This is a genomic window from Microbacterium sp. Ag1, assembly GCF_001005635.1.
GTDB classification, from domain to species: Bacteria; Actinomycetota; Actinomycetes; order Actinomycetales; family Microbacteriaceae; genus Microbacterium; species Microbacterium oxydans.
Genome location: NZ_LBCR01000022.1, coordinates 1 through 55,239, shown reverse-complemented (window position 1 = coordinate 55,239; position 55,239 = coordinate 1). Strand labels below are relative to the sequence as shown.

The 55,239-nt window shown below is 69.1% G+C and carries 58 protein-coding genes (1 of these 58 only partly in view); 28 read left to right on the top strand and 30 right to left on the bottom strand.

What is annotated here, in order from left to right:
* Positions 1-413, bottom strand: partial view of an ABC transporter substrate-binding protein gene (locus tag AAY78_RS02660; RefSeq protein ID WP_046746818.1) — the beginning only. The gene continues 898 nt to the left of window position 1, outside the view; 413 of the gene's 1,311 nt are visible here — the first part of the coding sequence; its start codon is at positions 411-413; its stop codon lies off the left edge, out of view.
* Between the two features lie 234 nt (positions 414-647).
* Between AAY78_RS02660 and AAY78_RS02655 the strand changes: the two genes are divergently transcribed.
* The 3 genes from AAY78_RS02655 to purQ all read left to right on the top strand — a co-directional run bounded on the left by AAY78_RS02655 (position 648) and on the right by purQ (position 2,212).
* Entirely contained in the window at positions 648-1,181 is a 534-nt protein-coding gene (locus tag AAY78_RS02655) for an adenine phosphoribosyltransferase (RefSeq protein WP_046746817.1), read from the top strand.
* Between the two features lie 78 nt (positions 1,182-1,259).
* A complete protein-coding gene (gene purS, locus AAY78_RS02650) occupies positions 1,260-1,508 on the top strand; it encodes a phosphoribosylformylglycinamidine synthase subunit PurS (RefSeq protein WP_017831295.1) in 249 nt (82 codons plus the stop codon).
* Positions 1,505-2,212, top strand: a complete 708-nt coding sequence (gene purQ, locus AAY78_RS02645; protein ID WP_046746816.1) for a phosphoribosylformylglycinamidine synthase subunit PurQ — start codon at positions 1,505-1,507, stop codon at positions 2,210-2,212. The genes purS and purQ overlap by 4 nt, the downstream gene beginning before the upstream one ends.
* Positions 2,213-2,269: 57 nt before the next feature.
* Here the strand turns inward: purQ and AAY78_RS02640 are convergent, their stop codons facing one another.
* The gene (locus AAY78_RS02640; protein ID WP_046746815.1) at positions 2,270-3,532 is read right to left on the bottom strand and encodes a hypothetical protein; all 1,263 of its coding nucleotides are present in this window, start codon (positions 3,530-3,532) and stop codon (positions 2,270-2,272) included.
* A 240-nt stretch (positions 3,533-3,772) separates the two neighbouring features.
* Between AAY78_RS02640 and AAY78_RS02635 the strand changes: the two genes are divergently transcribed.
* Complete coding sequence (locus AAY78_RS02635) at positions 3,773-4,669, top strand: SDR family oxidoreductase (protein WP_046746814.1); 897 nt, start codon at positions 3,773-3,775, stop codon at positions 4,667-4,669.
* 12 nt (positions 4,670-4,681) lie between these two features.
* Here AAY78_RS02635 and AAY78_RS02630 read toward each other — a convergent pair whose 3' ends face one another.
* Positions 4,682-5,113: a DUF1761 domain-containing protein gene (locus AAY78_RS02630; protein ID WP_046746813.1), complete on the bottom strand. Its 432-nt coding sequence runs from the start codon at positions 5,111-5,113 to the stop codon at positions 4,682-4,684.
* Between the two features lie 226 nt (positions 5,114-5,339).
* On the opposite strand from AAY78_RS02630, the gene AAY78_RS02625 reads away from it, so the two are divergent.
* On the top strand, positions 5,340-7,010 hold the full coding sequence (locus tag AAY78_RS02625; RefSeq protein WP_046746812.1) for a glycoside hydrolase family 13 protein: 1,671 nt from the start codon (positions 5,340-5,342) through the stop codon (positions 7,008-7,010).
* An 81-nt stretch (positions 7,011-7,091) separates the two neighbouring features.
* The gene (locus AAY78_RS02620) at positions 7,092-8,099 is read left to right on the top strand and encodes a LacI family DNA-binding transcriptional regulator (RefSeq protein WP_046746811.1); all 1,008 of its coding nucleotides are present in this window, start codon (positions 7,092-7,094) and stop codon (positions 8,097-8,099) included.
* On the opposite strand, the gene AAY78_RS02615 is transcribed toward AAY78_RS02620, so the two are convergent.
* Positions 8,096-9,742 (bottom strand): FAD-dependent oxidoreductase, encoded by a 1,647-nt coding sequence (locus AAY78_RS02615; protein WP_046746810.1) that lies wholly within the window; start codon positions 9,740-9,742, stop codon positions 8,096-8,098. The genes AAY78_RS02620 and AAY78_RS02615 overlap by 4 nt on opposite strands.
* A gap of 254 nt (positions 9,743-9,996) precedes the next feature.
* On the opposite strand from AAY78_RS02615, the gene AAY78_RS02610 reads away from it, so the two are divergent.
* Positions 9,997-10,317 (top strand): metal-sensitive transcriptional regulator, encoded by a 321-nt coding sequence (locus AAY78_RS02610; protein WP_046746809.1) that lies wholly within the window; start codon positions 9,997-9,999, stop codon positions 10,315-10,317.
* A gap of 10 nt (positions 10,318-10,327) precedes the next feature.
* Here the strand turns inward: AAY78_RS02610 and AAY78_RS02605 are convergent, their stop codons facing one another.
* Genes AAY78_RS02605 through fdxA form a run of 4 tightly spaced genes read right to left on the bottom strand, consistent with a single transcriptional unit; the run spans position 10,328 to position 13,197 of the window.
* Positions 10,328-10,957: a superoxide dismutase gene (locus AAY78_RS02605; protein WP_046746808.1), complete on the bottom strand. Its 630-nt coding sequence runs from the start codon at positions 10,955-10,957 to the stop codon at positions 10,328-10,330.
* A 37-nt stretch (positions 10,958-10,994) separates the two neighbouring features.
* A complete protein-coding gene (locus tag AAY78_RS02600) occupies positions 10,995-11,504 on the bottom strand; it encodes a flavin reductase family protein (protein ID WP_046746807.1) in 510 nt (169 codons plus the stop codon).
* Positions 11,501-12,874: an FAD-dependent oxidoreductase gene (locus AAY78_RS02595; protein WP_052748616.1), complete on the bottom strand. Its 1,374-nt coding sequence runs from the start codon at positions 12,872-12,874 to the stop codon at positions 11,501-11,503. The genes AAY78_RS02600 and AAY78_RS02595 overlap by 4 nt, the downstream gene beginning before the upstream one ends.
* Complete coding sequence (fdxA, locus tag AAY78_RS02590) at positions 12,871-13,197, bottom strand: ferredoxin (RefSeq protein ID WP_046746806.1); 327 nt, start codon at positions 13,195-13,197, stop codon at positions 12,871-12,873. Before fdxA ends, AAY78_RS02595 begins: the two co-directional genes overlap by 4 nt.
* Before the next feature lie 119 nt (positions 13,198-13,316).
* Between fdxA and soxR the strand changes: the two genes are divergently transcribed.
* On the top strand, positions 13,317-13,766 hold the full coding sequence (gene soxR, locus AAY78_RS02585) for a redox-sensitive transcriptional activator SoxR (protein ID WP_082108542.1): 450 nt from the start codon (positions 13,317-13,319) through the stop codon (positions 13,764-13,766).
* Between the two features lie 111 nt (positions 13,767-13,877).
* On the opposite strand, the gene AAY78_RS02580 is transcribed toward soxR, so the two are convergent.
* The 6 genes from AAY78_RS02580 to AAY78_RS02555 form a co-directional block, all read right to left on the bottom strand.
* Complete coding sequence (locus AAY78_RS02580) at positions 13,878-16,124, bottom strand: glycoside hydrolase family 3 N-terminal domain-containing protein (protein ID WP_046746804.1); 2,247 nt, start codon at positions 16,122-16,124, stop codon at positions 13,878-13,880.
* On the bottom strand, positions 16,124-17,272 hold the full coding sequence (locus tag AAY78_RS02575) for an ABC transporter permease (RefSeq protein ID WP_052748615.1): 1,149 nt from the start codon (positions 17,270-17,272) through the stop codon (positions 16,124-16,126). Before AAY78_RS02575 ends, AAY78_RS02580 begins: the two co-directional genes overlap by 1 nt.
* Before the next feature lies 1 nt (position 17,273).
* A complete protein-coding gene (locus AAY78_RS02570; protein WP_046746803.1) occupies positions 17,274-18,362 on the bottom strand; it encodes an ABC transporter permease in 1,089 nt (362 codons plus the stop codon).
* Positions 18,359-19,165: an ABC transporter ATP-binding protein gene (locus AAY78_RS02565; protein WP_046746802.1), complete on the bottom strand. Its 807-nt coding sequence runs from the start codon at positions 19,163-19,165 to the stop codon at positions 18,359-18,361. The genes AAY78_RS02570 and AAY78_RS02565 overlap by 4 nt, the downstream gene beginning before the upstream one ends.
* The gene (locus AAY78_RS02560; RefSeq protein ID WP_046746801.1) at positions 19,162-19,986 is read right to left on the bottom strand and encodes an ABC transporter ATP-binding protein; all 825 of its coding nucleotides are present in this window, start codon (positions 19,984-19,986) and stop codon (positions 19,162-19,164) included. Before AAY78_RS02560 ends, AAY78_RS02565 begins: the two co-directional genes overlap by 4 nt.
* A gap of 105 nt (positions 19,987-20,091) precedes the next feature.
* A complete protein-coding gene (locus AAY78_RS02555; protein WP_046746800.1) occupies positions 20,092-21,753 on the bottom strand; it encodes an ABC transporter substrate-binding protein in 1,662 nt (553 codons plus the stop codon).
* 157 nt (positions 21,754-21,910) lie between these two features.
* Between AAY78_RS02555 and AAY78_RS02550 the strand changes: the two genes are divergently transcribed.
* Entirely contained in the window at positions 21,911-22,558 is a 648-nt protein-coding gene (locus AAY78_RS02550) for a TetR/AcrR family transcriptional regulator (protein WP_046746799.1), read from the top strand.
* A gap of 130 nt (positions 22,559-22,688) precedes the next feature.
* Entirely contained in the window at positions 22,689-23,903 is a 1,215-nt protein-coding gene (locus tag AAY78_RS02545) for an amidohydrolase (RefSeq protein WP_046746798.1), read from the top strand.
* 18 nt (positions 23,904-23,921) lie between these two features.
* Here AAY78_RS02545 and AAY78_RS02540 read toward each other — a convergent pair whose 3' ends face one another.
* The 6 genes from AAY78_RS02540 to AAY78_RS02515 all read right to left on the bottom strand — a co-directional run bounded on the left by AAY78_RS02540 (position 23,922) and on the right by AAY78_RS02515 (position 28,792).
* Positions 23,922-24,500, bottom strand: a complete 579-nt coding sequence (locus AAY78_RS02540; RefSeq protein WP_046746797.1) for a hypothetical protein — start codon at positions 24,498-24,500, stop codon at positions 23,922-23,924.
* 50 nt (positions 24,501-24,550) lie between these two features.
* Complete coding sequence (moaA, locus tag AAY78_RS02535; protein WP_371861872.1) at positions 24,551-25,636, bottom strand: GTP 3',8-cyclase MoaA; 1,086 nt, start codon at positions 25,634-25,636, stop codon at positions 24,551-24,553.
* Positions 25,637-25,757: 121 nt separating this feature from the next.
* Positions 25,758-26,834, bottom strand: a complete 1,077-nt coding sequence (locus AAY78_RS02530) for an ABC transporter ATP-binding protein (RefSeq protein ID WP_046746796.1) — start codon at positions 26,832-26,834, stop codon at positions 25,758-25,760.
* Positions 26,831-27,619, bottom strand: coding sequence for a molybdate ABC transporter permease subunit (modB, locus tag AAY78_RS02525; RefSeq protein ID WP_046746795.1), 789 nt, complete (start codon positions 27,617-27,619; stop codon positions 26,831-26,833). The genes AAY78_RS02530 and modB overlap by 4 nt, the downstream gene beginning before the upstream one ends.
* On the bottom strand, positions 27,616-28,398 hold the full coding sequence (gene modA / locus AAY78_RS02520) for a molybdate ABC transporter substrate-binding protein (protein ID WP_046746794.1): 783 nt from the start codon (positions 28,396-28,398) through the stop codon (positions 27,616-27,618). Before modA ends, modB begins: the two co-directional genes overlap by 4 nt.
* Before the next feature lies 1 nt (position 28,399).
* Positions 28,400-28,792: a TOBE domain-containing protein gene (locus AAY78_RS02515; RefSeq protein ID WP_046746793.1), complete on the bottom strand. Its 393-nt coding sequence runs from the start codon at positions 28,790-28,792 to the stop codon at positions 28,400-28,402.
* A gap of 120 nt (positions 28,793-28,912) precedes the next feature.
* On the opposite strand from AAY78_RS02515, the gene AAY78_RS02510 reads away from it, so the two are divergent.
* From AAY78_RS02510 to AAY78_RS02490, 5 genes are read left to right on the top strand one after another with little or no spacing between them, the layout of a single operon-like run.
* Entirely contained in the window at positions 28,913-30,283 is a 1,371-nt protein-coding gene (locus tag AAY78_RS02510) for a D-alanyl-D-alanine carboxypeptidase family protein (RefSeq protein WP_046746792.1), read from the top strand.
* 35 nt (positions 30,284-30,318) lie between these two features.
* Complete coding sequence (locus AAY78_RS02505; RefSeq protein ID WP_046746791.1) at positions 30,319-31,101, top strand: HesA/MoeB/ThiF family protein; 783 nt, start codon at positions 30,319-30,321, stop codon at positions 31,099-31,101.
* Positions 31,098-32,333 carry a molybdopterin molybdotransferase MoeA gene (locus AAY78_RS02500; protein ID WP_046746790.1) on the top strand — a complete coding sequence of 412 codons (1,236 nt, stop codon included), beginning with the start codon at positions 31,098-31,100 and terminating at the stop codon, positions 32,331-32,333. Before AAY78_RS02505 ends, AAY78_RS02500 begins: the two co-directional genes overlap by 4 nt.
* Positions 32,330-32,842, top strand: a complete 513-nt coding sequence (gene moaC, locus AAY78_RS02495; protein WP_046746789.1) for a cyclic pyranopterin monophosphate synthase MoaC — start codon at positions 32,330-32,332, stop codon at positions 32,840-32,842. The genes AAY78_RS02500 and moaC overlap by 4 nt, the downstream gene beginning before the upstream one ends.
* A complete protein-coding gene (locus AAY78_RS02490; RefSeq protein WP_046746788.1) occupies positions 32,839-33,072 on the top strand; it encodes a MoaD/ThiS family protein in 234 nt (77 codons plus the stop codon). The genes moaC and AAY78_RS02490 overlap by 4 nt, the downstream gene beginning before the upstream one ends.
* Positions 33,073-33,189: 117 nt before the next feature.
* On the opposite strand, the gene AAY78_RS02485 is transcribed toward AAY78_RS02490, so the two are convergent.
* From AAY78_RS02485 to AAY78_RS02465, 5 genes are all read right to left on the bottom strand, one after another.
* Entirely contained in the window at positions 33,190-33,624 is a 435-nt protein-coding gene (locus AAY78_RS02485) for a molybdenum cofactor biosynthesis protein MoaE (protein ID WP_046746787.1), read from the bottom strand.
* Positions 33,621-34,109 carry a MogA/MoaB family molybdenum cofactor biosynthesis protein gene (locus AAY78_RS02480; RefSeq protein ID WP_046746786.1) on the bottom strand — a complete coding sequence of 163 codons (489 nt, stop codon included), beginning with the start codon at positions 34,107-34,109 and terminating at the stop codon, positions 33,621-33,623. The genes AAY78_RS02485 and AAY78_RS02480 overlap by 4 nt, the downstream gene beginning before the upstream one ends.
* Positions 34,110-34,150: 41 nt before the next feature.
* Complete coding sequence (locus tag AAY78_RS02475) at positions 34,151-35,833, bottom strand: molybdopterin-dependent oxidoreductase (protein ID WP_046746865.1); 1,683 nt, start codon at positions 35,831-35,833, stop codon at positions 34,151-34,153.
* A gap of 95 nt (positions 35,834-35,928) precedes the next feature.
* Positions 35,929-36,216, bottom strand: coding sequence for a hypothetical protein (locus tag AAY78_RS02470; protein WP_127011667.1), 288 nt, complete (start codon positions 36,214-36,216; stop codon positions 35,929-35,931).
* Positions 36,217-36,277: 61 nt separating this feature from the next.
* Positions 36,278-37,012 (bottom strand): GTP pyrophosphokinase, encoded by a 735-nt coding sequence (locus tag AAY78_RS02465; RefSeq protein WP_046746784.1) that lies wholly within the window; start codon positions 37,010-37,012, stop codon positions 36,278-36,280.
* A 107-nt stretch (positions 37,013-37,119) separates the two neighbouring features.
* Between AAY78_RS02465 and AAY78_RS02460 the strand changes: the two genes are divergently transcribed.
* Positions 37,120-37,482, top strand: a complete 363-nt coding sequence (locus AAY78_RS02460) for a nuclear transport factor 2 family protein (RefSeq protein WP_046746783.1) — start codon at positions 37,120-37,122, stop codon at positions 37,480-37,482.
* Between the two features lie 27 nt (positions 37,483-37,509).
* Here AAY78_RS02460 and AAY78_RS02455 read toward each other — a convergent pair whose 3' ends face one another.
* The gene (locus AAY78_RS02455; RefSeq protein WP_046746782.1) at positions 37,510-38,616 is read right to left on the bottom strand and encodes a VanZ family protein; all 1,107 of its coding nucleotides are present in this window, start codon (positions 38,614-38,616) and stop codon (positions 37,510-37,512) included.
* 84 nt (positions 38,617-38,700) lie between these two features.
* On the opposite strand from AAY78_RS02455, the gene AAY78_RS02450 reads away from it, so the two are divergent.
* Positions 38,701-40,821: an APC family permease gene (locus AAY78_RS02450; protein ID WP_218867851.1), complete on the top strand. Its 2,121-nt coding sequence runs from the start codon at positions 38,701-38,703 to the stop codon at positions 40,819-40,821.
* Between the two features lie 31 nt (positions 40,822-40,852).
* Positions 40,853-40,981 carry a hypothetical protein gene (locus AAY78_RS20150; RefSeq protein ID WP_269430542.1) on the top strand — a complete coding sequence of 43 codons (129 nt, stop codon included), beginning with the start codon at positions 40,853-40,855 and terminating at the stop codon, positions 40,979-40,981.
* A 6-nt stretch (positions 40,982-40,987) separates the two neighbouring features.
* On the opposite strand, the gene AAY78_RS02445 is transcribed toward AAY78_RS20150, so the two are convergent.
* Positions 40,988-42,394, bottom strand: coding sequence for an aminotransferase-like domain-containing protein (locus tag AAY78_RS02445; protein ID WP_046746780.1), 1,407 nt, complete (start codon positions 42,392-42,394; stop codon positions 40,988-40,990).
* On the opposite strand from AAY78_RS02445, the gene AAY78_RS02440 reads away from it, so the two are divergent.
* Entirely contained in the window at positions 42,393-43,370 is a 978-nt protein-coding gene (locus AAY78_RS02440; protein WP_046746779.1) for a DMT family transporter, read from the top strand. The two genes, AAY78_RS02445 and AAY78_RS02440, sit on opposite strands and share 2 nt — an antisense overlap.
* A complete protein-coding gene (locus tag AAY78_RS02435) occupies positions 43,370-43,978 on the top strand; it encodes an FMN-binding negative transcriptional regulator (protein ID WP_046746778.1) in 609 nt (202 codons plus the stop codon). The genes AAY78_RS02440 and AAY78_RS02435 overlap by 1 nt, the downstream gene beginning before the upstream one ends.
* A gap of 73 nt (positions 43,979-44,051) precedes the next feature.
* Here the strand turns inward: AAY78_RS02435 and AAY78_RS02430 are convergent, their stop codons facing one another.
* On the bottom strand, positions 44,052-45,215 hold the full coding sequence (locus AAY78_RS02430; protein WP_046746777.1) for an SLC13 family permease: 1,164 nt from the start codon (positions 45,213-45,215) through the stop codon (positions 44,052-44,054).
* 206 nt (positions 45,216-45,421) lie between these two features.
* Between AAY78_RS02430 and AAY78_RS02425 the strand changes: the two genes are divergently transcribed.
* From AAY78_RS02425 to AAY78_RS02395, 7 genes are read left to right on the top strand one after another with little or no spacing between them, the layout of a single operon-like run.
* A complete protein-coding gene (locus AAY78_RS02425; protein WP_017201862.1) occupies positions 45,422-45,511 on the top strand; it encodes a potassium-transporting ATPase subunit F in 90 nt (29 codons plus the stop codon).
* Positions 45,511-47,190, top strand: a complete 1,680-nt coding sequence (gene kdpA / locus AAY78_RS02420; protein ID WP_046746776.1) for a potassium-transporting ATPase subunit KdpA — start codon at positions 45,511-45,513, stop codon at positions 47,188-47,190. The genes AAY78_RS02425 and kdpA overlap by 1 nt, the downstream gene beginning before the upstream one ends.
* 2 nt (positions 47,191-47,192) lie before the next feature.
* On the top strand, positions 47,193-49,343 hold the full coding sequence (gene kdpB / locus AAY78_RS02415; RefSeq protein WP_046746775.1) for a potassium-transporting ATPase subunit KdpB: 2,151 nt from the start codon (positions 47,193-47,195) through the stop codon (positions 49,341-49,343).
* Between the two features lie 27 nt (positions 49,344-49,370).
* Entirely contained in the window at positions 49,371-49,973 is a 603-nt protein-coding gene (kdpC, locus tag AAY78_RS02410) for a K(+)-transporting ATPase subunit C (protein ID WP_046746774.1), read from the top strand.
* A complete protein-coding gene (locus AAY78_RS02405; protein ID WP_046746773.1) occupies positions 49,970-52,528 on the top strand; it encodes an ATP-binding protein in 2,559 nt (852 codons plus the stop codon). Before kdpC ends, AAY78_RS02405 begins: the two co-directional genes overlap by 4 nt.
* Entirely contained in the window at positions 52,525-53,196 is a 672-nt protein-coding gene (locus AAY78_RS02400) for a response regulator (RefSeq protein ID WP_046746772.1), read from the top strand. Before AAY78_RS02405 ends, AAY78_RS02400 begins: the two co-directional genes overlap by 4 nt.
* A 22-nt stretch (positions 53,197-53,218) precedes the next feature.
* Positions 53,219-53,476 (top strand): hypothetical protein, encoded by a 258-nt coding sequence (locus AAY78_RS02395; protein ID WP_046746771.1) that lies wholly within the window; start codon positions 53,219-53,221, stop codon positions 53,474-53,476.
* A gap of 149 nt (positions 53,477-53,625) precedes the next feature.
* Here the strand turns inward: AAY78_RS02395 and AAY78_RS02390 are convergent, their stop codons facing one another.
* Positions 53,626-53,829: a DUF2087 domain-containing protein gene (locus AAY78_RS02390; RefSeq protein WP_197077663.1), complete on the bottom strand. Its 204-nt coding sequence runs from the start codon at positions 53,827-53,829 to the stop codon at positions 53,626-53,628.
* Positions 53,830-54,007: 178 nt separating this feature from the next.
* Positions 54,008-54,175 carry a hypothetical protein gene (locus tag AAY78_RS02385; RefSeq protein ID WP_156172600.1) on the bottom strand — a complete coding sequence of 56 codons (168 nt, stop codon included), beginning with the start codon at positions 54,173-54,175 and terminating at the stop codon, positions 54,008-54,010.
* 254 nt (positions 54,176-54,429) lie between these two features.
* Between AAY78_RS02385 and AAY78_RS02380 the strand changes: the two genes are divergently transcribed.
* Entirely contained in the window at positions 54,430-55,224 is a 795-nt protein-coding gene (locus tag AAY78_RS02380; protein WP_156172599.1) for a hypothetical protein, read from the top strand.
* Positions 55,225-55,239 lie beyond the last annotated feature (15 nt).

The window sequence follows — 55,239 nt, the reverse complement described above, 5'->3', positions numbered from 1 at the left end:
TGGCCGTACTTCCAGTCGACCCAATCGTCCTTGCGGTCTTCGATGCCGTAGTCACGCAGGTCGACGAAGGTGTCCGAGACGTCCATGATCGCGCCGAGCCAGCCCTCTTCGATCGCGACGACGTCGCTGAGACCGGAGCCGGCAGCGATCTTGGTGAAGGCATCGGTGCGGGCGTTGCCGCCGGTGTCGATGTTCGTCGCCTCGATCTTCACATTCGGGTGCGCCTTCTCGTACTCCTTGTAGAGGTCTTCGTAGCCGAAGGTTCCGAACGTGGTCACGGTCAGTGTGACCTCTTCGTCGCCGTTCGCGTCACCGCTGCCGCCGTTGTCGCCGGAGCAGCCGGCGAGGGCGAGGGCGGATGCGGAGGCCACGGCGGCGATCGCGAGGATCCGGTGGCGGGCACGTGTGTTCACAGTTCACTCCTTTGTGGTGGTCGTGCGGTGTGGTGCTTCGGGACGCGTGGGAGCGCTCCCACGCGTTGAGCAGTCACTCTATGGGAGCGCTCCCACGCGTGTCAAGCCGCGCCGGTGCGCGCCCGGGGCCGTGCACAGCTCCTCAAGAATTCGCTCCTGGCACCGCCTCGGGCCCCTCGCGGGGAGCGGGGCCGGTGTTTCTGAGGAGTCGCGCACCGGCGGTACCCTTGGGCAGTGCCCGACGCCACCCTCTCCCCCGCCCTCGTCCGTGCCGAAGCCCTGATCCGCAACGTGCCGGACTACCCTCAGCCGGGCATCATCTTCCGCGACATCACGCCTCTTCTCGCCGATGCCGAGGCCCTCCGCGTGACGACGGAGGCGATCATCGAGCCCTTCGCCGGACAGTTCGACGTGATCGCGGGCATCGAGGCGCGCGGCTTCATCCTCGCCAGCGCCGCCGCCATCGCCGCAGGCGTCGGCCTGATCCCGATCCGCAAGGCCGGCAAGCTGCCCAGGCCCGCGGCGTCCGTCGACTATGCGCTCGAGTACGGCACCGCCACGATCGAGATGCACGACGACCTGCCCGCCGGCTCGCGGGTGCTGCTGATCGACGATGTGCTCGCGACCGGAGGAACTCTCGCCGCCGGTCGCGAACTGGTCGAGCGCCTCGGCAGCCACGTGATCGGCATCTCCGTGCTGTTCGAGATCGACGGCCTCGGCGGCCGCGAAACGGTCGGCGACCTCCACACCGTCTTCCACTCCGCCTGACTCCTCCACGGCGCCGAGCGGGTGCGGCGAGGGCAGTAGACTGGGTGCGCCCCTCCGCCCGCGACTCTTGGAGCCGTCATGCCCACCATCGTCGTCGACGTCATGCCCAAGCCCGAACTGCTCGACCCGCAGGGCAAAGCCGTTTCCGGCGCCTTCGCCCGTCTCGGCGTCGAGGGCTTCACCGACGTCCGCATCGGCAAGCGTTTCGAGCTCACCGTCGAGGGCGAGGTCACCGACGAGGTTCTCGCTGAGGCCAAGCGCATCGCCGACGAGGTGCTCTCCAACTCCGTGATCGAGGACGTCGTCGGCATCGAGGTCGCGGAGTGACCGTCCGCATCGGCGTCATCACCTTCCCCGGCTCGCTCGACGACCGCGACGCACAGCGCGCCGTCCGCATCGCCGGCGCCGAGCCCGTCGCCCTGTGGCACGGATCGCATGACCTCGAAGGCGTCGACGCGCTCGTCCTGCCGGGTGGTTTCAGCTACGGCGACTACCTCCGCGCCGGCGCGATCGCCGCGCTCTCGCCGATCATGAGCGAGGTCAAGGATGCTGCCGCCAAGGGCATGCCCGTGCTCGGCATCTGCAACGGCTTCCAGATGCTGGTCGAGGCGCACCTGCTGCCCGGCGGCCTGATCCGCAACAACCACCAGCACTTCGTGCGGCGCGACCAGAAGCTCACGGTCGAGAACTCCGACACCGCGTGGACCAATGCGTTCCGCACCGGTCAGGAGATCGTGATCCCACTGAAGAACGCCGACGGCGGCTACATCGCCGACGAGCAGACGCTCGATCGCATCGAGGGCGATGGTCTGGTGGCGTTCCGCTATGCCGGGGTCAACCCGAACGGATCACTGCGCGACATCGCCGGCCTCACCAACGCAGCGGGCAACGTCGTCGGCCTGATGCCGCACCCCGAGCACGCCACCGAGGCCGGCTTCGGTCCCGACACCGCGGCCGCGATGCGTAGCGGAGTCGACGGTGTCGACTTCTTCACGAGCGCGATCGCCGCGGTCGCCCGCGTCGCCGCCTAGCCTCCGTACCGCGAACCGGACCGACTCGACGCCGCCGACCGGTTCAGGTCGGTCTGTTCAGTCGACCGGAAGGGCGAACGGGTTGTCGCCGACCGCTGCGAGCAGGTACCAGGCGGTCGCGCCGGTGTGCAGGCTGGCGTAGTACAGGTCACCGAAACCGGAGTCGAGGCCGTCGCTCGACGTGGCGACGATCCCCTTGCCATCGCCGTTCGGTGCATCGCGCTGCGCAAGCCGGATACTGCTCAGAAGCGTCTCAGCACGGTCGGCGTCGCCGTCGCCGTCACGTAGCGTGAGTGCGAGCGCGAGGTGTCCACTGCCCTCGAACCACGCCTTGGACGTATCGACCTCACTGATCGACGGCCCCGTGTACGGACCATCTGTTGCCAGCAGGTTGGCGAGCGTCCAGTCGAGCGCCGCACCGTAGCGTGGGTCACCCGTGGCGAGGGAGCTCCAGGTCTGGGCGTCCAGCGGGATCGGGCGGGTGTTGATCGTCGAGCCGTCCAGGCCCGTGCCGGTGTTCACGTGGCCGTCTGCGCTCTGCATGGCGGCGACGAAGTCCGCGGCGACCGCCGCCCGATCAGTCCAGACCCGGGCGCCGGTGAGCTGGCCGAGCTGGGTGAAGAAGCCGGCGATGTCGCTGTTGTGCTCGGTGGACTTCCACGTCAGCGAAGTGCCGTCTTCGAGCTGACCGCCGGTGTAGCCGTAGGGCGCCCTGGTCATGTCCGCCGTGTGGTCCTGGATCCATTCACCGATCCGAACCGCGCCGTCGAGATATCGGGAGTCCCCTGTCGCGTGTGCGAGACGGGCGAGGGCCAGCCCGACCCAGGCCTGGTTTCCGGTGAAGGCGCCGGCTCCCGTGATCTCCACCCGCCCCTGACGGATGCCGTGCGGCTCGTACGACGCTCTGGTGCGCCCGTCGCCGATCGGATCGTTCTCCTGCACGAAGAGGAGGGCGTCGCCGATCGCCCGTGCGCGCCGGAGGTCGTCCGGAAGGCCGCGGGCGGTGTAGGCGATGATCACGAGGGCGTCGTCGTAGACGAAGGAGGGCGTGAAATCCCAGGTCGGAGTCGTGAAGAAGCCACCCTCGTAGCTGCGCGGCAGACAGCGGCCATCCCCGTCGCAGAACTCGTCGGTGCGCGCGTCCAGGAACTCGTACGCCAGCGCGACCGAGGCTGCCGGGTCCGCGACCGGGTCCGCCGGGGTGTCGGCTCGCGCCGCGAAGGCATCCGACACCGCAGGCGCAGCACCCACGAGCACGGCGCCGACGACGAGCGCGGCGACGGTCACCCAGGGGGCGGATCGGCGGGCAGAACCGGACATCGTGACCTCTCGAAGGCGACAGCCCCCGCGGGCGGGACGCACGGGTGACACGGGGGACGATGCGAAGCCTGTCATGACAGCGGTCGATCGGTGAAGTGCCTTTCGGCCACACTTCGCCACGGGATGACGATGCCCGCCTCTCGTAGCGCACGGGTCATCCCCGTGCAAGGCGTTTGCGCGATCCAGGCCCGGCGCTCAGCATGGTCACCCCGTCCCCGAACAGCTTCGAAAGGATCGCCCATGTCCCGCGACCAGTACACCTTCACCGACCCGTCCGCGCTCTACTCCGACATCGAACCGCGGAAGCAGCACATGCCGGAGCCGGGACTCGACGCAGATCTCACCCCGCGCGCCGACCTGGGCGAGGAGTCCTACCGCGGCACCGGGCGCCTGACCGGACGCAAGGCCCTGATCACGGGCGGCGACTCCGGCATCGGCGCTGCCACCGCGATCGCGTTCGCCCGTGAGGGCGCCGATGTCGCGATCTCGTACCTGCCGCAGGAGGAAGAGGACGCGAGCCGGATCGCCGAGATCCTGCGGGAGGCCGGCGCGACGGTCGCCACCATCCCCGGCGACCTGCGCGACCCGGAGTACTGCCGTGCCCTCGTCGCCGAGGCGGTCGAGAAGCTGGGCGGCCTCGACATCGTCGTCAACAACGGCGGCAAGCAGGTGTATCAGGAGTCGCTGACCGACATCACGGACGAGCAGTTCGACGACACCTTCAAGACCAACGTCTACGCGATGTTCTGGATCACCAAGGCCGCCCTACCCCATCTCCCCGCGGGCTCGACGATCATCAACACCACCTCGATCCAGGCCTACTCGCCCTCCGGCATCCTGGTGGACTACGCCTCGACGAAGGCCACGATCAACGCCTTCTCCAAGGGCCTCGCGGAACAGCTCGCGCCGAAGGGCATCCGCGTGAACACCGTGGCACCGGGGCCGATCTGGACGCCCCTGCAGCCCAGCGACGGACAGCCGCAGGACAAGCTTCCCGAGTTCGGGAAGGACACACCCCTCGGGCGCATGGGACAGCCGGCCGAGCTCGCTCCCGCATACGTGTTCCTCGCCTCGGCGGAGTCGAGCTACGTGGCCGGGGAGACCTTGAACGTGAACGGCGGCATGCCGACCCCGTGACGCTCAGGGCGATCAGGAGGCGAGGGCCGGCGGCCACACGCCGATGAGCAGTGCCATGACCACGACCGTGACCAGCTCATGCGCGATGTTGAGCGTGGTGAGTCGGGTCGATCGCCCCTCGAAAGCGTCATGGGTGATGAAGCGTGCCGCCGTGAACCCGGCCCACAGCGTGACCGCGGTGACGATCGTTCCCCAGAAGAAGGATCCGCCGTAGAAGTGCCAGGCGATCGACGAGGCACCGGCGAGGACCCAGGCCGTGATGAAGCTCACGATGACGGTGGTGACGATGGGCCACACCGCCGTCGCGGCAGGCCGGTCCATGTCGACGTTCGCGAGCTTCGACCAGCGTGTGCCGAACACCTTCGGCGCGTACCAGATCGAGCCGACGACCATGCTCGATGCGGTGGCCAGCAGGACCGCCCAGTAGTTGATCTCGGGAACCATGACAGCCTCCACTCGTCGGATGCCTCACCATACTCCCGGGGCGGGCGGAAGTGCGGGTGGCACCTGCATGATCCTGTGACGGATGCATGACTCGGACAGCCGGGACGCTCATGCGCGCGGGGAACGGTCATGCAAACGGCCAGGGCGATCCGGGGAAGTCGGGCACGCCGAACCGATTCGATCCCCGCCCTGGCATGAATGTAAGCGTTTGCACTAGCCTGTTCCCATGGCACAGCTTGAGCAGATCGCAGCCCCCGGTTCCGAGTGGTGGCGCAGCGCCGTCATCTACCAGATCTACCCCCGCTCCTTCGCGGACGCCTCGGGCGACGGCATCGGCGACCTGCCGGGCATCACGAGCCGGCTCGATGCCCTGCAGGAGCTCGGCGTCGACGCGATCTGGCTCAGTCCTTTCATGACGAGCCCGCAGCGCGACGCCGGCTACGACGTGGCCGACTACCGCGACGTCGACCCGCTGTTCGGCACGCTGGGCGACTTCGACGACATGCTCGAGGCTGCGCACGCCCGCGGCATCCGCGTGATCGTCGACCTCGTCCCCAACCATTCGTCCGACCAGCACCCCTGGTTCCAGGAGGCACTGAAGGCCGCACCTGGCAGCCCCGAGCGTGCGCGCTACATCTTCCGCGACGGCAAGGGCGAGAACGGCGAGCTCCCGCCGAACAACTGGGAGTCGGTGTTCGGCGGCGGCATGTGGCAGCGCGTGACCGAGGCCGACGGAACCCCCGGCCAGTGGTACCTGCACATCTTCGACGCGACGCAGCCCGACTTCGACTGGAACAACGAGGAGGTGCAGGAGGAGTTCCGCTCGATCCTGCGCTTCTGGCTCGACCGCGGTGTCGACGGCTTCCGGGTGGACGTGGCCCACGGCATGATCAAGACCGAGGGTCTGCCCGACTACACGCCCCCGACCGACGCGGACTCCATGGGCGGCGGCGAGTCGAACGTGCCGTACTGGGGCCAGGACGGCGTGCACGAGATCTACCGCGACTGGCACAAGGTGCTCGCCGAGTACGACGGCGACCGCGCCCTGTGCGGCGAGGCCTGGATGCCCACCCTCAAGCAGACCGCGCTCTGGGTGCGCCCAGACGAGATGCACCAGACCTTCAACTTCCCGTACCTGATGACGGAGTGGGACGCGAAGAAGCTCGGCGACGTGATCCGCGAGTCGCTGGACGCGTTCGGTGAGGTCGGCGCCCCGAGCACGTGGGTGCTGTCGAACCACGATGTGGTGCGCCACGCGACGCGCCTCGCACTCACCTCCGACAACCCCCAGGGCGAGGGCATCGGACCGAACACCCCTGACAAGCCGGACACCGCGACCGGACTGGCCCGCGCTCGCGCCGCGACGACCCTGATGCTGGCTCTGCCCGGTTCCTCCTACCTCTACCAGGGCGAAGAGCTCGGGCTGCCCGAGGCGATGGAGATCCCGGACGAGTACCGTCAGGACCCGACGTGGTTCCGCACGAACGGCGCACGCTACGGACGTGACGGATGCCGCGTGCCGCTGCCCTGGAACGCAGAGGCTCCGGCCTTCGGCTTCAACGACACCGGACTGTCGTGGCTTCCCCAGCCCGCCGACTGGGCGACCTACGCGCGCGACGTCGAAGAGGTCGACCCGGCGTCGACGCTCGCGCTGTACAAGCGCCTGCTGGCCGGACGGCGTGAGCACGGCTTCGGCAGCGGCTCTCTGGTGTGGGAGGACGCCGGTCCCGAGGCGGTCGCGTTCCGCCGTGGTGACGTGCACGTGGTCGCGAACCTCGGTACCGCCCCCGTCGAGCTGCCGGCCGACGCCTTGGTGTTGCTGCAGAGCCAGCCCTTCGAAGGAGCCGCGATCCCGGTCGACACGGCCGTCTGGTACACCACCGCGACCCACGCCTGACACCCTCCGGTCGCGGTTGTCGTCGCCCACGCCCGCGTGAAGCGACACACACCGCGACCGGAGCTTTTCGACAGAGGAACCATGGCCAGCATCGATGAGGTCGCCCGGCTCGCCGGAGTCTCCACCGCGACCGTCTCGCGCGCACTGAGCGGTCGCGGCCACGTGTCCGAATCCGCGAAGGAGAGGGTGCAGGCCGCAGCGCAGACTCTCGGCTACGTGGTGTCGTCCCGTGCGTCGAGCCTGGCATCGGGTCGCACCCGCAACGTCGGGGTCATCGTCCCGTTCCTCGACCGGTGGTTCTTCAGCACGGTGCTCTCCGGCGTCTCGGCCGCGCTGATGCGCGAGGGCTACGACATCACGCTGTACAACATCACCGCCGACAAGGACGTGCGCCGACACGTGTTCGACACCTTCCTGCGACGGCAGCGCGTGGACGCCGTGATCGCGGTGTCGATCGAGCTCGACGAGGACGAGACGCAGTACCTGCTCGACCTCGGACTCCCCGTGATCGCGATCGGCGGTCCGAACCCGAAGCTCGACACCATGACCGTCGATGACGTCGCCGTCGCGCAGTTGGCCACCGAGCATCTGATCAGCCTCGGCCACACCGACATCGCGCACATCGGAGCCAACCCCGAGTTCGACATCGACTTCCACATCCCGACCAACCGCCGTCTGGGCTTCGAGAAGGCACTCGCCACGGCAGGGATCCCCCTGAACCACGCCTTCCTCGAACCAGCCGACTTCACGGTGGAGGGCGGCTACCGGGCGGCGAAGCAGCTGCTCGGCAGGCCGGGCCCCCGCCCGACCGCGGTCTTCGCGGCGTCGGATGAGATGGCCATCGGAGCACTGCTCGCTGCCCGCGACCTCGGCTTCAGCGTGCCGGAGGAGTTGTCGATCGTGGGCATCGACGGCCATGAGCTCGGCGAGTTCTTCCGTCTCACCACCGTCGACCAGTTCCCGCTGGGCCAGGGGGAGCGCGCCGCAGACGCCGTGCTGGCGAAGCTCGCCACCCCCGATGCCGTGCACATCCCGTCAGCCTTGCCGTACGAGCTGAACGTGCGCGGAACGACCGCCCGACTGATCTAGCCGGGCAGCAGGACGGCGTCACGCCAGGTGCGATAGCCTCCGTCGAGATTGCGTGCCGCGACGCCCTGCTGTCGGAGGATCCGCGTAGCGATGTGTCCGCGCAGACCGACCTGGCAGTGCACGACGATCGGCCCGTCCGGCAGTTCACCGGATCGGTCCCTGAGCTCGTCGAGCGGCACGTTGACGGCGCCGGGGATCGCGCCGGATCTGTGCTCCGCCGGCGAACGCACATCGATGAGCGTCGCGCCCGCTCGCAGCTCGGCCTCGAGCTCATGCCACTGGATCGTAGGAGTCGTCCCCGTGCGGGTGTTCTCGGCGACATAGCCGAGGATGTTCACCGCATCCTTGGCCGAGCCGAACTGCGGCGCATAGGCCAGTTCGAGATGCGCGAGCTCGGCGGCGGGGAGTCCGGCCTGCATCGCAGTGGCCACCACGTCGATCCGCTTGTCCACGCCGTCCCGCCCGACGACCTGCACGCCGAGGATGGCGTCGGAGGTCGGATCGGCGAGCATCTTCATCGACAGCGTCTCGGCGCCTGGGTAGTACCCGGCGTGCGACCCCGGGTGCACATGCACCGCGTAGAAATCGCGCCCCGCCGCGCGCAGCTGCTGCTCGCTCCACCCTGCTTTCGCCGCCGTCACGCCGAACACCCGGACGATTCCCGTGCCGAGAGCGGGTCGCGCGGTCTCCGCCCGCCCCGCGATGAGATCGGCCACCAGGCGTCCGTGACGGTTCGCGAGGCCCGCCATCGTGATGAGCGCCGCCTCCCCTCCCACGAGATCGTGCTTCTCGACACCGTCGCCCACGGCGAACACGTCGGGAGCACTCGTGCGACACGTCGAGTCGACCTCGATGCCCCCGGTCGGGCCGATCCGGATGCCGGCGCCCTCTGCCAGCGCAGTCTCAGGGACGACGCCTGCCGCGTCGATCACGAGGTCCGCGGGAACGGAGGTGCCGTCGCTCAGCATGACCAGTCCCGGGGCCGAGCCGACGGCCTCGACGCCCAGGCGCACGTCCACGCCGTGCGCTCGGACCTCCGCCGCGATCGGGGCGGCCATCTCCGCATCGAGTGGAGCGAGCAGTCGGGGTCCGCGCTGCACGAGGGTGACCGATGCGCCACGCGCGATGAGGTTCTCGACCGCCTCGAGTCCCGTGTATCCGCCGCCGACGACCACGACCGGGACCCCTGCCCTCGAGAGAGCGGCATCGATGGCGTCCGCATCCTCGACGGTGCGCAGGCTGTGCGCCGGGATGCCCGACGTCGGGGCCGCTCGACGCGGTCGGGCCCCCGTGGCGAGGATGAGAGTGTCGTAGTGCTGCGTGAAACGACGACCCGCCTCGAGGTCGACCACCTCGACCACCTTCCGCGCGGTGTCGATGCGCACCACATCGTGGCGCACGCGCACGTCGAGCCGGAAGCGATCGTGCAACGACGTGGGCGTCTGCAGGAGCAGCGAATCACGCTCGGCGATCACCCCTCCGACGTAGTAGGGCAGGCCGCAGTTCGCGTAGGAGACCTCCGGCCCTCGCTCGAAGATCGTGATCTCCGCCTGTTCGTCGAGGCGACGCAGACGTGCGGCGGCCGACATCCCGCCGGCGACGCCTCCCACGATGACCACCCGGCGCCGTTCAGCCGTGGTCATCGCTGGAACAGCCTCGAGAAGAAGCCGCCCTGAGCCGGTTCGGCGGCGTGCCCCGTGCACCATTGCGCCGCCGGCACTGTCCGACGTACAGAGTCGACGTGCTGTCCGCAGCCCGCCCAGGTGGTCTTGCCGCAGGTCTTGCAACGAACTGCTCGGCACATCTTCTTGCTCCTCACTGATACCCCGGTGGGTATTCGAGGAAACTATACCCCAGGGGGTATAGTGGTTCGCACAGCCGCCATTCAGGGAGCGATATGTCATCCGCAGACGCCGAGACCCAACGAAAGATCGCCAACCGCCTCAAGCGCGCCCAGGGGCAACTCGGCGCAGTGATCGCCGCCGTGGAGAGGGGGGACGAGTGCCGGACGGTCGTCACCCAGCTCGCCGCCGTCACCTCGGCCCTCGACAAGGCCGGGTTCCAGATCATCGCCTCCGCCATGAAGGACTGCCTGACCGACGACGAGGCCGCATCGGGCGGCACTGCCGCATCGGAGAGCTCAGGAACGGAAGCGGCCACCGACACCGCAGGGGTGTCGATGGCCGAACTGGAGAAGCTCTTCCTCTCCCTCGCCTGACGCGAAGCGGTCAGCTCGCGACGATGAGTCCCTTCGTCGCGGTGCGTGCAGCCTCGAAGCGACGCTGCACATCGGGCCAGTTCACGAGGTTCCAGAACGCCTTGACGTAGTCGGCGCGCACGTTGAGGTAGTCGAGGTAGTAGGCGTGCTCCCAGACGTCGAGCTGCAGCAGCGGCGTCACGCCGAGCGGTGCGTTCCCCTGCTGGTCGAAGAGCTGGAAGATCACGGGGCGGGCGCCCACGCTGTCCCAGGCGAGCACGGCCCAGCCCGATCCCTGTACACCGAGCGCGGTCGCGGTGAAGTGCGCCCGGAACGCATCGATCGATCCGAATGCGTCGACGAGCGCGGCCTCGAGCTCGCCCTCCGGAGCGCCGCCGCCCTCGGGCGAGAGGTTCTGCCAGAAGACGGAGTGGTTGATGTGGCCGCCGAGGTTGAACGCGAGGTCCTTCTCGAGCTTGTTGACGTTCGCGAGGTCGCCGGCGCTGCGTGCGGTGGCGAGCTGCTCGAGCGCGGTGTTCGCGCCGGTCACGTACGCCTGGTGGTGCTTGGAGTGGTGCAGCTCCATGATCTTGCCGGAGATGTGCGGCTCGAGCGCGGAGTAGTCGTACGGGAGCTCGGGGAGCGTGTAGAGAGTGGACATTGTGCTTCCTTTCGATGGTGCTATCGGTGGGTGCGGATCAGTGCTCGGGGTCGTGCGGGAGCGAGTGGAATCGGCGGTCGAGGTAGACCAGAGGACGCCCGGACGGACCGGGCAGCACCTCGATGACCTCGGCGATGACCACGGTCGACGACCCCACTGCGACGGTCTCGATGGTGCGACACCGCAGCGCCGCCCTGGCCTCGGGGAGGTGCGGTTCTCCGGTCGGCAGCGTCGCCCACCCCTGCTCGGGGGTGAAGCGCTCGGAGCCGCTGACCGCGAAGCTCTGCGCGAGGTCGGAGTGCTCGTCGTCGATCAGATGCACCACGAAGGTGTCCGCTCCGAGGATCGCTCCCGCGGACCCCGTCGCCCTGGTCACGGAGAACACGATCGCCGCGGGGTCGACCGCCACCGAGGCGACGCTCGACGCCGTGAGGCCGACCGGCCCGTCCGGGGTGCTCGCGGTGATGATCGCGACGCCGGCGGGATGCGTGCGGAACGCGGCCTTGAGCCCTTCGCCGATCGGGGTGGGCACGGGTGTCGCGGTCATCGACCGGCCTCCATCATCTGTTCCTGCTTCGCGTGCGTCAGCATCTCCTCGCGCTCGACGATCTTCGTCCGCTCACGGCCACGGGCTGCTCCCGCCCCACGCTCCGCGGCATCGATCCGCAGCCAGCCATCGAGGTCGACCGCGTGCGACAGGTGGGCGATCGGATCATCGTCACGCGCTTCCAGCTCGACCGATCCGAGGTCGTCGACGACGTGGCCGATGGTCTGCGCGGCGTCCGACTTGGTCGAGCCGATGAGTCCGACCGGCCCGCGCTTGATCCAGCCCGTGGCGTACAGCCGGGGGATCGGGACGCCCTCCGCGTCGACGACTCGACCTTCGATGTGCGGCACGACTCCGAGCGTAGTGTCGAACGGCATCCCAGGCACGGGCGTCGATCGATATCCCACGGCACGGTAGACCGCTCCGACGCCGTAGCGCAGCAGCTCGCCGGTGCCGACCATGCGACCGAGCTCGTCTGACGCGGTGCGCTCCATCTCGATGCCGGTCACGGAGTCGGTCCCCAGCAGCCGCACCGGGCGTTGCCGCAGGTGCAGGTGTATGCGGCGCGAGGCCGTGCGCGTCGCGGGGTCGACGGCGGCCCATTCGGTCATGGTGCGCACGACGATGCGCCGCTGCGAGAACTGCGCGATCATCCGCTCGGCGTGCTCGTCGAGAGCGAGTTCTTCGGGGTCGACGATCACATCGACGTCGTCCTGCTCGGCGAGCTCGCGCAACTCCATGGCCGAGAAGCGCACGTCGGCCGGTCCTCGCCGAGCGAAGAGGTGCACATCGCGCAACGGGCTGGCCACGAGCTGGTCGAGCACGGCATCAGGGGTGTCGGTGTGGGTCAGCGCCGAGGCGTGCTTGGCCAGGATCCTCGTGACATCCAGCGCCACGTTGCCGGCCCCGAGCACGGCGACCGACTCGGCGGCGAGCGGCCAGGTGCGCGGTGCATCGGGGTGCCCGTCGTACCAGGCCACGAAGTCGGCGGCGCCGAACGAGCCGGGGAGATCTATGCCGGGGATGTCGAGAGCGACGTCGAGGTCGGCACCCGTCGCCACGATCACTCCGTCGTATGCGGCACGCAGCTCGTCGATCTCGACGTCACGGCCGATCTCGACGTTGCACCGCAACCGGATGCGTGGGTTCACGAGCACCTCGTGCAGGGCGTCGGTGATCTTCCGGATGCGGGGATGGTCGGGCGCGACGCCGTAGCGGACGAGACCGTACGGCGCCGGGAGCTTCTCGAACAGGTCGATCGCTGCGGTGGGGACACGGTCGAGCAGGATGTCGGCGGCGTAGATGCCTGCAGGGCCCGCCCCCACGATGGCGATGCGCGGCTCCACGGGGGGTGATCCGGCGGCGGTCATGCGTGCTCCCCCTGGGGCGCGAGCGCGGCGATGATCGGGTGATCGAACGTCAGCGTGCCCGTCTTCGCGGCACCGCCGGGAGACCCGATCTCGTCGAAGAACTCGACGTTGGCCTTGTAATAGTCCTGCCACTCATCGGGCAGATCGTCTTCGTAGAAAATGGCCTCGACCGGGCACACCGGCTCGCAGGCGCCGCAGTCCACACACTCGTCGGGGTGGATGTAGAGCGAGCGTTCGCCCTCGTAGATGCAGTCGACAGGGCACTCGTCGATGCAGGCCTTGTCCTTCACATCGACGCACGGCAGGGCGATCACATAGGTCATCGCAGGGTCTTCGTTCGGGTCACGCTGTCCTCGTTCGGGTCGATCAGCCCTTGCCGGGCCACATGACTACCGTAAAACCTCAAGTACACTTGAGGTCAAATCGAAGGAAAGGCGGCCGGATGAGTCCGCATGCACCCGACGAACCGCTCACGATCGGCGAGATGACCCGACGCACGGGGGTCGCCGCTTCCGCGCTGCACTTCTACGAGGGCCTCGGCCTCATCGCGTCGACCCGCACGCCGGGCAACCAGCGCCGCTATGCACGGCACATGCTGCGCCGCGTCTCGCTCATCACGGTCGCGAAGCGCCTCGGCATCCCGCTCTCCGACGTGCAGACGGCCTTCGCCGACGTGCCACTGACCGAGACCCCGAGCCACGAGGACTGGCAGCGGGCCTCCCGACGCTGGAAGCGCGAGCTGGAGAAACGCCGCGAAGGCATCGAACGGCTCGAACGCGAACTCACCGGATGCATCGGCTGCGGCTGCCTGTCGATGAAGGCCTGCGGCCTGCTCAACCCTGACGACGCGCTCGGCACGCAGGGCGCCGGCCCCCACCGCCTGCAGGACTGACCCACTCGCCTGCGAACGCCGCGAGACCCACTCCCGCCACCGAGACCCATCGCCGCATGCGCCGGCGGGAGTGGGTCTGGGCGAGGAGAGTGGGTCTCGACAAGGAGCGGCTCAGCGCACCTCGAAGTCCGCGGAGAGGAGCACCTCGTCGCGGGAGCTCGGGCCCACCAGCAGCTCGAACGTGCCGGCCTCGACCAGACGCGTGCCCGCGGCGTCGACGATCGTGCAGTCGGACACCGGCAGCTCCAGGCGCACCCGTACGGACTCCCCCGGGGCGACGTCGACCTGACGGAAGGTCTTGAGCTCCTTGTCGGTCCAGCTCACGCTCGTCACCGAGTCGCGCACGTAGACCTGCACCGTCTCGCGTGCAGGCCGTTCCCCCGTGTTCGACACCGTGACGTGCCCGACGATCGTGCCGGACTCCGCCAGCGAGGTCTCCTCCAGCACGAGGTCGGAGTACTCCACGGTCGTGTACGACAAGCCCTCGCCGAACGCCCAGGCGGGCGACTGCGTGAGATCGGCGTAGCGATCGCCGTGCTGGCCGCGGATCTGGTTGTAGTACGTCGGCTGCTGACCCACGTGGCGCGCGAACGAGATCGGCAGGCGCCCTGACGGTTCGGCAGCTCCCGAGATGATGTCGGCCAGTGCACGCCCGCCTTGCATACCGGGGTTCGCCGCCCAGATGACGGCAGCAGCCTTCGACGCGGATGCCGGGAGCACGAGGGGCTTCGACGCGAGCAGCACGATCACGACGGGCTTCCCGGTCGCGATGAGCGCATCGATCAGGGCGTTCTGCCCGCCGATGAGCTCGAGCGTCGCGGTGGAGCGCCCTTCGCCGACCAGTTCGATCCGGTCGCCGACGACCGCCACCACGACATCGGAGTCGGAGGCCGCGGCGACGGCCTCCGCGATCAGAGCGGCGTCGGGCTCGCAGGCCCTCACCACCGGCGGACGCGGCTGCTTGTCGGGGAAGAACGGACCCTGCGGGTCTTCCTCGAGCGTGAGGATGTCGGCACCGCGGGCGTGGGTGACGCTCCAGCCGTCGATCGTCTGCAGGCCGTCGAGCACGGTCGTGATCATCTCGCGAGGCTGACCGTCGAGCCATCCCGCCTGACCTGAGCCGCCGGCCCAGTCGCCGAGCTGCGTCTGCGCGTCGTCGGCGAGAGGGCCGGTGACCGCGACCTTCAGCGCGGACGTGGGGTCTAGCGGCAGCACGCCGTCGTTCTCGAGCAGCACGAGCGAGCGGCGGGCGACCTCGAGGTTCAGCTCCGCGTGCTCCACGCTGCCCACCACGGTGTCGAGCGCGGTGCTAGGAAGGCGTGGGTTCTCGAAGAGCCCCAGCTCGAACTTAAGCGTCAGGATGCGGGCGGCGGCGGCGTCGAAGGCGTCCTCGGCGAGCATCCCCTTCGCCACGGCGTCCAGCGCTCCCTCGAAGAAGCCGGGCGTGGTCATGATCATGTCGTTCCCAGCCCGCACGGCAGCCGCGGCCGCGTGCGTGATGTCGGGCTGGATCCGCTGCTCCCACACCATGCGACCGACGTTGTCCCAGTCGGTGATGAGCGTGCCGGTGTAGCCCCACTCGCCGCGCAGCACGTCGCTGAGCAGCCAGTCGTTGGTGGTGATCGGCACGCCGTCGGTGGTCTGGTAGCCGAGCATGAACGTGCGGCAGCCCTCGCGGGCGACGCGCTCGAACGGCGGCAGGAACCACGAGCGCAGCTTGCGGCGGGAGATGTCGGCCTCGCTCGCGTCGCGCCCGCCCTGGGTCTCGGAGTACCCGGCGAAGTGCTTGGCGGTCGCGAGGATGGCCGTGGGGTCGTCGAGTCCGTCACCCTGATAGCCGCGCACCATGGCCGAAGCCAGTTCGCCGATCAGGAACGGGTCTTCACCGAAGGTCTCGTCGATGCGACCCCAGCGCAGATCGCGGGCGATGCACAGCACGGGCGAGAACGTCCAGTGGATGCCGGTGACCGCGACCTCCTCGGCCGTCGCACGGGCGACGCGTTCGACGAGCGCGGAGTCCCACGACGCGGCCATGCCGAGCTGCGTCGGGTAGATCGTCGCCCCCGGCCAGAACGAGTGCCCGTGGATGCAGTCCTCCCCCACCAGGAGCGGGATGCGGAGCCGGGTCTGCGCCGTGAGCTCGTTCGCTCGCAGGATGCGCTCGGGCGAGGTGTGCAGGATCGAGCCCGCATGGCGCCGCGCGATGTGGTCGTCGATGTCGTCGCGAGCGTCGAGCTGAAGCATCTGCCCGACCTTCTCCTCCAGCGTCATGCGGCTGAGGAGGTCGGCCACGCGCTCGGGGATCGGGAGAGCGGGGTCCTGGTACGGGAGCTGCGTGGTCAGAGTCTGAGAGGTCATCACTTCGTGTTCTGGTTGGTGTTCGGTGTCGGGGTCGTCGCGGCGTCGCCGGGCCCGGAGGGGTCGGGCGAGGTCGCCGACGTTACGGGATCGGGAGCCTTCTTCGGCAGGGGCACGCTGCGGACGGCGGTGACGGCGTCGTTCACGTTCAGCCCCTTCTTCTTCATCGCCCTGGCCCGCTCGCCCGCCGAGCGCAGTCGCGGGTTGACGTACTCGTCGATGCCGAAGTTGATGAGCGAGAGCGCGACGCCGATGATCGCGATGCAGAGCCCGGCCGGCACGTACCACCACCACAGTCGCGGGAACGCACCGTTCTGCTGCGCCCAGAACAGGATGGTCCCCCAGTTGAGGTTGCTCACCGGGATCACCCCGATGAAGGCCAGCGTCGTGAGACCGAGGATGGCCGCCGTCACGGTCCCGACGAAGCTCGAGGCGATGAGCGCCATGAGGTTCGGGAGCATCTCGACCGTGATGATGCGGCGCAGCGGCTCGCCGTTCGCGCGCGCGGCCTGGATGAAGTCGCGGTTGCGCAGCGACATGGTCTGCGCGCGCAGCACGCGGGCGCCCCACGCCCACCCGGTTATCCCCAGCACCGCGGCGATCACGATCAGCGGCGGGTTCTCGAACTGCGAGGCGATGATGATGATCAACGGGATGCCGGGGATCACCAGGAACACGTTGGTCAGCGCCGACAACGACTCGCTCTTCCAGCCGCGCACGTAGCCGGCGATCACACCGATCGTGATCGCGATGATCGTGGCGATGAAGGCCGCGAGGAATCCGACGACGATCACACCGCGGGTGCCGTAGATGATCTGGCTCAGCACGTCTTCGCCCATGTGCGTCGTGCCCAGCCAGTGCTCCCAGGAGGGCGGCTGACGCAGCGCCGTGCGGTCCTTCTGGGTCGGCCCGTACGGGGCGATCCACGGAGCGAGGATCGCGATGAGCACGAACACCCCGAGGATGATGAGCCCGGCGATCGACTTGGGGTTGCGGAACATCGCGAACGCCTGCGCGAGCTGCGACCAGAACGTCTTGCGCGGCGGCGCTCCCGTCGACGGGGTGCGCAGCGTGGCGGTCTCGGGCATGCCGGAGACGACGGCCGATCCGTCGGGCGCTGTGGTCGCTGCAGTGGTGGGAACGGTCATGTCAGGACTCCATCTGGCGCGTGCGCGGGTCGAGGTAGGCGTAGACGACATCGGCGAGGATGTTGGCCACGAGCACAGACAGCGTGATCACGAGGAACACGCCCTGCATGAGGGCGAAGTCCTTGGCGTTGGTCGCGTCGAGCAGCAGCTTGCCGACACCCGGATAGCTGAACACCATCTCCATCACGATCGTGCCGCCCACGATGAAGCCGATCGACAGCGCGAAGCTCTGGATCTGCGGCAGCACCGCGTTGCGAGCGGCATAGCCCCAGAGCACCCGCTTGTTGGGCATGCCCTTCGCCTGCGCGACCGTGATGTAGTCGTCGTCGAGCACCGTCAGCATCATGTTGCGCATGCCGAGCACCCATCCGCCGAGCGAGGCGACCACGATGGTCAGCGCCGGGAGCGTGCCGTGCATGATCACCTGGCCGATGAAGTCGAGACTCCATTCCGGCGACTGCCCCTTGTCGTAGGCATGCGATGACGGGAACCACTTCAGGGTCGAGGAGAAGATCGCGATCGCGATGAGTCCGAGCCAGAAGTACGGGATCGTGTTGAAGAACGTGGTCACCGGGATGATCGCGTCGAGCCTGCTGCCCCGCTTCCATCCGACGACGGCTCCGAGCAGCGTGCCGATCGCGAAGGAGATGATGGTCGCGATGCCGACCAGCCCGAGCGTCCAGGGCAGGGCGGCGGCGAGCACCTCGGCGACCGGCCGCAGGCCGTGCAGGGTCGAGATGCCGAGGTCGCCGCGCAGCAGCATCCCCCAGTACTCGAGGTACTGCTGCCAGATGGACTTGTCGGTGTCGATGCCGAGCAGCACGCGCAGCGCGTCTGCCGCCTCGGGACTCACGTTGCGGTTGCGCGCGAGGTACGAGCTGACCGCGTCGCCCTTCATGAGGCGGGGCAGGAAGAAGTTGATCGTGATCGCCGCCCACAGTGTGAACAGGTAGAACGCCGCGCGACCGGCGAAGAAGCGCCACGGCACCGGCCGCCTGGTGCGCTCTGCCGTGGTCGCCGTGGTGCCGACCTCTAGGGCATCGCGGGCGACGAGGTCGTTGTCGTCGAGCTGGGGGAGAGCGGAGCTCACAGCGCGCCTCCGTTCGATGCCGCTGCAGCGAAGTGCTTCTCCGGATCGGGAGAGGCCGCGCGCAGCTCGCGGGTGTACGGATCCTGCGGGTTGAGGATCACATCGTCGGCGGTTCCGTACTCGACCACGCGCCCCTGGTTGAGGACCATGATCTCGTCGCTGAAGTGCCGGGCGGTCGCCAGGTCGTGCGTGATGTAGAGCACACCGAGTCCCTCTTCGCGCTGCAGATCGGCGAGCAGGTTCAGCACGCCGAGCCGGATGGAGACGTCGAGCATCGACACCGGCTCGTCGGCGACGAGGAGCGAGGGACGCGAGGCCAGGGCACGGGCGATGGCAACGCGTTGCCGTTGGCCGCCCGACAGCTCGTGGGGGCGGCGGTCGATCACCGCGTCCGCATCGAGGCGCACCCGGTCGAGGAGCCGACGCACCTCGTTCTCGGTCTCCTTCTTCGGCACCACGTCGTCGAGGCGGATCGGACGCTCCAGGTGGTAGCGGATCGAGTGGTACGGGTTGAGCGAGGCGAACGGGTCCTGGAACACCATGCGCAACTGCTGGCGGTACTTCCGCAGGCCCCTGCCGCGGCGCGGGATGGGCTTGCCGTCGAGCAGCACCTCGCCGCTGGTCGGGGTCTCGAGCTGGGTGAGGATCTTCGCGATCGTGGACTTGCCGCTGCCGGACTGGCCGACCAGGCCGATCGTCTGGCCGGACGTCAGGGTGAAGCTCACGTCGTCGAGGGCTTTGATCTGCCCGGCGCCTCGGACGTTGTACGCCTTCGTGACATTGCGGAACTCGAGGGTGGTCATCGCACCAGCACCCCTCTCTCCCCGGTGAGCCGGGGGAACGACGACAGCAGGGTCTTCGTGTATTTGTGCTCCGGCTGCGTCCAGATGCGCTCTGCCGTATCGAGCTCGATGATCTCTCCTTCGCGCATGATCGCGATCCGGTCGCTGATCTCCAGCAGAAGCGGAAGGTCGTGGGTGATGAAGATCACCGAGAAGCCGAACTCGTGCCGCAGCTGAGAGATCTGCTTGAGGATCTCCCGCTGCACCAGCACGTCGAGCGCGGTCGTCGGCTCGTCCATGACCATCAGCTGCGGACGTAGCGCCAGGGCCATGGCGATCATGACGCGCTGGCGCATGCCGCCGGAGAGCTCGTGCGGGAAGGAGCGCACACGCTGACGGCCGACCTTGACGATCTCGAGCAGTTCCTCGGCCTCGGCACGCCGCTGCTTGCGGTTCATGTCGGGGCGGTGGATCTCGAACACGTCCTCCAGCTGCGAGCCGATCGTCGCGACGGGGTTGAGGGCGTTCATCGCGCCCTGGAACACCATCGACACCTTGTCCCAGCGGAATCGCTGCATCGCGTCGACGTCCAGGGCGTTGATGTCGATGTCGATGCCCGTCGCGTCGTGGAAGGTCACGCTGCCGCCGGTGATGACGGCCGGAGCGCGCAGCAGGCGCTGCACCCCGTAGGCGAGCGTGGTCTTGCCGCATCCGCTCTCCCCCGCGAGGCCCAGGATCTCGCCGCGCTGCAGTTCGAGGGTCACGTTCTTCACCGCCTCGACGGGCGGGTCGACGTCGTACACGACGGAGAAGTCGCGCACGGTGAGCAGGGGGTCTGGCATGGGGGTGTCCTTCGTGGGGGCGGGCCCTTCGACAGGCTCAGGGACCCAGATGGGTGGCTGAGCCTGTCGAAGTCCCGGCTGTGGGTGGCTGAGCCTGTCGAAGTCCTACTCGGCGGGCTTCAGCTTCGTGAGGATCTGCACGATGTTCGGCTGCGTCGGGTCGGCGGACGCGTAGGTGTCGTCCTCCGACGGCCAGCCGACGTAGTTGCGCGTGTTGAACTCACCCAGCAGCGGGTGGGCGCCCAGCGGGATGGCCGGCACCTGCTCGGAGAAGATCGTCTGCAGCGTGTCGATGGCGGTGGTGCGCTCCTCGTCGGACGAGGCGTTCGCGTAGGTGTTCAGGGCGGCGGTCGCCTCCGGGTCGTCGAAGCGACCGAAGTTGAAGCCGGCCTTGCCCTCGGGGGAGATCCACCGCGGATCCATGGTCGAGGTGTAGAGGCCGTACGCCGTGCCGCTGTCCTCCAGCCAGTGGATGATCGCAGAGAACGTGCCGTTGTCGCGGGGATCGGCCCAGCCGCCCCAGTCGGGCATGTCGATCTTGACCTCGGCGCCGATGCTGTCCTTCACGTCCTCGGCGATGAGCTCCTGCGCCGTGTTCCAGTCGCTCCAGCCGGACGGGACGGAGAGCGTGAACGAGACGGGCGTGCCGTCGGGGTCGATCAGGGCGTCGTCCTTCCAGGTGTATCCGGCGGTCTCCAGCAGGTCACGCGCCTTCTCGGCGTCGACCTTGTAGTCGACTCCCTCGAACTCCGGCTGGATCTCGTCTTCGAGGATCGACGACAGTCCCGTCACGGACCAGACCGGCTCGCTGGCACCCTCGCGCGCGATGTCGACGTAGGCGTCGCGGTCGATCACCCAGGCGAGCGCCTGACGGAAGGCGGGGTCGTCGAACGGCTTCTGCTGCAGGTTCATGAACAGCGTGGCCGAGCCGGTGGTCGGGGAGGCGAGGAACTTGTTGTGCTCAGGGTCGGCCGAGAGGAACTGCTCCTCGATCTGCGGGATGAACGCCTGCGCCCAGTCGGCGTCGCCGTTCGCGAGGGCCGTGGTGAGGGCGGTGTTGTCACCGTACGAGACGTAGTGCAGCTCGGGCACGGCGAGGTCGCCGCCCCAGTAGTCGTCGCGCGCGTCGAGCGTGACCGACTCGGTCGACCAGTTGGCCATCGCGTAGGGGCCGGTGCCGACGAGGTCGTCGCCCTTGACGGGGTCGGTGGCCGGGTCCTCGAACTTCTCCCAGATGTGCTTGGGGACGATCGGCACATGGAGCACGCGCGCCTGGTTGACGTACTTGGAGTCGCCGAAGCTCAGCACGACCTTGTCGCCGTCGATCTGGGCGCCCTCGAACTTGAGACCGGCGGTGTCGAGCGCGGGGATCGAGGCGGTCTCGAAGGAGAACACGATGTCGTCGGCGGTGAACGGCTCGCCGTCGCTCCAGGTGACGCCCTCGCGCGGGACGACCGTGAGCTGCGTGTAGTCGTCGTTCCACTCGAGACTCTCGGCGAGCCACGGCGTGGTGCCGCGGTCGCCGGTCTGGTTCACGAGGGCCAGGGTCTCGAACACGACCTTCGCGTAGCCGTACTTCGAGGCGGCGGAGTCGCCGACGAACGGGTTGTTCGACTCGGTGGTGATCGCACCGTCGGGCTTCGCGATGGTGAGGGATGCGGATCCGGCGCCGTCGCCGGATCCACCGCCGGCCGAGCAGCCGGCGAGGGCCGACACACCGAGCGCGGTGATCGCGGTCGCGGCGATCAGAGACTTTCTGAGCTTCATTGCTTCTCCTAGGCACGGGTCTTTGTGCTGTGTCGCCGGCGAACGGGGGTCCGCCGGCCGTCGTGATTTGCTTACTGTCGAGAAAGTAAGCTTCCGTGAGGTTACCGAGTAGTAAGTTTGACCGCAAGCACAGTCCGACGATGGAGAGGAGGCCGCGGTGGCAGACAGCGACCAGACAGTGCGCGTGCGCCCGGCGACGCTCGAGAAACGCGAGCAGATCCTCAAGGCCGCGATCGAGATCTTCGGCAACAAGGGCTCGACCAACGGGACCCTGGCGGACGTCGCCGAGCAGGTCGGCATCACGCACGCCGGCGTGCTCCACCACTTCGGCTCGAAGCAGAAGCTCCTGCTCGAGGTGCTCGCTTACCGAGACAGGGACGATGTCGCCGGCCTCGCCCAGAAGCACATCCCCGGGGGACCGGAACTGTTCCTGCACCTCGTGCGCACCGCCTTCACGAACGAGAAGCGGCCGGGCATCGTGCAGGCCTACACGGTGCTCTCGGCGGAGTCGGTCACCGACGAGCATCCCTCGCGCCCGTTCTTCGAGGAGAGGTACACGACACTGCGCCGCGAGGTCACGGCCGCGTTCCACGAGCTGTGCGCCCAGGAGGGCGTGCGCGACCCCGACTCGATCTCCGCGGCCTCCGCCGCGATCCTCGCCGTGATGGACGGGCTGCAGCTGCAGTGGCTCCTGCACCCCGGGGCGATCGAACTGGGCGCGACCAGCGAGTTCGCGATCCGGGCGATCGTGAACGCCGTGCTGCACCCCGGCCATGAGCTCACGACCTACACATCCCCCGCCTGATCCGCCGCCACCCGCGGCGCCGAGACCCATGCGCCGCGCCGAGACCCATCGAGCCAGACGCTTGTAACAGTGGGTCTGGGCGGCGACCATGGGTCTCGGCAACGCGGGGCTGCCCGGCTAGGCTCGGGCCATGACGATCGACCTCGAAGCGCTCTACATCGACCTGCACCAGCACCCCGAGCTCTCGTTCCAGGAGACGCGCACCGCCGGCATCGCCGCCCAGCACCTGCGCGACCTCGGCCTCGAGGTCGAAGAGGGGGTCGGCGTCACCGGCGTCGTCGGCGTGCTCCGCAACGGCGAAGGTCCGGTGGTGTGGGTGCGCGCCGACATGGACGCGCTCCCCGTCGAGGAGCAGACCGGCCTGTCGTACGCCAGCACCGCGAAGGGCGTCGACCCCGCGGGGACGACCGTTCCCGTGATGCACGCCTGCGGCCACGACATGCACGTCACCGCCATGATCGGCGCGGTCGAGAAGCTCGTCGCCGAGCGGTCCGACTGGTCGGGAACCCTCGTCGTGCTGATCCAGCCCGCCGAGGAGTACGGCGCCGGGGCGCGCGCGATGCTCGACGACGGGATCCTCGACCGCTACCCGAAGCCCGATGTCGTGCTCGGCCAGCACGTCACGCCGCTCCCCGCGGGCGTGATCGGCGTGCGCAGCGGTACGCAGATGGCCGCCTCCGACGGACTCACCGTCACCCTGCACGGCCGCGGCGGCCACGGCTCGCGCCCGCACGCGACGATCGATCCCGTCGTGATGGCGGCGGCCACCGTGATGCGCCTGCAGACCATCGCGTCGCGGGAGATCGATCCGCAGGGGGTCGCTGTCGTGACCGTGGGATCGATCCACGCGGGCCTCAAGAACAACATCATCCCGGCCGAGGCGAAGCTCGAGCTCAGCCTGCGCTACCCGGACGAGGGGACGCGCGACAAGGTGCTCGCGAGCGTCGAGCGCATCGTGCGGGCCGAGGCCACAGCCTCCGGGGCCGAGCGCGAGCCCGAGATCCGCACCGACCACACGCTGCCGGCCACCATCAACGACGAAGAAGCCACCGCGCGCGTCTCCGCAGCCCTGCAGCGCGCCCTGGGCGAGGCAGCCGTGATCGATCCCGGGATGTTCACCGGCAGCGAGGACGTGTCATGGTTCGCCCGCGATGCCGGAGCACCCCTCGTGTTCTGGTTCTGGGGCGGTATCGACCCCGCCCGGTTCGCCGAGGCCGTCGCTGCGGGACGCCTGGGTGAGGACATCCCGACGAATCACTCGCCGTTCTTCGCACCGGAGATCCACCCGACGATCGAGGTCGGCGTCACCGCTCTGTCGGCCGCGGCCCGGGAGTTCCTCGCCTGAGGATCGGAACGATCTGGTTCACGCGACTGCTCGCCGCTCCCGCACGAAGACGTGCAGGCCGAGTGCGTTTCGCTTGCTCCGCTGCTCGACAAGGAGATGACGTCGCAGGAGGTTTGTCACACCGACGGGAATCGGGTCCATCGCGTTGGTCCGCTTGACGTCTTGCGAGCCGAAGCCGGCCAACAGCGTCATGGACCCGTCGTCCGTGTCCCTCACCTCGATCCGCGCGTAGTCGGTGTCGAGGCGGATCAGTACTCGAGAGATCGACTCCCAGGGGAACGATCGCTCCGACCCGGCTCCGACGATTCGTAGCCCCTCGTCATCCCACTCGATGACGTAGCGCTTCCTCCGCCAGGCGAAGATCCACAGCAGGGCGAGCACGATGACGATCCCCAGGCCGCCGGCGACCAGGACGACACCGGATCGGCCGAACATGACGTCGGTCTCCAGCGAGACGGCGATCAACGCCGCCGCGGCACCGCCTCCTCCCACGATGATGCAGCCGACGATGATCGCGACGAGCTGGATCATGGAGACTCGTGTCGCCCGGATCGTCAACCGGTACCCGTCGGTCCCCGGCCGGATCGTCTCCCACATCCGTTCACCCCTACATATCGAGAGAGCGTCTTCAGCTCGCTCTTCTTCGCTCAGCCGCCGATCGCGTTCATGCCGCGCGCGGGCTGCAGGAACGAGGGGTCGTCGATCGCGTGCCCCGGCAGCTTGCCATGCACGCACGAACGCAGCAGTGCGGCGATCTCGTCCGCGCGTTGCCCCGGCGCGGAGGCCGACTCTCCGCGCAGCAGCCCGGTCAGGTCGTACTCGGCGAGCGAGAACAGGCAGTTGCGCAGTTGCCCGTCGGCGGTCAGCCGCAGACGATCGCAGGCGCCGCAGAATGGGGCGGTGACCGAGGCGATCACGCCGACCTCGTGCGGCCCGCCGTCGATCCGCCACTTCTCGGCGGGAGCGCCACCGCGGCCCTCGACCGGCTCGAGGTGCCAGCGTTCTCCCAGCGAGGCGAGGATCTCCTCGCGCGTGACCATCGAGGCGCGGTCCCAGGTGTGCCCGGCGTCCAGCGGCATCTGCTCGATGAATCGGAGCTGAGCGCCCACGCCCATCGCGAACTCCACGAGATCGACCAGCTCGTCGTCGTTCACGCCGCGCATGGCGACCGCGTTCAGCTTGAGGGGACGGAGGGACGAGGCCGCAGCCGCCTCGATACCCGCGAACACGTCGTCGAGGCGGTCGCGGCGGGTGAGGTCGGCGAAGCGCTGGCGGTCGACCGTGTCGATGCTGATGTTGAGGCGTGTGAGCCCGGCATCGATCAGGGCCGGGAGCTTCTGGGCGAGGCTGATGCCGTTGGTGGTCATCGCCACCTCGACAGGACCCTCCTCCCCCTCGATGCGCGCGATGCGCCGCACGACGTCGACGATGTCGGTGCGCAGCAGCGGTTCGCCGCCGGTGAGACGGAAGGTGCGGATGCCGAGAGCTGCGGCGACCTCCGCCACCTCGACGATCTCGTCGGTGGAGAGGATGCTCGTGCGGGCGAGCCACTCGTTGCCCTGCTCAGGCATGCAGTACGTGCAGCGCAGCGAACAGCGGTCGGTGAGGGAGATGCGCAGATCGCGATGCACACGGCCATGCGTGTCGACGAGACCTCCCGTGAGGCCGGCGGCATGAGATGCGGGCTCGGTGCGCGGCGCGCGCATGCCGATGACCACCGGCACGGCCGTCACGGTACTCCCCCGCTCCCCGTCATGTTCCGAGACTAACCCCCGGAGCAGCGCGCGGGGGCGGCTCGGCGGCGACGACCGGCACATTGTCAGTGTTCCGCCCACGACCGCCCGGGGCGACGACTCAGCGCAGGGGAACGAACCGCACATGCTCGGGCTCGATCCGCAGCTGGACGGTCTCGCCAACGAGCAGTCCGGCGGCATCGGCGACAGAGAGGTCGACGACGCACGACCCGGTCTGCAGCCGGACGCCGGTGACCGTGGGTTCGAGCCGGTCGACCTCGGCGATCCATCCACCGCCGTCCGAGCCGTCGACCAACCGCACGTGCTCGGGGCGGAACACGGCGATCAGCGGCGTTCCATCGTCCTCGGCGAGCGCGCGCGAAGCGGGATCCGCACTGGTCAGCCGCACCTCGCCACCCCGCCACGTGCCCCCACTCGCGACGCCGACCAGGCGATTGACGCCGGCGATCGAGGCGACGAAGGCCGACGCGGGTGCCGACAGCACGTCGCGGACCGGCCCCCTCTGCGTGACCCGCCCCGACTCGACGACCAGGAGGCGTTCGGCCAACGCGACCGCATCAGCGGCATCGTGGGTGACCGCGATCGTGGTGACCCCGGCGAGCTGGTCGCGCAGCATCTGTCGGATCTCGCTCGCCGTCACCGGGTCGAGCGCCACCAGCGGTTCGTCGAGCAGCACCGCGCGCGGAGAGGCGGCGAGCGCCCTGGCGACGGCCACGCGCTGCCCTTCACCACCCGAGAGCTCACGCGGCATCCGGTCCCCGGATCCGGCGAGCCCGACGCGTGCGAGCCACTCATCGGCAGAGTCTCGCGCGGCACGGGCGTCCGTGCCTGCCGCCCGAGGGCCGAAGGCGACGTTCTCGCGAACGGACAGGTGCGGGAACAGACGCGCATCCTGGCCGAGCAGCACCACGCCGCGGTTCATCGGCGGCGTCCGCACCCGTGGTGGGGCGACGCGGTCGACGACCCGGCCGGCGACCTCGATCTCTCCCGCGCTCAGCGGCTCGAGGCCCGCGAGCGCCTGCAGCAGGGTCGATTTGCCCGCGCCGCTGGGCCCCATGATGGCCATGGTCTCCCCCACCCCCACCTGCAGAGCGACGTCGACGGCGAAGTGCTCGCGATCGACCACGATGTGTGCGCGCAGTCCCGGCGCCTCGGCCCGGGTCTCCCTTCCCGTCATCGTGCGGCCCCCGGTCGCCAGCCGCGCACGAGAAGCAGCACGACGATGGCGGTCGCGAGCAGCAACAGGGCGAGCGCGACCGCCGTGCCCTGCGAGACTCCCGCACCGTTGAACGCGGTGTAGATCGCGAGCGGCATCGTCTGGGTGACTCCCGGTCGATTGCCTGCGAACAGCGCCGTCGCACCGAATTCCCCGATCGCCCGCGCGAAGCACAGCACGACGCCTGCCACGATCCCCGGTGCCACGAGAGGCAGGGTGATGCGGCGCAGGATCGTCCATCGTCCGGCTCCGAGGGCCGCGGCCGTGCGCTCGTGGTCCACGCCCGACGTACGCACGGCACCCTCGACGGCCAGGACCAGGAAGGGCAGCGCGACGAAGGTCTGCGCCAGCACCACGGCGGACGTGCTGAAGGAGAGGCCGAGCCCGCCGAACCACCCCGCACGTCCGAACAGATACAGCAGCGCGACGCCGCCCACCATCGGCGGCAGCACCAGCGGCACCGTGACGACGGCGCGGAGCACGGCGGCGAGCCGGGGGCCGGAACGGGCGATGTACAGCGCGAGCGGAACGCCGACGACGATGCAGAGCAGCGTGGCGACGAGGCCGGTTCCGAGCGAGAGGAGGAGAGCAGAGAGCGCTGCCTGCGACGTCACATCGGCCAGGAACGTCGACCACTGCACACGCGCGACGAGAGCGATCAACGGCAGGATCAGGAAGGCCAGACCGATCGCAGCGGGGATGGCGAGCGCCCGCGGAGCGTACCCTCGACCCCCTGCTGCACTCATGGGGCTCCGAAGCCGAAGTCCGCCAGGATCTTCTGTCCGGCGTCCGACAGCACGAACGCCACGAACGCATCAGCCGCCTCGGCGTTCGGCGCGTCCGAGAGCGCGGCGATCGGGTAATGGTTGACGACTTCGTCCGCACCATCGGGCACGACTGCCTCGACATCGGAACGCCCGATCACGTCAGTGGCGTACACGAGTCCGGCATCGGCCTCGGACGCGGCGACCTTCGTGAGCACCGCCGTCACGTTCTGCTCGAGGCTGGACGCATCGACCGTCACATCCGCGGCGGCGAGCAGCTTCGCGGAAGCGGCACCGCACGGCACCTCCGGTGCACACAGCACCGTGGTCACGTCGGCCAGATCGGCGAGCGTCTCGACGCCGCCCGGGTTCCCGGAAGGCACCGCGATGACGAGGGTGTTGGAAGCGAACAGCGTCGGATCCGCGGTGACGTCGGCGGCCTTGCCCATGTTCGCCTCGTCGGCCGAGGCGAACACATCGGCCGGTGCGCCTTCGAGGATCTGCGTGACCAGCGTGGATGAGCCGTCGTACACCGGGCTGAACCGCACCTCCGGATTCTCGGCGACGAACGCCTCGCCGATGGCATCGAAGGCGCCGCTGAGCGATGCGGCGGCGTAGACCGTGAGGTCTCCACTCAGGCTGCTCTGCTCGGTGGTGGCCGATGGCGACGGCGTGCTCCCTGCCGTGCTCGCACAGCCGCCCAGGGCGAGGACGGCGGCGGCGAGGACGAGGACGGTGGAGCGGCGGAGCGTGCGGTTCATGTCAGTCTTTCGGGACCTCGACGACGACCTGCGTCGCCTTGACGGATGCGGTGGCGAGTGAGCCCACCTCGAGCTGCAGATCGCGGGCCGCCTCGGCGGACATGAGCGAAACGACGCGATGCGGCCCTGACTGGATGTCGACCTGCGCCATCAGCCCGTCGATCTGCACGCGCGTCACGATGCCGAGGAAGCGATTGCGGGCGCTGGAGAGCACGCTCCCGGCATCCTTCTCCTCCGCGGCGAGCGCCTCGGCCCGTGCCGCGAGCGCGTCACCGGGGATCTCCGCCGGCGCCGCATCGGTGACCGGCAGCAATCCCTGCTCGATCCAGCGACGGACGGTGTCGTCGCTGACGCCGAGCAGTTGCGCGGCCCGGGCGATCCGATAGGTCTGCATGACAGGAATCTACCGCACGAGCGGAGAGATCAGGTCGATAGTTCCGATTCTGCGACACTCCGTCGTGTCCCCCGAATGGCCGATACCGCGCGGGCGGGTTCTCCGCCATGATGGCTCTCGATGACGGCGCCGAATCAACCACAGGACGGGCTGTCCGACTTCGCGGAGCTGATGGCCCGCGAACAGGAGTTCTCCACCCCTGACCGGATCCCCCCGGAGGTACGCAGACGGCGACGGCGCCGCGGCCTCGTCGCCACCGCCATCGTCGTCGTGCTGCTGCTTGCCGCGGCGGGCGGCTACGTCGGGTGGGCACTCACCGCTCCCGTGAGTCCGCCGGCGGTGTCGACGCAGATGCCGCAGGTCCCGGCAGCCGCTCCGGCATCGATCACCACGCCCCCGGCGGATGCCTCGGCGCTCAGCGTGGCGGGCGCTGACGTCTATCTCGGCGAAACGGCGAACGGCGTCTGGTCGTCGAGCGGCACGGGCGAGCCCCTGCCCATCGCGAGCATCACCAAGCTCATCACCGCCCTGGTCATCCTCGATGCCTCCCCGCTCGCCTCCGCCGACGACCCGGGTCCCACCATCACTTTCAGCAAGGCCGATCACGACCTCTACGACCGTTACTACGTCCTCGGGGCGACGATCGCACCCATGCCCACCGGCACCTCGATGTCGCTGCGCGATGCCCTGGCCGCCATGCTCATCCCCTCCGCCAGCAACTACGCCGATGCACTATCCTCCCGGATCTTCGGGTCGCAGAACGCGTTCCTCGGCGCCACGCGAAACTGGCTCGCCGCCCACGGACTGACCGGCACGACGATCACCGAGCCCACGGGCATCAGTCCCCGCAACACCAGCACACCCACCGATCTCCTCGCGATCGGCAAACTCGCCGCGGCGAACCCCGTCATCGCCCAGATCGTGGCGACTCCGTCGATCACGCTTCCCGGCGCCGGCCTGCTCCACAACACCAACGGCCTCCTCGGGACGACAGGGATCACGGGATTGAAGACGGGCACGTTGGGCGAGGGCACCTACAGCCTGCTGTACACCGCGAGTCTCGCCGTCGGCACGGCCGAGCCGCTCGCAGTGACCGGGGTCGTACTCGGGGGAGCGTCGCGCGAGTCGGTCAACGCCGGTGTGCTCGCGGTGCTCGACAGCATCCGCGCCGGGTTCCACCAGATGCCGGTCGCGTCGGCAGGGCAGGAGGTGGGCACGATCACGACACCCTGGGGAGACAGTGCCCAGCTGCTCATCGACGAGGACGCGACGATCTTCACCTGGTCGAACACACCGGTCGTCGTGACGATGGACATCAAGACCCCGCCGACCTATCGCGACGGCACGGAGGTGGGAACCGTCACCTGGACCGCCGGCCCGAACACCGTCACCGCTGCAGTCACGATCTCGGGCACCATCGACCAGCCGACGGAGTGGTGGCGGCTGACGCATCCCTCCGAGCTCGGTGCGATGACGGAGACCGAGGGCTGAAGACACAGTCGGCGGAGCGGGCATACGCTGAACCCATGCAGCCTCTCGTCCCCCCTGCCGCCGCGCTGGCGCCGGAAGAACTCGTCCGCACTGCGCGGCATGCGGTCCTCACCGGCATCGGCGAGGAAGGCCAGCGCCGCCTGAGCGCGGCTCGTGTCACCGTCGTCGGCGCGGGCGGGCTCGGCTCCCCCGTGCTGCTCGCCCTCGCCGCCGCGGGGGTCGGCACGCTCACCGTGATCGACGACGACGTGGTGGAGCTCACCAACCTGCAGCGTCAGCTCGCCCATCGGGTGGAGGACATCGGTGTCGCGAAGACCGCATCCGCCGCGCGCGCGATCGCGTCTCTCGCCCCGCAGACCGTCGTGCACCCGGTGTTCGAACGCCTCGACAGCGCCAACGCCGAGCGGCTCCTCGCGGGCGCCGATCTCGTGGTCGACACGAGCGACTCGTTCGCGACCCGCCGGGATGTGGCCGCTGCGGCCGAGGAGCTCGGACTCCCGCTCGTGTGGGGTGCCGTGCAGGAGTGGCACGCGCAGGTCACTGTCTTCTGGTCGACCCCGCCGGAGGGAGAGTCGGTGGTGCTCGCGGACCTCTTCCCGGTGGGCACCGAGGGCGAGCCACCCAGCTGTGCCCAGGTCGGGGTGCTCGGGGCGCTGTGCGTGCAGGTGGGCGGGATGTTGGCCGGCGAGGTGATCAAGCTCGTCACCGGCGCCGGTGAACCGCTGCTCGGGCGGCTCGCGATGATCGATGCGCTGACCTCCCGGCAGCACGAGATCTCGATCCGCCCGGCATCCACAGCATCGGGGGTGTCGGCATGAGCGGCCGCCGCACGGTCGAGGAGCAGCTCTCCCGCGTGCTCGACGCGGTTCGCGTCGTCGAGCAGGTCACGCTCCCGGTGGCGGATGCCGCAGGACGCACACTCGCCGCACCCGCCGCGGCCGCCCACGACATCCCCCTGTTCGACAACTCCGCGATGGACGGGTTCGCGGTGCGCGGTGCGGACGTCGCGTCGGCCTCCGAGCAGAACCCGGTGACGCTGCGTGTGGTCGCCGACCTCCCTGCCGGCGTCGCCCTCGACCCGGCGCTCGGCCCTGGCGAAGCCGCCCGCATCATGACCGGTTCTCCCACGCCCACCGATGCCGACGTGATCGTGCCTTTCGAGGACACGGCCGGTGGCCTCGCCGACTCCCTCGGAGAGGTGACGGTGCTGCGCGCCCCCGCCAGGCCCGGCGTGTTCGTACGCCGGCGCGGCGCCGACCTGCACGCAGGCGATGAGGTCGTGCACGCGGGTGAACGCCTCGGGCCCTTCCAGCTCGCCGCAGCGGTCGCCGCGGGCGTCGAGGCGGTCTCGGTCACCCGTGCGCCTCGCGTGGTCGTGGTGTCGACCGGAAGCGAACTGCTCGGACCGGGAGACGCACCGGTGCGCGGGCGCATCCCCGACTCGAACGGCCCCCTGCTCCAGCAGCTGGTCGCCGACGCCGACGCCGAGGTCGTTCTGGTCGCGCGCGTTCCCGACGAGCCCGAGGCCGTCGGAGCCGTCACCGCCGAAGCCATGACCCTCGGCGCGGACGTGATCGTCTTCACCGGCGGCGTGAGCGCAGGCGCCTACGAGCCCGTGCGCGGGGCCTTCGACGGCGGCGGACAGGTCGAGTTCAGCGCGGTCGCGATGCAGCCGGGCAAGCCTCAGGCCTTCGGGGTGATCGAGGGTGGGTGCCTGGTGTTCGGCCTGCCGGGCAACCCCGTCAGCGTCGCCGTGTCGTTCGAGGTGTTCGTGCGACCCGCGCTGCTCGCGATGCAGGGACGGAGCGAGATCCACCGCCCGCATGCGCCGTTCACCGCGGATGCCTCGTGGACGCCTCCCCCTGGCCGCCGCCAGTATCTTCCCGCCGTCGTCGACCTCGCCGCGCGCACCGTGCGTCCGGCGACCGCGGGCGGATCGGGATCCCACCTCGCCGGAGGCCTCGCTCGCGCGCACGCGTTCGCGATCGTGCCGGCCGAGGTCGAGACGGTCGCCGTCGGCGACGTGATCGATGTCATGCTGGTCGGATGAGTTTCCCTCACCTCGACGCGGCCGGCCGCGCGCACATGGTCGACGTGACCGCGAAGCAGCCGACCGTCCGCACCGCCACCGCCCGCGGCTTCGTGCGCTGCAGCACCGATGTGATCGCCGCCCTGCGCGACGGGACGATGCCGAAGGGCGACGTGCTCGCCGTGGCACGCATCGCGGGTATCCAGGCGGCCAAGTCCACCCCTGCGCTGCTGCCGCTGGCACACGTGATCGGGGTGCACCGGGCGAGCGTCGACCTCGAGATCGTCGACGACGGCGTGCGCATCGAGGCCACGGTGGGCACCGCCGATCGCACCGGTGTGGAGATGGAGGCGCTCACCGCCGTGTCGGTCACCGCTCTGGCGGTCGTCGACATGATCAAGGGCATGGACCGCGCCGTGGTGATCGAGGACGTGCGCATCGTGGCGAAGTCGGGTGGGCGCTCCGGCGACTGGGTGCGTCCCGGCGAAGCATCTCCCGGAGAGACCCACGCCGATGGAGACGCCCGATGACTCGGGTGCGCTACTTCGCCGCGGCCGCGGAGGCTGCCGGTGTCGACTCCGAGGAGCGCGCCGAGACGACACTCGTCGCGCTGCGCACCGCCGTGGTCGCCGAGCATCCGGCGCTGGCCGACATCCTTCCGCGCTGCGCCGTCATGGTCGATGGAGTGCGCAGCGACGACGACCTCGCCCTCGACGACGCCGAGCTCATCGACGTTCTCCCGCCCTTCGCTGGCGGCTGACCGCACGCGACCTGCCGCGTCTGCTGGTCACATGCATGACCGGGGGACACCTGCATGATCGCTGGGCGGCGTTTCCTCCGGCAGACGTCAAAAGCTCATGCAAGTGACGCGACGGAGTCAGCCGCCGATGCCCTTCCACGACGAGGTCCCGTCGACCTCGAGCTGACGCTTCCACACGGGGAGGTCGCTCTTGATCGCCTCGATGACCGCTCGGCACACCTCGAACGCCTCGGCGCGGTGTTCGGAGGCGACCGCGATCACGACAGCCGCATCGCCCACATCGAGCCGCCCGATGCGATGACTCACCGCCACCACGGCAGGGGCTTCGGATCCGGCCCCCGCTTCGGCGGCGATGCTTCGCAGCGCGGCTTCGGCATCGGGATGGGCGCTGTACTCCAGCCCGACGACCGGCGTCTCGGCATCCGGGTCGTTGTCGCGCACCCGGCCGACGAAGGTGGTCACCGCGCCGAGTCGAGGGTCTTCGACCGCGGCGAGGTGCGCGTCGAGGTCGAGGCGCTCCTCCGTCACCGCAGCGATTCGTACGTCGTTCATGAGTGGTCTCCGCCCTCCACCTGGTCCAGGATGTGCCCGGCGACGCCGAGCACCACGGGTACGCCGGAGGCCACGGCTCGCGTGGATCCGGGCAGGTTCACCACGAGCATCCCCGCGGGATCGACGATGCCGGCGAGACCGCGCGACAAGATCGAGAGCGGGGTGTCGGCGAGTCCGCTGCGACGCAGCTCCTCCGCGATCCCCGGGATCTCCCTGGTGATCACGCGCCGGGTGCCCTCCGGCGTCAGGTCGCGCGGCCCGACACCGGTACCGCCGGTGGTCACGACCAGGCGGATGCCACGGGCGACGGCTCTGCGCAGGGCGTCCGCCACCGAATCGATCCCGTCCGCCACGATCTCGGCGTCGGGGCAGTGCCATCCCGCGTCCCGCAGCAGCCCCACCGCGATCGGGCCTCCCCGATCCTCACGCTCTCCCGAGAAGGATCGGTCGGAGACCGTGATCACGAGTGCGGGGAGCGGGCCCATGGCTCCCACCCTAGGCCCGCGAGGTCGGCTGTGCACCGGTCTCAGTTGACCCGGATGAGCGAACGCTGCCACCCCGACGAGCCGTTCGGAGCAATGGGGGCCCGTTCCTCGATCTGCAGATCGCCGTTCTTGTTGACCGCGCGCACGGCGACGTAGTGCGTGCCGGGGGTGGCATCCCACTCCATGAACCACTGCACCCACGTGTCGTCGTTGATCGGAGCCGACAGCGTCGCCGGCATCCAGTCACCGTTGTCGATACTGACCTCGACGCGTTCGATCCCGACCGACTGGGCCCAGGCGACACCGGCGATCGGGATCTTCCCCGCCGCGACCGCCTCCCCGATCTTCGGAGTGTCGACGCGCGAGGCGAACTTGATCGGGGCCTCTGCGCTGTACCCGCGGGGCGTCCAATACGCCTCGTCCTTGTCGAAGGTCGTGACCTTCAGCTCGGTGAGCCACTTGGTCGCCGACACGTAGCCGTAGAGCCCTGGCACCACCATCCGCACCGGGAAGCCGTGCTCGAGGGGCAGCGGCTCTCCGTTCATGCCGACCGCCAGGATCGCATCGAGGTTGTCGTCGGTGAGCGCCGAGAGCGGCGTGCTCGCGGTATAGCCGTCGACGCTGCGCGAGAGCACCATGTCGGCCCCTGATTTCACGCCCGCCTTCTTCAACACGTCGCGCAACGGCACTCCGAGCCACTTCGCGTTGCCGACGAGCTCGCCGCCGACCTCGTTCGACACGCAGGTGAGCGTGATCGCGTACTCGTCGAGGCCCATGTCGAGGAGATCCTGGAAGCTCATCTCCACGCGCTGGTCGACCATACCGTCGATCACGAGTCGCCAGGTGTCCGGGTCGATCGAGGGGACCGTGAGCGCGGTGTCGACGCGGTAGAAGTCCTTGTTGGGGGTGAAGAGCTTGCTGAGGCCCGGAATGTCGAGCTCGGCACCCTGCGGCACCGTGACCGTGGTCTTCGGGGTGGGGAGCTTGAGCGCGCTACGGATCGCCTCGACCGACGACACGGCCATGCTCACCGTCCGTGCCGTGATCCCCACGACCAGCGCGGATGCTCCGGCGAGCGCGGCGAGGACGAAGAATCGGCGTCGGTCGATGCCGGGTCGAGCGGGCTCGACATCCGCCGGCCCGACACCGCCGTCCTCCGGCTCGGCGATTACCGCGCCGGAGTCATGGGCACCGGCGGCTTGCGCCCCGGCGGTGCTGCCGGCTTCCGCCCCGGCGGTTCGGCCGGCTTCCCCGACGGCAGTGCGGGCGTCCCTCCACCCGCGCAGACGGCGGCTGAGGAGCACGAGGATGATCGACCCGGCGACGGTTCCGAGCACCGGAGGCAGGAAGGCCAGGGGCGACACGGCCGCCCTGGTCACGATGGCGGCGGTGGAGAGCACCCCGGCGACGACGAGTGCGATCACGCCGAGCGGCGGGCGCACGAACTGCAGGATGCCGGCGATCGCCGAGGCGATGAGCACAGCGAGCCCGAGTCCAGCCAGCAGAGCGATCTTGTCGTACTCGCCGAAGGTGGCGATCGCGAACTCCTTGAAGGGCTGCGGCACGATGTCGATCACGAACCCGCCGACCGCGAGGATCGGGCTGGCGGCACGCGCGAAGAGCAGCGCGAACAGCTCGGCCGTGGCGAGGAACACCCCGCCGCCGATCACACCGGCCAGGGCCGCCCAGACGAGGAACCTCTTGCCACTGCGGCGTTGCGCCATGATCGTCTCCTGTTCCACCGTCTCCGATGTGCTCCCCGCTTGTTCGGAGCGACGGCGAGATCGGATGTGACCGATCAGGAGTCGGTGTCCGCCGGTCAGAGACGACGCACGGTGATGGCCTCGCGTCCCTGGAACTGGCGCAGGGTGCGCATGCACCTCGAGCACAGGATCTCGACGCGACGCGGGTGGCCCTCGCCGCACACGCAGTCCACGGTGACACGCCACTTGGCCTTGCGTCCGCACGGCTGGTAGCCGTCGTCGTCGCCGTGGTCGCACTCGCATCGCTGCGACCCACGATCGATGCCGGGGAGGTCGTCGACGTCGAGTCGCTCGTCGACGGCGCGATCGGCTTTGACGGACAAGGCTTCCTGCGTTCTCACCACCTGCCGATGCTCCCAGGGCCGCCCCGTGGGCGCAACAGCGTCGCGCACGGGCGCGTCCCGGTCAGACTCCGACGACGCGGGGGCTGGAGGGTGCGTCCGGGGTGGACGTCGGAGCCGGAGGCGGCGGGGGCGCGAGCTGGCGCTGCGGCACCCCGTGCGCCTCACGGTGCAGGCGCTCCATGCGGCTGTCGAGCTCCGACGCCGCTTCCGCCGCATCAGAGAGGCTGTCCACCAGGTGCGAGGGCACCTGGTTGGAGAACTTGTAATAGATCTTGTGCTCGAGGCTCGCCCAGAAGTCCATCGCTATCGTGCGGAACTGCACCTCGACCGGCACCGAGAGCGCACCTGTCGACAGGAAGACGGGCACCTCGATGATCGCGTGCAGGCTCTTGTAGCCGTTGGCCTTCGGGTGAGCGATGTAGTCCTTGACCGTGCGCACGGTGACATCGTCCTGCGCGGTGAGCAGGTCGAACAGCCGGTACACGTCGGCGACGAAGCTGCAGGTCACCCGCACGCCGGCGATGTCGGTGATGTCGGCACGGATACGGTCGAAGTCGGGCTCGTCGATGCCCTTCCTGGCAAGCTTCTCGACGATGCTGTCGGGCGACTTCAGACGGCTCTTCACGTGCTCGATGGGGTTGTACGCGTGGTCGTGCGTGAACTCGTCTCGCAGGATCGAGATCTTCGTCTCGACCTCGCGCATCCCGAACTCGTACTCGCGCAGGAACCGCTGCAGCTCGTCGCGCAGCTCGCGGGCCTGGTTGATCGTGTCCTCGGTGACGTGAACGGTCGTCATGTGCTCGACGTTACGGCTTCGTGATCGGAAACCGCTGTGGATCCCCGAAGTCCCTACGGTTCTCAAACGGGTTGACGCGGCCTCGACCACGGCCTAGAACGGAGCACATGACGACAGCAGGCGAGGACTGGACCAGGGCCTACATCGAGGCGTGGAAGTCGAACGATCCGGAACGGATCGGGGCGCTCTTCACGCATGACGCCCGATACCTCACGAGTCCCGATTCGGAGCCGCGCGTCGGGCGCGAGGCGATCGTGTCGGGGTGGATCGAAGACGGCGATGAACCGGGGTCCTGGACGTTCGAGTGGGAGGTCCTCCACGAGGTCGACGGCTTCGTGGTCGTCCAGGGGCGCACGGAATACCCGGCCGAACGCGACTACCTCAACCTCTGGATCATCCGGCTCGCACCCGACGGGCGCGCGACCGAGTTCACCGAGTGGTACATGCCACGCCCCGACGCAGAGAGTTGAGCGCGCGCACGCCGAACCACCGGTGCGTCATGCGTCGCGCGACGGGGAAGCGGAGGCGGGCGCGATCGGCGCAGAGCCCGCGGCATCCGCTCGCGCGTCGACGAGGTGCTGTCCGGAGGCGATGCCGGGAAGCCCGCGACCGTCGCGCGTCGTGAACGGCAGCACGATCGCGGCGAGGAACAGTACGGCCGCCGCGAAACCGAAGAACCCGCCGGGCAGCTGCAGCGCGCTGATTCCGCCGATGCCGCCCGCCCAGCGCAGGAGCCGCGCGAACGGTGCGGGCAGGCGCGATCCCGCGTATCGGAGCTGCACCGCGATGTCGCCGACCGAGCGCCCGCTGATCAGGATCAGCGCCAGGAACAGAGCCGAAGGGGCGATGGTGGCGGCGGCGGATGCGAGGGTGCCGTCGAGCACCGCAGCGCGATCGTCCACGACGAACTCCAGCCACACCTGCACGGTCACACCGGCCGCCATGCTCAGGAACCCGTAGGCGAGGAAGTCGCACAGCATCACGAGCAGGCGACGCCCGCGGGTGACCGGACGGGGAAGATCGGCGTCCGGGCTCGCCTTCGCACCGCGCAGCGACCGCGGGACGAGGATCGCCACGATGCAGCCGATGACCGCACCCAGGGTATTCGTCATGAGGTCGCCCACATCGAAGAAGCGATACGCGCACGGGTAGACGCCCCACACCCCGGTCAACTGCGTCGTCTCGACCAGCAGCGACAGGCCGAAACCGGCGGCGAGCGCCGTAAGCACCCCACGGCCGGCGAGCACCCGGACGAAGAACCCGAGCGGGACGAACAGCAGCACGTTGAACACCAGCTGCAGCAGTGCCGGTTGACGCAGGGGGTTGCCCGGCGCCGCGAAGGCCTTCTGCACATCCCGCACGACCGACATCGGATCGGTGATCGCCCCGACGCAGCGGATCGTGTCGGGGTCGGGCAGCGGGAGCAGGGTGTAGGTCCAGATGGCCCAGAAGTAGATCAGCGCGGCGAGCCACAGCACGGTGCGACCGAGGCCGAGACGTCCGCGGCGGCGATAGCTGATCGCCACGAAGGGCACGAACAGGAGGATGCCGAAAGCCACCCCTATCGCGATCGCGATGAATCCGAGCAGCACCTGATCTTCCACCGCGTGCCAGTGTAGCTTTGCGCGTAAGGATTCCGTGAGGACCGCGCCATCCCACCGTAGGGATTCCGTGAGGATGGCGTGAGGATGCCATCAGGAGGCGTAGTGTCGCCGGACGTGTCAGACGAAAACAGGGAGGGCGCGGAAGCACCGCCGCGCGCCAAACGCATCCTCATCGGCGAACCGCTGACGAGCCAGCAGGTCGACGACCAGCTGCTCCCGAAGCGGATGGCTCTGCCGATCTTCGCGTCCGACGCCCTCAGCTCTGTGGCTTACGCCCCGCAGGAGCTCGTGATGATCCTGCTGATCGGCGGGCTCACCTTCCTGTCGTTCACGCCGCTCGTCGCGGGCGCCGTCGTGGTGCTGCTGGTCGTGGTCGTGCTCAGCTACCGCCAGCTCATCAAGGCCTACCCGTCGGGCGGCGGTGACTACGAGGTCGCGTCGAAGAACCTCGGCGAGATCCCCGGCGTGATCGTTGCTGCGGCCCTCCTGGTCGACTACGTGCTGACCGTGGCCGTGTCGGTCGCCTCCGGTGTCGACAACATCATCTCGGCGGTGCCCGGTCTCGACCCGTTCCGCGTGGAACTCGCCGTCGGCTTCGTGATCCTCATCATCGTGGTGAACCTGCGTGGCGTGCGCGAGGCGTCTCTGGTCTTCGCGATCCCGACGTACGTGTTCATCGGGTCGGTCGGCATCATGATCGTCACCGGCCTCATCCGCACCTTCCTCGGCGATGCCCCCGTGGCCTCGAGCCACGATTTCAGCGTGCAGGCGGAGAGCCTCGGCCAGGCGGCCGTGATCCTGCTGATCCTGCGCGCGTTCTCGAGCGGATGCTCGGCCCTCACCGGTGTCGAGGCCGTCTCGAACGGGGTGCCCGCCTTCCGCGCCCCGAAGATCCGCAACGCCCAGTCGACCCTCGTGCTGATGGGCAGCATCGCCGCGTGCCTGTTCGCCGGTCTGACCGCGCTCGCCCTCATCACGGGTGTGCACTACGCCGAGAACCCGTGCGACCTGGTCGGCTTCGACTGCACGAACCCGCAGCCGAGCCTCATGGCGCAGATCGCCGCCGCGACGTTCGGCGGAGGCAGCATCCCCTTCTTCATCATCCAGGCCGCCACCGCGTGCGTGCTGCTGCTCGCGGCGAACACCGCGTTCAACGGCTTCCCGCTGCTGGGGGCCGTGCTCGCGCGTGACGGCTACGCGCCCAAGTCGCTCAACACCCGCGGCGACCGCCTGGTGTTCTCGAACGGCATGATCCTGCTCGGCATCGGCGCCATCGTGGTGCTCCTGGTGTTCCAGGCGAAGCTGACCACGCTGATCCAGCTGTACATCATCGGGGTGTTCGTGTCGTTCTCGCTCGGCCAGATCGGCATGGTGCGGCACTGGCGACGCGTGCTGCGCGGGCCGACGGAGGACAAGGCCGGCCCGGGGATCGACGGCGCATCGGCCGCGGACCGCCGCTCGGCGAAGGTCGGGCTCATCATCAACTCCACCGGTGCCGTGATGACCGTGCTGGTGCTCGTCATCGTGACGATCACCAAGTTCACGCACGGCGCGTATCTGGTGTTCTTCGCGATCCCGATCCTCGCCTTCCTGATGCTGGGCGTGAAGCGGTACTACCGCGATGTCGAACACGAGATCGCGATCGACGACACCACGAAGTTCGGCGCGACCGGCGACCTGGCGATCGTGCTCGTCAACCGTCTGCAGAAGCCCGTCGTGAAGGCCATCGACTACGCGATCGCGGCGAAGCACGGCAAGACCCTCGCGGTGCACGTGGCCGTGGCCTCCGACGACGCGGCGCAACTGCAGAAGGACTGGGCCGACCATCTGGTGCCGATCCCGCTCGTGATCGTCGAGTCGCCGTATCGCTCGTTCGCGCAGCCGGTGACGCAGTTCATCAAGCAGTACCGCGAGAAGCACGGCTCGTCCGTCGTGACCGTGTACCTGCCGCAGTACATCGTGGGCCACTGGTGGGAGTCGTTCCTGCACAACCGTCGCGCCCGCCGGCTCGCCAACCAGCTCATGCTCGTGCACGGGGTGTCGATCACGCTGGTCCCGTGGCTGCTCGACTCGTCGGAGCTCATCTACGGTCGCCGCTCCCGTCCGCTGCCCGGTCAGGAGCGCGGCGGTCGCCCGGTGGTCGTCAGCGGTCGGCGTGCACATCGTCCCGCTGGTCCGCCCCAGGACGGCGTGCCCGAAGCGTGAACTCTTCGGGGCGGATCGCGCAATACAGAGTATGAGCACTCTCGACGACGCGATCTTCCGCCTGGCCCTCGACCCTGCCGCGGTCTCGCTACCGAAGACGACCTCGGTGGATCTCACCTGGCTCTGGGCCGACCTCGGCGCGAAGCCCGAACAGCGCTGAACGCCCTCAGGCTCCGTCGAGCACGGCACCCAGGATGACGGCGGCCTCGGAGAAGCGGGCAGGGTCGGCGTTGGCGTAGTTGAGTCGCACGTAGGAACCGGACGGTTCGGCCGGGAACCACTCCGACCCCGGCGCGATGATGAGCCCGCGCACCTCGCACTCGCGCACGACCTGCACGACGTCCGTCCCGTCGGGCAGCCGTACCCACAGGTTGAGGCCGCCCGCCGGAACGCCCTCGACGTGCGCGGAGGGTGCGTGCGTCGCCAGGCTCGCGAGCAGCAGGTCGCGGCGCGCGCGCAGGTGCTCCCGGAATCCGCGGAGGTGCGTGCGCCACGCGGGCTGGGTGACCACGTCGAGCGCGGCGGCCTGCAGCAACCCGCTCACGTACATGGACTCGGCCGCCCGATCGGCGAGGATGCGATCCCGTGCCGGGCCGCGCGCGATCACGGCGGCGACGCGCAGGGCGGGCGAGGCGCTCTTGGTGAGCGAGCGCAGGTAGACCACGTGGCCGTCGTCGTCGGACGCGACGATCGGACGCGGGTCGGCATCGATCCCCAGGTCGTGCGCCCAGTCGTCTTCGATCAGGAAGGCTCCGTGGCGGCGGACCGTCTCGAGCACGGCCTCCCGCGTGGCAAGCGGCCACTGCGCCCCGGTCGGATTCGCGAACGTCGGCTGCGCGTAGAACGCCCGAGCCCCGGTCTGCGCGAACGCCCGCTCGATGTCGTCGGGATCGGGGCCGTGCGCGCCGGAGGGGATCGGCACCAGCGTCACACCGGCCTGCGCCGCGGCGAGCAGCGCGCCCCAGTACGTCGGCGACTCGATCAGCAGCGGTTGCCCGACGCCCACGACCGCGCGGAAGATCGAGCTGAGCCCGCTCTGGCTTCCCGAGATGATGAGCGCGTCCCGCGCGGAGGCCGGGGTGATGCCGACGGGAGCGGCGGATGCGAGCTCGCCGGCGAACCAGGCCTGCAGCTCCGGAAGACCCGCAGCGGGGGAACGGGTCAGTGCCGCGTCCGAGCGAGCCGCGCGCACGAGCGCCTGCCGCACGAGCCGCTCCGGCAACAGGTCGACCGCGGGATAGCCCGAGTGCATACCGATCGCGTCGGGGGCGACAGTGCGCTGCGTCGACGACAGGCCGATGAGGCCCGTGGGCGCCGTGCCGAGGGCAGCCGTCTGCCAGCCGTAGTCGACCGAGCGGGCACGCGGCACGGCACGAACGAACGTCCCCGCTCCGGGTCGCGACTCGACCAGGCCGAGTCGGACGAGCTGCTGCATCGCCTTCTGCACCGTCACCGGGCTCGCCCCGTACTCGGCCATGAGGGCCCGGTTCGATGGCACCCGTGCACCGGGCGACGCCGAGGCGATCCACGCGCGCACCCCGGCGACGATGCGGTCACTGCTATCCTGACTCATGAAAGTAGACAGTAGCGTTATCGCCTCGCGATCGACAGTGCTATCGACGCGCGCCGGCCTGTGGTGGGGGCTCCTGGGCGTTCTCGCCTTCTCCTTCACCCTCCCGTTCACGCGCATCGCGATCGGCGGGCTCACGCCGCTCTTCATCGGATCCGGCCGCGCGGTCATCGCCGCCCTCCTCGCCGGGATCGCCCTGGCCGCGACCCGCCAGCGGACACCGACCGGACGGCAATGGGCACGCCTCGCGATCGTCGCCGGCGGAGTGGTGGCCGGGTTCCCCCTGCTCACCTCCTTCGCGATGACCACGACCCCCGCCAGCCACGGCGCCGTCGTGATCGGCCTGCTTCCCGCCGCGACCGCGGTCGCCGTGGTGCTCCGCACCGGGGAACGCCCCGCCCGATCCTTCTGGGTGTTCGCGCTCCTCGGCGCCGTCGCCGCGGTCGCCTTCGCCGCACTGCAGAACGGCGGGCTCGGCTCCCTCACCGGAGCAGACCTGCTGCTGTTCGGTGCCGTCGTCGCCGCGGCGATCGGATACGCGGAGGGAGGACTGCTCGCCCGCGAGCTCGGCTCCTGGCAGACCATCTCCTGGGCGTTGATCGTCGCTGCTCCGCTGATGGCCGTGCTGACCGTGGTGGCAGCGGTCCAGCAGCCTCCTGCAGCGACCCCCGTGCAGTGGCTGGCGTTCACGTACCTCGCTGCGGTGAGCATGTTCCTCGGCTTCTTCGCCTGGTATCGCGGTCTCGCGATCGGGCCGATGGCACAGGTGAGCCAGATCCAGCTCGTCCAACCCGTGATGAGCATCGCCTGGGCTGCACTCCTGCTGCACGAGCCGATCGGCTGGGCCACCGCGGTCGGCGGATTCACCGTGATCGCGTGCGCCGCGCTCGCGGTGCGCACCCGCCTGGCCAACCACCGGACAACCAGCCGCCCGACAACCACCCGCCGCACACCCACGCCCCACACGAAGGAGTCCTGATGCGTCACACACCCCGCTACCTGATGACCGACCCCGTCGAGGTGAAGCGCCTGATCCGCGGCAACCCCTGGGCGACGTTCGTCTCCCCGACGACCACGGGACTCATCGCCTCGCACTACCCCGCGCTGCTGGTCGAGGACGAGGACGACATCGTGATAGCGAGCCACTTCGGACGGCCGGATGAGCAACTCCACGAACTCGGTCGGCACGAGATACTCGTGATCATCCAGGGACCGCATGACTACGTGTCGCCGAGCCTCTACGCGCCCGGCGACCTGGTGCCGACCTGGAACCACGTCACCGCGCACCTCTACGGCATCCCCGAGATCCTCAGCGAGGAGGAGAACTACGCCATGCTCACGCGGCTGACCGACCACTTCGAGGACCACCGGGCGCACGGCCGCCACCTGTCGGAAGACGAGGAGGGCACACGACGAGCGGCGAAGGGGACGGTCGGTCTGCGGATGCGCGTCGCCCGGTTCGACGCCCGCGCCAAACTCAGCCAGAACAAGTCACCTGAGGTGCGAGAGCGCATCACCGCGCAGTTCACCGAGACCAACGCGGCCCTCGCAGCCGAGATGCGTCGGGTCGGCGAGGCTCCCCGCTGACCGGGTCGTGACACTAGTCACCCCAGCCGGTGGCACGATGTCGACCCTGAGCCTGACGCGGCAGGTGAGCGGGCTAGCCCGCGACCAGCATCAGCACGAGCACAGCGGCGAGCACGGTCGGGACGGCGGCCACCACGCCCCACAGCATGAAGCGGCTCCACCGGATCGTCACGCCCAGCGCGACGATCCGGTTGTGCCAGAGCAGCGTCGCGAGCGATGCCCACGGGGTGATGAGCGGGCCGATGTTCACGCCGATCAGCAGGGCCATCAGGGCGACGGGATCACCGGCGGCAGGCTCGAGCACGAGGTACGCCGGGAGGTTGTTGATCGCGTTGGCGCTCACGGCCCCGAGCGCGGCCAGCCGGAACAGGTCGCCGGGAGAGTCGCCGCTCGCGGTGGGCGAGGTCAGGAAGTCGAGCAGCCCCTGCGCGTGCGCGGCCTCGACCAGCACGAACAGCGACGCGGCGAGCGCGATCGCCTGCCACGGGACGAGCGAGAGCCGCAGGGCGCGGCGTCGACGGACGGCGAAAAGCACGATCAACGCGAGAGCCGCGACCGTGGCCGGGATCCACACGTCGTGGGTGAGCGCGAGCAGCGGCATCAGCACGAGGAGGATGCCGGTGGCGCTCCAGAACAGCGTCGGATCGGCCGGCCGCCGCGGCACGGGCGTCTCATACGCACCGAAGACCGTGCGCCGATGCAGCACGGTGAGGATCGCGACCGGCACCAGGATCCCCACGAGCGTGGGCGCCCAGCTCAGCGCGATGAAGGCCCCGGGTCCGTCGCCGATAGCGGGGGCGGCGAGCAGGTTCGTGAGGTTCGACACCGGCAGCGCGAGGGATGCCGTGTTGGCGAGCCAGACGGTGGCCAGGGCGAACGGCAGCGGGGAGACGCCGATGCTCTGCGCCAGCACGACGACCACCGGGGTGACGATCACGGCGGTCGTGTCGAGCGAGAGGAACACGGTGCTCACCACGGCGAGCACGACCACCAGCGCCCACAGCACCGCGACGCGGCCCCGCCCCCAGCGCGCGAGACGCTGGGAGACGACGTCGAACACCGCCGCGTCACGGGCGAGTTCGGCGACGATCGTGATCGCGACGACGAACCCCAGGACGGGCGCGATCCGCTCGCCGAGCGCCCCGGCATCGGTGCGCGGCAGGAACCCCGTGAGCACGCACACGAGCGCCGCGACGACGAGGGCGGCGACGATCCACGTCCCGGTCCCGATGCGCATCCTTCTGATTCCCACCTCGTGAGCATAGGGCCCAACCGTGAGCAACCCGCATGCATCGGGCCGGAGGGCGTAGGGGAAGCGTGAGGATCGCGGCGGTGGGGGCCGTGCGGGAGTTGTATCGGATCCGTGCTCGACATCATCTACATCGCGCTGACTCTCGCGCTGTTCGCCCTCGTCTCCCTTGCGGCCAAGGGGGTGGAGCGACTGTGATCGTCTTCGAGATCCTCGCGGCCGCCCTCGCGGTCGCCGCCGTCGTCTACCTCGTGGTGGCGCTCGTCGCCCCGGAGAGGTTCTGATGGACGCGACGATCTGGTTCGGCATCCTGCAGGTCGCGGCCGTCGTGGTCGTGCTCGTGCTCCTCTACCGCCCCCTCGGCGACTACATCGCCCACGTCTACACCTCGGCACGCGACCTGCGGGTCGAGCGCGGCGTCTACCGGCTGATCGGGGTCGACTCGTCGTCCGAGCAGACGTGGCGCGCGTATGCCCGCAGCGTGATCGCCTTCTCCGTGGTCGGGGTTCTCCTCGTCTACGGTCTCCAGCGCCTGCAGGCCTTCCTCCCCCAGGCGCTCGGGCTCCCTGCCGTACCCGAGGGGCTCTCCTTCAACACCGCCGCCTCGTTCGTGGCCAACACCAACTGGCAGTCGTACTCCCCCGAGCAGACGATGGGCTACACCGTGCAGCTCGCCGGTCTCACGGTGCAGAACTTCGTCTCGGCCGCGGTCGGTCTCACCATCGCGATCGCCCTCATCCGCGGTCTCGCCCGCCGGGGTTCGACCACGATCGGCAACTTCTGGGTCGATCTGATCCGCGGTCTCGGCCGCATCCTCCTCCCGATCGCCCTGATCGGCGCCGTGGCCCTGCTCGCGGGCGGCGTGATCCAGAACTTCGCCGGTTTCGCCGACGTCACCACGGTGTCGGGCGGCACGCAGACCATCCCCGGCGGCCCTGTCGCCTCGCAGGAGGCCATCAAGCTGCTCGGCACCAACGGCGGCGGCTTCTTCAACGCCAACTCCGCGCACCCGTTCGAGAACCCGACCGGCTTCACGAACCTGCTGCAGGTGCTGCTGATCCTCGTGATCCCGTTCGCACTGCCCCGCACGTTCGGCCGCATGATCGGCGATCATCGTCAGGGCTACGCGATCGCCGCGGTCATGGGCACGATCTTCCTCGTCTCGACCTTCGCCCTCTCGGCGCTCGAGCTCGCGGGCCGCGGTACGGCGCCCGAGCTCGCCGGGGCCGCGATGGAGGGCAAGGAGGTGCGCTTCGGCATCCTGGGTTCGACCCTGTTCGGCAGCGCGAGCACCCTCACCTCGACGGGCGCCGTCAACTCGATGCACGACTCGTACACGGCGCTCGGCGGCATGATGCCGATGCTGAACATGATGCTCGGCGAGATCGCTCCCGGTGGCGTCGGCTCGGGCCTGTACGGCATGCTCGTGCTCGCGATCATCGCGGTGTTCGTCGGCGGACTGCTGGTCGGGCGCACCCCGGAGTATCTCGGCAAGCGGATCGGGCCGCGGGAGATCAAGCTCGCGAGCCTGTACATCCTGGTGACGCCGACCCTGGTGCTGGTCGGCACCGCGATGAGCTTCGCGATTCCCGGTATCAGGGAGGACGTGGAGTCCACCAGCATCCTGAACCCGGGGGTGCACGGCATGAGCGAGGTGCTCTACGCCTTCACCTCGGCGTCGAACAACAACGGCTCCGCTTTCGCCGGACTCACCGCGAACACCCCGTGGTTCAACACCGCCCTCGGCATCGCGATGCTGCTCGGCCGGTTCCTGCCGATCGTGCTCGTGCTGGCCCTCGCCGGTTCGTTCGCGGCGCAGGAGCGCATCCCCGCCACCTCCGGCACCCTGCCGACGCACCGACCCCAGTTCGTCGGTCTGCTCCTCACCGTGACGGTCGTCGTCACCGCGCTCACCTACTTCCCTGTGCTCGCACTGGGCCCGCTCGCTGAAGGACTCGTCTGACCATGACCCTCATCACCACCCCCGCGGAATCCTCCTCCGAACAACAGGATGCTGCGGCATCCGCCCCCACCGCACCGCGCTCCTTCGGCTGGTCGCAGCTCGTGCAGGCCCTTCCCGGCGCCGTGCGCAAGCTCAACCCGACGGCCTTGGTCCGCAACCCGGTCATGCTCCTGGTCTGGGTCGGCGCCGCGTTCACGACGGTGCTCGCGATCGCCGAGCCGTTCGTGGGCGGCCCGGCGGACTCCGGCGGCACCCCGGTGCCCGCGCCCTTCACCTGGGGAATCGCCATCTGGCTGTGGCTGACGGTGCTGTTCGCGAACGTCGCCGAGTCTGTCGCCGAGGGCCGCGGCAAGGCGCAGGCCGCGAGCCTGCGCAAGACCCGCACCAGCACGATGGCCCGGCGCGTGGTCGGCTACGACGGCACGGCGGATGCCGCGGCCGAGCACGCAGCGACCGCCCAGGTCTCGTCGGCCGAGCTGCAGCGCGACGACATCGTGATCGTCACGGCGGGCGAGCTGATCCCCGGCGACGGCGACATCGTCTCGGGCATCGCCACCGTCGACGAGTCGGCGATCACGGGCGAGAGCGCTCCGGTGATCCGAGAGTCCGGTGGCGACCGCAGTGCGGTGACCGGTGGCACCCGGGTGCTGTCGGACCGGATCGTGGTGCGCATCACCTCGAAGCCGGGCGAGACCTTCGTCGACCGCATGATCGCGCTCGTCGAAGGTGCCAGCCGTCAGCGCACTCCCAATGAGATCGCGCTGAACATCCTGCTCGCGAGCCTGTCGATCATCTTCGTGGTCGTGGTGCTGGCCCTGAACCCGATCGCGTCGTACGCCGCCTCCCCCGTCAGCATCCCGGTGCTCATCGCCCTGCTCGTCTGCCTGATCCCGACCACCATCGGGGCGCTGCTCTCGGCCATCGGCATCGCCGGCATGGACCGGCTCGTGCAGCGCAACGTGCTCGCGATGTCCGGTCGTGCGGTCGAGGCCGCGGGAGATGTCACCACCCTGCTGCTCGACAAGACGGGCACCATCACGTACGGCAACCGCCGGGCGCACGAGGTGCTGGCTCTTCCGGGTGTCGATGCAGACGAGCTGCTGCGCGTCGCGGCGCTGTCGTCTCTTGCGGACCCCACCCCAGAGGGTGCCTCGATCGTCGAACTCGCGGCCGCGCAGGGCATCCGGGTGATCGCCCCCGATGACGCCGTTGTCGTTCCGTTCACGGCACAGACCCGTATGTCGGGCCTCGACCTGGCCGACGGCACGCAGATCCGCAAGGGTGCCGGCTCCGCTGTCCGCGCCTGGCTCGGACTCGACGGCGACGACCTCGAACTCACGAGTCGCACCGACGCCGTGGCCGAGAGCGGCGGCACTCCTCTCGTCGTCGCGGTGAAAGGCCCTGGCGCGGACGCCCGCATCCTCGGCGTCGTGCACCTCAAGGACATCGTGAAGGACGGCCTGCGCGAGCGCTTCGACGAGCTGCGGGCGATGGGCATCCGCACCGTCATGATCACGGGCGACAACCCGCTCACGGCCGCCGCCATCGCGAAGGAGGCCGGTGTCGACGACTTCCTCGCCGAGGCCACCCCCGAAGACAAGCTCGAGCTCATCCGGCGGGAGCAGGAAGGAGGACGCCTGGTCGCGATGACCGGTGACGGCACGAACGACGCCCCCGCCCTCGCGCAGGCCGATGTCGGCGTCGCGATGAACACCGGCACCTCGGCGGCGAAAGAGGCGGGCAACATGGTCGACCTCGATTCCGACCCCACCAAGCTCATCGACATCGTGCGCATCGGGAAGCAGCTGCTCATCACGCGCGGAGCGCTCACCACGTTCTCGCTCGCGAACGACATCGCCAAGTACTTCGCGATCATCCCGGCGATGTTCATGGGGGTCTTCCCCGGACTCGCGGCCCTGAACATCATGCAGCTGCACTCGCCGGCGTCCGCTGTCACCAGTGCGATCATCTTCAACGCGATCGTGATCGTGTTCCTGATCCCGCTGGCTCTGCGAGGGGTGAAGTACCGCCCGGCGAGCGCCTCGCAGATCCTGCAGCGCAACCTGCTGATCTACGGTCTCGGCGGTGTGATCGCCCCGTTCATCGGCATCAAGCTCATCGACCTCGTGATCAGCCTCATCCCGGGCTTCTGACCCCGGCTCTGAAACGGAATCCAGAACATGTCATCCACTCGCACCGCTCTCCGCACCACCGGTGTCGCCGTCCGCGCGATGCTCGTGCTCACGCTCCTGCTCGGCGTCGGTTACACACTCCTGGTCACCGGCATCGGCCAGCTCCTGCTCCCGTGGCAGGCGAACGGCTCGCCCCTCCCCGACGACAGAGGAAGCGCGCTGATCGGCCAGTCCTTCACGGATGCCGACGGGGAGGCGCTGCCGAAGTACTTCCAGTCGCGCCCCTCCGCCGCAGGTGATGGGTACGACGGCGCCGGCTCCAGCGGCAGCAACCTCGGACCCGAGAACGCCGACCTGGTCGCCGCGATCGCCGAGCGCAAGGCCGCGATCGCGGAACGCGAGGGCGTCGACCCGTCGGAGGTGCCGGCCGACGCGGTCACCTCCTCGGGCTCGGGTCTCGATCCGCACATCAGCGTGGCGTATGCGCTGCTGCAGGTGCCGCGGGTGGCCGAGGCCCGCGGGCTGTCCACGCAGGAGGTGCGCGACCTCGTGGAGTCTAGGATTCAAGGGCGGGATCTGGGATTCCTCGGCGAGGAGCGCATCAACGTCGCCGAACTCAACCTCGCGCTCGATGACCGGGAGGGCGAATGACCGCAGCACCTCTTCGTCGAGCCCAGGGCCACCAGCGCCGGGGGCGGCTCCGAGTCCTGCTCGGGGCCGCCCCCGGCGTCGGCAAGACCTACGAGATGCTCGCCGAGGGACGGCGGATGCTCGACGAGGGCCACGACGTCGTGATCGCGATCGTGGAGACGCACGAGCGCGCCGCGACACAGGCGCAGACTGCAGGGCTCCCCGAGGTTCCACGGCGAGTCGACCTGCACCGCGGAGTCGCGCTGACCGAGCTCGACGTGGACGCCGTGCTCGACCGCGCGCCCGAGATCGCCCTCGTGGACGAGCTGGCGCACACGAACGCCCCCGGCTCCCGCAACGCGAAGCGCTGGCAGGACGTGGACGAGCTGCTGGACGCCGGCATCGACGTGGTGACCACGGTCAACGTGCAGCACATCGAGTCGCTCAACGCCGTGGTCGAGAAGATCACCGGCATCGCACAGCAGGAGACGATTCCGGACGCCGTGGTCCGTGCCGCCGACGAGATCGAGGTCGTCGATCTGGCCCCGCAGACCCTGCGTGATCGCCTGTCGGCAGGACTCGTGTATCCCGCCGAGCGGATCGACGCCGCCCTGTCGAACTACTTCCGCCTCGGCAACCTCACCGCACTGCGCGAGCTGGCCCTGCTCTGGCTCGCCGACGAGGTCGACAGCGCGCTGCGCAGCTACCGTGCCGAGCAGGGCATCGAGGGCACATGGCAGGCCAGGGAGCGCGTGGTCGTCGCCCTGACCGGAGGGCCAGAGGGCGAGACCCTCCTCCGCCGTGGAGCCAGGATCGCGGCCCGCTCCGCCGGTGGGGAACTGCTCGCCGTGCACATCTCCGCGCAGGACGGTCTGCGCGACGAGACGCCCGGTGCCCTCGCCGCACAGCGCACCCTCGTGGAATCGCTCGGCGGCACCTATCACCAGGTCGTCGGCGACGACATCCCCGCCACACTCGTCGAGTTCGCACAGGGCGCCGACGCCACTCAGCTCGTGATCGGCGTCAGCAGACGCAGCCGACTGGCCGCCGCTCTCACCGGTCCCGGCATCGGCTCGGAGGTCATCCGGCGCTCCGGCGACATCGACGTGCACATCGTCACCCATGCCGCGGCGGGCGGGCGGATGGTGCTCCCGCGCATCAAGGGCGGGGCTCTGGGCTGGCGGCGGCAGCTGCTCGGCTTCGGCGTCGCCCTGGTGTTCGGTCCGATCCTGTCGTGGATCATGTACACGTATCGCAGTCCCGAGTCGATCACCGCCGAAGTGCTCGCCTACCAGCTGCTCGTGGTCGTGGTCGCCCTCATCGGCGGCATCCGTCCCGCGGTGTTCGCCGCCGTGCTCTCGGGCATCACCCTCGACTTCCTCTTCGTCGCGCCGCTCTTCACGATCACGATCGCGCACCCGCTGCACGTGCTGGCTCTCGCGCTCTACGTCGTGATCGCGATCCTGGTCAGCATCATCGTCGACCAGGCTGCCCGTCGAGCCCGCACCGCCCAACGTGCGGCCGCCGAAGCCGAGCTGCTCGCCGCCGTCGCCGGCAACGTGCTGCGCGGTGACAACGCGGTGCTCGCCCTGGTCAGCCGCACCCGAGAGGCGTTCGGCCTGAGCGGCGTGCGCCTGCTCGCACCGGATGGCGAGGTGCTGGCGAGCGACGGCGAGCCCGTGGCCGACGGACGCGCCACGACCATCCCGGTCGGAGTGGTCACCGGCGGGGGTCCCCGTGCGGTGCTCGAACTGAACGGAGAGCCGCTCGCCGGTCCCGAGCGCCGGCTGCTGGATGCGATCGTCGCCCAGCTCGCCGCCGCGATCGAGCACACCGATCTGCGGGCCACCGCCAGGGAGGCTGAGGCTCTGGCCGAGACCGATCAGGTGCGCAGCGCTCTGCTGTCGGCCGTGAGCCACGATCTGCGGCGTCCGCTCGCCTCCGCGGTCGCCGCGATCGGTGGCCTTCGCGGTGCCCACGGACTCTCGGAGTCCGACCGCGCCGAGTTGCTCGCGACCGCCGACGAGAGCCTCGCGACGCTGTCGACGCTCGTCACGGATCTGCTCGACGTGAGCCGCGTGCAGGCCGGAGTGCTGGCGGTCTCGTCGTCCCGGATGGACGCTGCCGGCATCGTGCTCGCAGCCGTCGACGAGCTGGGTCTCGGTCCGTCCGACGTCGAGCTGGCCCTCGACCCCGATCTGCCCCCGCTGCACGCCGACCCCGTGCTGCTGCTTCGCGTGCTGGTCAACGTGATCGCCAACGCCCACCGGCACGCCCCCGACGACTCACGCATCATCGTCTCCACGAGCGCTCTCGGCGACCGCGCCGAGATCCGGATCATCGACCGTGGGGAAGGCGTCTCGCCCGAGCGTCGCGACCGCATCTTCCAGCCGTTCCAACGCTTCGGCGACACCGACAACACCACGGGACTCGGTCTGGGACTCGCCCTGTCGCGCGGGTTCACCGAGGGCATGGGCGGTACCCTGACACCCGAGGACACCCCCGGCGGCGGCCTCACGATGGTCATCTCCCTGCCGCTGGCCGCAGGATCCCGCGACATGGAAGGCACGGAGTGAAGCTCCTCATCGCCGACGACGATCCGCAGATGGTCCGCGCCCTGCGGATCACCCTCGCCGCCCACGGCTATGACGTGGTGGTCGCCCCCGACGGCGCGGCCGCGATCGCCGCAGCCGCGCAGACGCATCCGGACCTCATCATGCTCGATCTGGGCATGCCCCGCCTCGACGGCATCGAGGTCATCCAGGCGCTTCGCGGATGGACCAACGTGCCCATCATCGTGGTGTCGGGACGCACGGGGTCCGCCGACAAGGTCGAGGCACTCGACGCCGGGGCCGACGACTTCGTGACCAAGCCGTTCCAGGTGGACGAGCTGCTGGCACGTCTGCGGGCGCTGTCACGACGGTCTGCTCCGGCGGGCGGCGAGTCCACGGTGGCTTTCGGCGATGTGGTGGTCGACCTCTCGACCAAGACCGTCACCCGCGGCGGCACGAGGGTGCACCTCACGCCGACCGAGTGGCGCATGCTGGAGCACCTGTCCCGGCACCCGGGCGCACTCGTCACCCGCCAGGATCTGCTCAAGGAGATCTGGGGCAGTGAGCAGGTGTCCGACTCCGGCTACCTGCGCCTGTACATGTCGCAGCTGCGCAAGAAGCTGGAGCAGGAGCCGGGTGCTCCGGTGCATCTGCTCACCGAATCGGGCATGGGCTACCGGCTCGTGCTCTGAGCCCCAGCGCCCCGGATGCGCGATGCCCGAGCAGGGGCAGGAGCAGGGCCGCGCCGTGAGCGCGCTGCGTGAGTTGGAGACGGTCGCGGCGATCGCCGAGCTCGTCGGGATCTCTGCCGCCGACGTGATCCGACTGTCCGAGCTCGCGCCGACGCCCCGACGCCGGCGCGAGCTCGCGACGAGCGGACGGCCGTTATCGACGCAAGCGACGAAGACCAATGCACCAACGACGTGCGGGCAGTCGACGAGCAGTCGGACGTCACGGCGTGAGCCTCGGTGAACGCAAGGGAGTACGCCCGGTTCTTTGCCAGAACGACACCGCTACCCCAAATCGCCAGACAATATGCCGTTCCCAGCAAAAGATCCTGACCAGCTGGATCGCCAGCACGAACTACGTGCGTAACGTCGCGGTCCACCAGGCTCGTCTCTTCAACAGAAGCTCGTCGACGCTGCGATGTCATCACTGAAACTCGCGAGTCGCTGATTCAGCTGTGGCTCTGTGAGGACCTCGCCGGCTGTGATGATCTTGCGTGCGACGAACTCGAGAAGTGCGGCTTGATCGGCGGGTCGTCGTGGGTACTGATGGATGCGGCCGGCGGCGTGCATCCACTTCGCGATATCAGGTGCACGCATCTCCATCAGTCTTGGTGACGGTAGGCATCATCGAGCTCGAACTTGGCGTCGCTCTGCGGGCGAACGGTGGTCGATGCTCTGAGTCGATCGCCAGAGCTTGGTGAGCTGCCACACGAGCACACCGACATATGCGACGGCGACGATGGGCCCCAAAAGGATCATTCCCAGCCCGATGCTTTCAATTCCGGGATGAACACCCCTCTTGCAGCGCGATCGTGACGGTGCCGATCGCCACAACGATCAGGAACACCCCGACTGCAGTGGCGAGTGAAGGGGCGGCTGTGCCGATGTACGGCATGATCCAGTTCTCGACTTCCGGTCGCGCGGCGGCGCTCACGCGATTCATCCCCGAGAGGATCTCCACGCTCGCGGCGTAGGTAAGCCACGCGAGCAATAGTGCCCCGCCTGCCAAGATCAGGATGCGCCGAATCATCTATCTGCGAGACACCTAACGAATGAGTCTCATCATCTCCGCGTGGCCTCTGGGCAACTCGTCTCTTTGTCTGTCCCCCATATGTGGGACAGACAAAGGGTGTCGACCATCAGTAGCTTTGGCTTGTCGGAGCAGACTGCTCGGACAAGAGTGACCGGAGACTCTTTATGAAGCTTTCGAAATCGTTCGGTACTGAGGCCGCGACTTCCTCCGCAGAGCCAACACGACTAAGGCGACTGGTGCGCCCCGGCTTCGCTGTCGGCGCGGTGCTGTTCTTGACGTTAGGATTTGCGACGCCATCTCTAGCGGCTGATACCCCGCCTCCCACCGAGCCGCCCGCCACGGTGGTGGTGCCGAACACCACCCCCGAGGATCAAGAGCCCGGCCAGGAGATCAGACTTGGGCACACATTGGACGACTCAACCCTCATCGGCATCACCGGCGAGGAATCGGTTCAGCCGCTGTTGCTAGATCCGGTCGACGTCTTGAACTGTCAGACCCTTAATAACGCCGATCACGTCGTGAAGCCCTACGACGTATTCTGGCCAACCTCGCACCCTGATGGGTCTCCTTGGATCGCGGCCGGAGTTTTCAACTTGAAGTGCGGCACCGCCTATACAAACGGTTGGAAGCACATCCAGGATCGCCATCAGTATTCAACATCCAGCCACCCCAACTCCTGGGAGAGTATTCGCGCTGCCGCGGCCTCCGTGGGCGGAAACCCGGTGTTTGCGTGGGACGACTATATGGATCACGCCATCCAGGACACCATCGATTACCCGATGCCGGTTCCGCGTGACATCGGAAGCAACAAGGCCTGCTTCTCCACCATCTTCCACATTTGGGTCGGAGAAACCCCGAAGTACTCCTGGTACGTCAACTCCATCATGTCGGTGAACAACAGGCTGGTTATCAGCGCATACCCCAGCGACAACGCACTGGTGTCCGACTGCGTCGACTAGCTGTGATGTCCAGGG

Coding starts and splice junctions, on each gene's coding strand:
- purS (WP_017831295.1), top strand. CDS start 1,260: ATGCCCACCATCGTCGTCGACGTCATGCCCAAGCCCGAACTGCTCGAC.
- AAY78_RS02640 (WP_046746815.1), bottom strand. CDS start 3,532: ATGTCCGGTTCTGCCCGCCGATCCGCCCCCTGGGTGACCGTCGCCGCG.
- AAY78_RS02635 (WP_046746814.1), top strand. CDS start 3,773: ATGTCCCGCGACCAGTACACCTTCACCGACCCGTCCGCGCTCTACTCC.
- AAY78_RS02630 (WP_046746813.1), bottom strand. CDS start 5,113: ATGGTTCCCGAGATCAACTACTGGGCGGTCCTGCTGGCCACCGCATCG.
- AAY78_RS02625 (WP_046746812.1), top strand. CDS start 5,340: ATGGCACAGCTTGAGCAGATCGCAGCCCCCGGTTCCGAGTGGTGGCGC.
- AAY78_RS02620 (WP_046746811.1), top strand. CDS start 7,092: ATGGCCAGCATCGATGAGGTCGCCCGGCTCGCCGGAGTCTCCACCGCG.
- AAY78_RS02615 (WP_046746810.1), bottom strand. CDS start 9,742: ATGACCACGGCTGAACGGCGCCGGGTGGTCATCGTGGGAGGCGTCGCC.
- AAY78_RS02610 (WP_046746809.1), top strand. CDS start 9,997: ATGTCATCCGCAGACGCCGAGACCCAACGAAAGATCGCCAACCGCCTC.
- AAY78_RS02605 (WP_046746808.1), bottom strand. CDS start 10,957: ATGTCCACTCTCTACACGCTCCCCGAGCTCCCGTACGACTACTCCGCG.
- AAY78_RS02600 (WP_046746807.1), bottom strand. CDS start 11,504: ATGACCGCGACACCCGTGCCCACCCCGATCGGCGAAGGGCTCAAGGCC.
- AAY78_RS02595 (WP_052748616.1), bottom strand. CDS start 12,874: ATGACCGCCGCCGGATCACCCCCCGTGGAGCCGCGCATCGCCATCGTG.
- fdxA (WP_046746806.1), bottom strand. CDS start 13,197: ATGACCTATGTGATCGCCCTGCCGTGCGTCGATGTGAAGGACAAGGCC.
- soxR (WP_082108542.1), top strand. CDS start 13,317: ATGAGTCCGCATGCACCCGACGAACCGCTCACGATCGGCGAGATGACC.
- AAY78_RS02580 (WP_046746804.1), bottom strand. CDS start 16,124: ATGACCTCTCAGACTCTGACCACGCAGCTCCCGTACCAGGACCCCGCT.
- AAY78_RS02575 (WP_052748615.1), bottom strand. CDS start 17,272: ATGACCGTTCCCACCACTGCAGCGACCACAGCGCCCGACGGATCGGCC.
- AAY78_RS02565 (WP_046746802.1), bottom strand. CDS start 19,165: ATGACCACCCTCGAGTTCCGCAATGTCACGAAGGCGTACAACGTCCGA.
- AAY78_RS02560 (WP_046746801.1), bottom strand. CDS start 19,986: ATGCCAGACCCCCTGCTCACCGTGCGCGACTTCTCCGTCGTGTACGAC.
- AAY78_RS02555 (WP_046746800.1), bottom strand. CDS start 21,753: ATGAAGCTCAGAAAGTCTCTGATCGCCGCGACCGCGATCACCGCGCTC.
- AAY78_RS02545 (WP_046746798.1), top strand. CDS start 22,689: ATGACGATCGACCTCGAAGCGCTCTACATCGACCTGCACCAGCACCCC.
- AAY78_RS02540 (WP_046746797.1), bottom strand. CDS start 24,500: ATGTGGGAGACGATCCGGCCGGGGACCGACGGGTACCGGTTGACGATC.
- AAY78_RS02530 (WP_046746796.1), bottom strand. CDS start 26,834: ATGACGGGAAGGGAGACCCGGGCCGAGGCGCCGGGACTGCGCGCACAC.
- modB (WP_046746795.1), bottom strand. CDS start 27,619: ATGAGTGCAGCAGGGGGTCGAGGGTACGCTCCGCGGGCGCTCGCCATC.
- modA (WP_046746794.1), bottom strand. CDS start 28,398: ATGAACCGCACGCTCCGCCGCTCCACCGTCCTCGTCCTCGCCGCCGCC.
- AAY78_RS02515 (WP_046746793.1), bottom strand. CDS start 28,792: ATGCAGACCTATCGGATCGCCCGGGCCGCGCAACTGCTCGGCGTCAGC.
- AAY78_RS02510 (WP_046746792.1), top strand. CDS start 28,913: ATGACGGCGCCGAATCAACCACAGGACGGGCTGTCCGACTTCGCGGAG.
- AAY78_RS02505 (WP_046746791.1), top strand. CDS start 30,319: ATGCAGCCTCTCGTCCCCCCTGCCGCCGCGCTGGCGCCGGAAGAACTC.
- AAY78_RS02500 (WP_046746790.1), top strand. CDS start 31,098: ATGAGCGGCCGCCGCACGGTCGAGGAGCAGCTCTCCCGCGTGCTCGAC.
- moaC (WP_046746789.1), top strand. CDS start 32,330: ATGAGTTTCCCTCACCTCGACGCGGCCGGCCGCGCGCACATGGTCGAC.
- AAY78_RS02490 (WP_046746788.1), top strand. CDS start 32,839: ATGACTCGGGTGCGCTACTTCGCCGCGGCCGCGGAGGCTGCCGGTGTC.
- AAY78_RS02485 (WP_046746787.1), bottom strand. CDS start 33,624: ATGAACGACGTACGAATCGCTGCGGTGACGGAGGAGCGCCTCGACCTC.
- AAY78_RS02480 (WP_046746786.1), bottom strand. CDS start 34,109: ATGGGCCCGCTCCCCGCACTCGTGATCACGGTCTCCGACCGATCCTTC.
- AAY78_RS02475 (WP_046746865.1), bottom strand. CDS start 35,833: ATGGCGCAACGCCGCAGTGGCAAGAGGTTCCTCGTCTGGGCGGCCCTG.
- AAY78_RS02465 (WP_046746784.1), bottom strand. CDS start 37,012: ATGACGACCGTTCACGTCACCGAGGACACGATCAACCAGGCCCGCGAG.
- AAY78_RS02460 (WP_046746783.1), top strand. CDS start 37,120: ATGACGACAGCAGGCGAGGACTGGACCAGGGCCTACATCGAGGCGTGG.
- AAY78_RS02450 (WP_218867851.1), top strand. CDS start 38,701: ATGCCATCAGGAGGCGTAGTGTCGCCGGACGTGTCAGACGAAAACAGG.
- AAY78_RS20150 (WP_269430542.1), top strand. CDS start 40,853: ATGAGCACTCTCGACGACGCGATCTTCCGCCTGGCCCTCGACCCTGCC.
- AAY78_RS02440 (WP_046746779.1), top strand. CDS start 42,393: ATGAAAGTAGACAGTAGCGTTATCGCCTCGCGATCGACAGTGCTATCG.
- AAY78_RS02445 (WP_046746780.1), bottom strand. CDS start 42,394: ATGAGTCAGGATAGCAGTGACCGCATCGTCGCCGGGGTGCGCGCGTGG.
- AAY78_RS02435 (WP_046746778.1), top strand. CDS start 43,370: ATGCGTCACACACCCCGCTACCTGATGACCGACCCCGTCGAGGTGAAG.
- AAY78_RS02430 (WP_046746777.1), bottom strand. CDS start 45,215: ATGCGCATCGGGACCGGGACGTGGATCGTCGCCGCCCTCGTCGTCGCG.
- kdpA (WP_046746776.1), top strand. CDS start 45,511: ATGGACGCGACGATCTGGTTCGGCATCCTGCAGGTCGCGGCCGTCGTG.
- kdpB (WP_046746775.1), top strand. CDS start 47,193: ATGACCCTCATCACCACCCCCGCGGAATCCTCCTCCGAACAACAGGAT.
- kdpC (WP_046746774.1), top strand. CDS start 49,371: ATGTCATCCACTCGCACCGCTCTCCGCACCACCGGTGTCGCCGTCCGC.
- AAY78_RS02405 (WP_046746773.1), top strand. CDS start 49,970: ATGACCGCAGCACCTCTTCGTCGAGCCCAGGGCCACCAGCGCCGGGGG.
- AAY78_RS02395 (WP_046746771.1), top strand. CDS start 53,219: ATGCCCGAGCAGGGGCAGGAGCAGGGCCGCGCCGTGAGCGCGCTGCGT.
- AAY78_RS02390 (WP_197077663.1), bottom strand. CDS start 53,829: ATGCGTGCACCTGATATCGCGAAGTGGATGCACGCCGCCGGCCGCATC.
- AAY78_RS02385 (WP_156172600.1), bottom strand. CDS start 54,175: ATGAATCGCGTGAGCGCCGCCGCGCGACCGGAAGTCGAGAACTGGATC.
- AAY78_RS02380 (WP_156172599.1), top strand. CDS start 54,430: ATGAAGCTTTCGAAATCGTTCGGTACTGAGGCCGCGACTTCCTCCGCA.